Annotated in this window: 53 protein-coding genes (1 of these 53 running past the window's edge); 39 read left to right on the top strand and 14 right to left on the bottom strand. The window is 38.7% G+C overall.

The genetic code is table 11. The features are described 5' to 3' along the window. The 3 genes from V7138_RS08265 to V7138_RS08275 form a co-directional block, all read right to left on the bottom strand. On the bottom strand, positions 1-1,019 hold a 1,019-nt coding region (locus V7138_RS08265), incomplete at its 3' end, for a DnaD domain-containing protein (protein ID WP_335395942.1). A 61-nt stretch (positions 1,020-1,080) separates the two neighbouring features. Further along, the gene (locus tag V7138_RS08270; protein WP_335395947.1) at positions 1,081-1,584 is read right to left on the bottom strand and encodes a competence protein ComK; all 504 of its coding nucleotides are present in this window, start codon (positions 1,582-1,584) and stop codon (positions 1,081-1,083) included. Positions 1,585-1,711: 127 nt separating this feature from the next. Further along, positions 1,712-2,071 carry a helix-turn-helix domain-containing protein gene (locus V7138_RS08275; RefSeq protein ID WP_335395950.1) on the bottom strand — a complete coding sequence of 120 codons (360 nt, stop codon included), beginning with the start codon at positions 2,069-2,071 and terminating at the stop codon, positions 1,712-1,714. Between the two features lie 744 nt (positions 2,072-2,815). On the opposite strand from V7138_RS08275, the gene V7138_RS08280 reads away from it, so the two are divergent. Continuing rightward, complete coding sequence (locus tag V7138_RS08280) at positions 2,816-7,879, top strand: discoidin domain-containing protein (protein ID WP_335395953.1); 5,064 nt, start codon at positions 2,816-2,818, stop codon at positions 7,877-7,879. Positions 7,880-8,113: 234 nt separating this feature from the next. On the opposite strand, the gene lepB is transcribed toward V7138_RS08280, so the two are convergent. Beyond that, positions 8,114-8,740 (bottom strand): signal peptidase I, encoded by a 627-nt coding sequence (gene lepB / locus V7138_RS08285; RefSeq protein WP_335395954.1) that lies wholly within the window; start codon positions 8,738-8,740, stop codon positions 8,114-8,116. A 349-nt stretch (positions 8,741-9,089) separates the two neighbouring features. Here lepB and V7138_RS08290 point away from each other — a divergent pair, with 349 nt between their 5' ends. From V7138_RS08290 to V7138_RS08325, 8 genes are all read left to right on the top strand, one after another. Next, on the top strand, positions 9,090-10,277 hold the full coding sequence (locus tag V7138_RS08290) for a M14 family zinc carboxypeptidase (RefSeq protein ID WP_438824330.1): 1,188 nt from the start codon (positions 9,090-9,092) through the stop codon (positions 10,275-10,277). 413 nt (positions 10,278-10,690) lie between these two features. Then, complete coding sequence (locus V7138_RS08295; protein WP_335395956.1) at positions 10,691-11,464, top strand: IclR family transcriptional regulator; 774 nt, start codon at positions 10,691-10,693, stop codon at positions 11,462-11,464. A 17-nt stretch (positions 11,465-11,481) separates the two neighbouring features. After that, the gene (locus tag V7138_RS08300; RefSeq protein WP_335395959.1) at positions 11,482-12,255 is read left to right on the top strand and encodes an SDR family NAD(P)-dependent oxidoreductase; all 774 of its coding nucleotides are present in this window, start codon (positions 11,482-11,484) and stop codon (positions 12,253-12,255) included. 14 nt (positions 12,256-12,269) lie between these two features. Further along, positions 12,270-13,172 carry a fumarylacetoacetate hydrolase family protein gene (locus V7138_RS08305; RefSeq protein ID WP_335395962.1) on the top strand — a complete coding sequence of 301 codons (903 nt, stop codon included), beginning with the start codon at positions 12,270-12,272 and terminating at the stop codon, positions 13,170-13,172. Positions 13,173-13,366: 194 nt separating this feature from the next. Next, the gene (gene kdgT / locus V7138_RS08310) at positions 13,367-14,362 is read left to right on the top strand and encodes a 2-keto-3-deoxygluconate transporter (protein ID WP_335395964.1); all 996 of its coding nucleotides are present in this window, start codon (positions 13,367-13,369) and stop codon (positions 14,360-14,362) included. A 269-nt stretch (positions 14,363-14,631) separates the two neighbouring features. Further along, positions 14,632-15,534, top strand: coding sequence for a fumarylacetoacetate hydrolase family protein (locus tag V7138_RS08315; RefSeq protein WP_335395966.1), 903 nt, complete (start codon positions 14,632-14,634; stop codon positions 15,532-15,534). A 23-nt stretch (positions 15,535-15,557) separates the two neighbouring features. Next, positions 15,558-17,033 (top strand): alpha-ketoglutaric semialdehyde dehydrogenase GucD, encoded by a 1,476-nt coding sequence (gene gucD, locus V7138_RS08320; RefSeq protein ID WP_335395967.1) that lies wholly within the window; start codon positions 15,558-15,560, stop codon positions 17,031-17,033. A gap of 248 nt (positions 17,034-17,281) precedes the next feature. Continuing rightward, entirely contained in the window at positions 17,282-18,181 is a 900-nt protein-coding gene (locus V7138_RS08325; protein WP_335395968.1) for an AEC family transporter, read from the top strand. Positions 18,182-18,223: 42 nt separating this feature from the next. Here the strand turns inward: V7138_RS08325 and V7138_RS08330 are convergent, their stop codons facing one another. Continuing rightward, positions 18,224-18,763, bottom strand: coding sequence for a GNAT family N-acetyltransferase (locus V7138_RS08330; RefSeq protein WP_335395970.1), 540 nt, complete (start codon positions 18,761-18,763; stop codon positions 18,224-18,226). Between the two features lie 244 nt (positions 18,764-19,007). Then, positions 19,008-19,190, bottom strand: a complete 183-nt coding sequence (locus tag V7138_RS08335) for a DUF3896 family protein (RefSeq protein ID WP_335395972.1) — start codon at positions 19,188-19,190, stop codon at positions 19,008-19,010. Positions 19,191-19,521: 331 nt separating this feature from the next. On the opposite strand from V7138_RS08335, the gene V7138_RS08340 reads away from it, so the two are divergent. The 7 genes from V7138_RS08340 to V7138_RS08370 all read left to right on the top strand — a co-directional run bounded on the left by V7138_RS08340 (position 19,522) and on the right by V7138_RS08370 (position 26,126). Further along, positions 19,522-20,154, top strand: a complete 633-nt coding sequence (locus V7138_RS08340; RefSeq protein ID WP_335395974.1) for a 4Fe-4S single cluster domain-containing protein — start codon at positions 19,522-19,524, stop codon at positions 20,152-20,154. A 22-nt stretch (positions 20,155-20,176) separates the two neighbouring features. Continuing rightward, positions 20,177-20,902: a ComEA family DNA-binding protein gene (locus tag V7138_RS08345; RefSeq protein WP_335395975.1), complete on the top strand. Its 726-nt coding sequence runs from the start codon at positions 20,177-20,179 to the stop codon at positions 20,900-20,902. 25 nt (positions 20,903-20,927) lie between these two features. After that, positions 20,928-22,598, top strand: coding sequence for an AAA family ATPase (locus V7138_RS08350; RefSeq protein WP_335395977.1), 1,671 nt, complete (start codon positions 20,928-20,930; stop codon positions 22,596-22,598). A 12-nt stretch (positions 22,599-22,610) separates the two neighbouring features. After that, the gene (locus V7138_RS08355; protein ID WP_335395978.1) at positions 22,611-22,826 is read left to right on the top strand and encodes a DUF2997 domain-containing protein; all 216 of its coding nucleotides are present in this window, start codon (positions 22,611-22,613) and stop codon (positions 22,824-22,826) included. Positions 22,827-22,900: 74 nt separating this feature from the next. Continuing rightward, positions 22,901-23,632: a hypothetical protein gene (locus tag V7138_RS08360; RefSeq protein ID WP_335395980.1), complete on the top strand. Its 732-nt coding sequence runs from the start codon at positions 22,901-22,903 to the stop codon at positions 23,630-23,632. Between the two features lie 7 nt (positions 23,633-23,639). Continuing rightward, positions 23,640-24,605: a helix-hairpin-helix domain-containing protein gene (locus tag V7138_RS08365; protein ID WP_335395981.1), complete on the top strand. Its 966-nt coding sequence runs from the start codon at positions 23,640-23,642 to the stop codon at positions 24,603-24,605. A 744-nt stretch (positions 24,606-25,349) separates the two neighbouring features. Next, entirely contained in the window at positions 25,350-26,126 is a 777-nt protein-coding gene (locus V7138_RS08370) for an REP-associated tyrosine transposase (RefSeq protein ID WP_335395982.1), read from the top strand. A 228-nt stretch (positions 26,127-26,354) separates the two neighbouring features. Here the strand turns inward: V7138_RS08370 and V7138_RS08375 are convergent, their stop codons facing one another. After that, complete coding sequence (locus V7138_RS08375; protein ID WP_335396172.1) at positions 26,355-26,936, bottom strand: DUF2179 domain-containing protein; 582 nt, start codon at positions 26,934-26,936, stop codon at positions 26,355-26,357. Between the two features lie 280 nt (positions 26,937-27,216). Continuing rightward, a complete protein-coding gene (locus V7138_RS08380) occupies positions 27,217-28,590 on the bottom strand; it encodes an MFS transporter (protein ID WP_335395984.1) in 1,374 nt (457 codons plus the stop codon). Between the two features lie 336 nt (positions 28,591-28,926). Between V7138_RS08380 and V7138_RS08385 the strand changes: the two genes are divergently transcribed. From V7138_RS08385 to V7138_RS08400, 4 genes are read left to right on the top strand one after another with little or no spacing between them, the layout of a single operon-like run. Beyond that, complete coding sequence (locus V7138_RS08385) at positions 28,927-29,247, top strand: non-heme iron oxygenase ferredoxin subunit (protein WP_335395986.1); 321 nt, start codon at positions 28,927-28,929, stop codon at positions 29,245-29,247. 17 nt (positions 29,248-29,264) lie between these two features. After that, positions 29,265-30,512, top strand: coding sequence for an NAD(P)/FAD-dependent oxidoreductase (locus tag V7138_RS08390; protein ID WP_335395987.1), 1,248 nt, complete (start codon positions 29,265-29,267; stop codon positions 30,510-30,512). Positions 30,513-30,527: 15 nt separating this feature from the next. Further along, complete coding sequence (locus tag V7138_RS08395) at positions 30,528-31,658, top strand: amidohydrolase family protein (RefSeq protein ID WP_335395989.1); 1,131 nt, start codon at positions 30,528-30,530, stop codon at positions 31,656-31,658. Positions 31,659-31,677: 19 nt separating this feature from the next. Then, the gene (locus V7138_RS08400) at positions 31,678-32,094 is read left to right on the top strand and encodes a Rieske (2Fe-2S) protein (RefSeq protein ID WP_335395991.1); all 417 of its coding nucleotides are present in this window, start codon (positions 31,678-31,680) and stop codon (positions 32,092-32,094) included. Between the two features lie 116 nt (positions 32,095-32,210). Here V7138_RS08400 and V7138_RS08405 read toward each other — a convergent pair whose 3' ends face one another. Together V7138_RS08405 and V7138_RS08410 are read right to left on the bottom strand one after the other, a co-directional pair. Next, entirely contained in the window at positions 32,211-32,870 is a 660-nt protein-coding gene (locus V7138_RS08405; protein WP_335395992.1) for a TetR/AcrR family transcriptional regulator, read from the bottom strand. 1,051 nt (positions 32,871-33,921) lie between these two features. Then, positions 33,922-34,152 carry a hypothetical protein gene (locus V7138_RS08410; protein WP_335395993.1) on the bottom strand — a complete coding sequence of 77 codons (231 nt, stop codon included), beginning with the start codon at positions 34,150-34,152 and terminating at the stop codon, positions 33,922-33,924. Between the two features lie 369 nt (positions 34,153-34,521). Here V7138_RS08410 and V7138_RS08415 point away from each other — a divergent pair, with 369 nt between their 5' ends. The 6 genes from V7138_RS08415 to gloA2 all read left to right on the top strand — a co-directional run bounded on the left by V7138_RS08415 (position 34,522) and on the right by gloA2 (position 39,775). Continuing rightward, positions 34,522-35,442, top strand: a complete 921-nt coding sequence (locus tag V7138_RS08415; RefSeq protein WP_335395994.1) for an aldo/keto reductase — start codon at positions 34,522-34,524, stop codon at positions 35,440-35,442. Between the two features lie 20 nt (positions 35,443-35,462). Continuing rightward, a complete protein-coding gene (locus tag V7138_RS08420) occupies positions 35,463-36,476 on the top strand; it encodes a zinc-binding alcohol dehydrogenase family protein (RefSeq protein ID WP_335396173.1) in 1,014 nt (337 codons plus the stop codon). Positions 36,477-36,491: 15 nt separating this feature from the next. Then, positions 36,492-37,337 carry an amidohydrolase family protein gene (locus V7138_RS08425; RefSeq protein WP_335395996.1) on the top strand — a complete coding sequence of 282 codons (846 nt, stop codon included), beginning with the start codon at positions 36,492-36,494 and terminating at the stop codon, positions 37,335-37,337. Positions 37,338-37,745: 408 nt separating this feature from the next. Then, positions 37,746-38,519 (top strand): hypothetical protein, encoded by a 774-nt coding sequence (locus V7138_RS08430; RefSeq protein WP_335395998.1) that lies wholly within the window; start codon positions 37,746-37,748, stop codon positions 38,517-38,519. Positions 38,520-38,549: 30 nt separating this feature from the next. Next, a complete protein-coding gene (locus V7138_RS08435; RefSeq protein ID WP_335395999.1) occupies positions 38,550-39,215 on the top strand; it encodes a hypothetical protein in 666 nt (221 codons plus the stop codon). A gap of 173 nt (positions 39,216-39,388) precedes the next feature. After that, the gene (gloA2, locus tag V7138_RS08440) at positions 39,389-39,775 is read left to right on the top strand and encodes an SMU1112c/YaeR family gloxylase I-like metalloprotein (protein WP_335396000.1); all 387 of its coding nucleotides are present in this window, start codon (positions 39,389-39,391) and stop codon (positions 39,773-39,775) included. Positions 39,776-39,846: 71 nt separating this feature from the next. Here the strand turns inward: gloA2 and V7138_RS08445 are convergent, their stop codons facing one another. Beyond that, positions 39,847-40,584 (bottom strand): N-acetylmuramoyl-L-alanine amidase, encoded by a 738-nt coding sequence (locus tag V7138_RS08445; RefSeq protein WP_335396002.1) that lies wholly within the window; start codon positions 40,582-40,584, stop codon positions 39,847-39,849. Between the two features lie 43 nt (positions 40,585-40,627). Beyond that, positions 40,628-40,999 carry a hypothetical protein gene (locus V7138_RS08450; RefSeq protein ID WP_335396005.1) on the bottom strand — a complete coding sequence of 124 codons (372 nt, stop codon included), beginning with the start codon at positions 40,997-40,999 and terminating at the stop codon, positions 40,628-40,630. Positions 41,000-41,211: 212 nt separating this feature from the next. On the opposite strand from V7138_RS08450, the gene V7138_RS08455 reads away from it, so the two are divergent. Further along, a complete protein-coding gene (locus V7138_RS08455; protein ID WP_335396008.1) occupies positions 41,212-42,609 on the top strand; it encodes a sialidase family protein in 1,398 nt (465 codons plus the stop codon). Positions 42,610-42,647: 38 nt separating this feature from the next. Here the strand turns inward: V7138_RS08455 and V7138_RS08460 are convergent, their stop codons facing one another. Both V7138_RS08460 and V7138_RS08465 read right to left on the bottom strand, forming a co-directional pair. Beyond that, positions 42,648-43,337, bottom strand: a complete 690-nt coding sequence (locus V7138_RS08460; RefSeq protein WP_335396010.1) for a FadR/GntR family transcriptional regulator — start codon at positions 43,335-43,337, stop codon at positions 42,648-42,650. 40 nt (positions 43,338-43,377) lie between these two features. Continuing rightward, entirely contained in the window at positions 43,378-44,052 is a 675-nt protein-coding gene (locus tag V7138_RS08465; protein ID WP_335396012.1) for a FadR/GntR family transcriptional regulator, read from the bottom strand. Between the two features lie 254 nt (positions 44,053-44,306). On the opposite strand from V7138_RS08465, the gene V7138_RS08470 reads away from it, so the two are divergent. The 12 genes from V7138_RS08470 to V7138_RS08525 form a co-directional block, all read left to right on the top strand. Continuing rightward, the gene (locus V7138_RS08470; protein ID WP_335396014.1) at positions 44,307-45,242 is read left to right on the top strand and encodes a dihydrodipicolinate synthase family protein; all 936 of its coding nucleotides are present in this window, start codon (positions 44,307-44,309) and stop codon (positions 45,240-45,242) included. Then, entirely contained in the window at positions 45,242-46,900 is a 1,659-nt protein-coding gene (locus V7138_RS08475) for an ABC transporter substrate-binding protein (RefSeq protein ID WP_335396017.1), read from the top strand. Before V7138_RS08470 ends, V7138_RS08475 begins: the two co-directional genes overlap by 1 nt. Before the next feature lie 92 nt (positions 46,901-46,992). Further along, complete coding sequence (locus tag V7138_RS08480; RefSeq protein WP_335396020.1) at positions 46,993-47,955, top strand: ABC transporter permease; 963 nt, start codon at positions 46,993-46,995, stop codon at positions 47,953-47,955. A gap of 12 nt (positions 47,956-47,967) precedes the next feature. Continuing rightward, positions 47,968-48,855, top strand: coding sequence for an ABC transporter permease (locus V7138_RS08485; RefSeq protein ID WP_335396023.1), 888 nt, complete (start codon positions 47,968-47,970; stop codon positions 48,853-48,855). 11 nt (positions 48,856-48,866) lie between these two features. Continuing rightward, a complete protein-coding gene (locus V7138_RS08490) occupies positions 48,867-49,880 on the top strand; it encodes an ABC transporter ATP-binding protein (protein WP_438824332.1) in 1,014 nt (337 codons plus the stop codon). Further along, positions 49,877-50,890 carry an ABC transporter ATP-binding protein gene (locus V7138_RS08495; RefSeq protein ID WP_335396028.1) on the top strand — a complete coding sequence of 338 codons (1,014 nt, stop codon included), beginning with the start codon at positions 49,877-49,879 and terminating at the stop codon, positions 50,888-50,890. The genes V7138_RS08490 and V7138_RS08495 overlap by 4 nt, the downstream gene beginning before the upstream one ends. 47 nt (positions 50,891-50,937) lie before the next feature. Beyond that, positions 50,938-52,380, top strand: a complete 1,443-nt coding sequence (locus V7138_RS08500; protein WP_335396030.1) for a hypothetical protein — start codon at positions 50,938-50,940, stop codon at positions 52,378-52,380. 118 nt (positions 52,381-52,498) lie between these two features. Beyond that, on the top strand, positions 52,499-53,188 hold the full coding sequence (locus V7138_RS08505) for an N-acetylmannosamine-6-phosphate 2-epimerase (RefSeq protein WP_335396033.1): 690 nt from the start codon (positions 52,499-52,501) through the stop codon (positions 53,186-53,188). Next, positions 53,185-54,099, top strand: a complete 915-nt coding sequence (locus tag V7138_RS08510) for an ROK family protein (RefSeq protein ID WP_335396035.1) — start codon at positions 53,185-53,187, stop codon at positions 54,097-54,099. Before V7138_RS08505 ends, V7138_RS08510 begins: the two co-directional genes overlap by 4 nt. After that, positions 54,096-55,739, top strand: coding sequence for an FAD-binding protein (locus tag V7138_RS08515; protein ID WP_335396038.1), 1,644 nt, complete (start codon positions 54,096-54,098; stop codon positions 55,737-55,739). The genes V7138_RS08510 and V7138_RS08515 overlap by 4 nt, the downstream gene beginning before the upstream one ends. A gap of 464 nt (positions 55,740-56,203) precedes the next feature. Then, positions 56,204-57,238, top strand: a complete 1,035-nt coding sequence (locus V7138_RS08520) for a LacI family DNA-binding transcriptional regulator (RefSeq protein ID WP_335396041.1) — start codon at positions 56,204-56,206, stop codon at positions 57,236-57,238. 46 nt (positions 57,239-57,284) lie between these two features. Then, on the top strand, positions 57,285-57,671 hold the 5' end (the start) of the coding sequence (locus tag V7138_RS08525; RefSeq protein ID WP_335396043.1) for an extracellular solute-binding protein. The gene runs 963 nt beyond the window's last position; 387 of the gene's 1,350 nt are visible here — the first part of the coding sequence; its start codon is at positions 57,285-57,287; its stop codon lies beyond the right edge, outside the window.

The following is a 57,671-nucleotide window of genomic DNA, read 5'->3' on the forward strand; positions in this document are numbered from 1 at the left end:
TCCTCAAACAATCTTTTTTTCTCTTCAAAGCTGGATGCTTGGGCAGGTTCCTGTGGAGCAGTGGTAATCACTCTTTTATCCTTTTTATAGGCAGTGTCGTCTTCGGATTCATAGTCATGATCACACTTATGAAACCAATCCGGTATGAATTCCTGTCTTGTTGGCTTTTTCATAGAAGGGTGGTTCATTTTATTTTTATACGCAAGACGTGCAGCCTGTACATCCTCAATTGTCTGATAGCCCTTATCTACCCAATCTCGTAAGATCGCCTCGACATAGCTCCACCGCTTTGATGAATTTTCTACCGCTAACTTCATAGCCTCAATCACGAGCTCGTCTGATAAATCTGTACACCAAGCATTGATTTTGTCAGCGATAAAACTTCCGATGGTTCCGAATCCATTTTGCTCGAACAATCGGAACGGGTCTTCTTTTTCGTGCGTCTTTTTTGAAGAAGAAGAAGTCTCTGAAGTATTCTTTGTAGTACTCTTTGTAGTACTCTCTGAAGTACTCTCTAGTAATGGTGTGTTCAAGTTGGGCACATCCTCTGTCCAATTTGAGCAGCTCGTCTGCTCATTTTGAACATATGGGCTGTCCAGATTGAGCAGTTCGTCTGTCCGATTTGAACACATCGTCTGTTCATTTTGAACAGATGGTGAGATTGCACTGTCCGCTTGTGGTTCGTCAATTGTTTTCAAGTTCTCGAGAGTATCGTAATTGATGGTGTACCATTTCGTGTGATCGATTTTTAACCGGTTGAAGTGATTCGAAGAGAGAAGGCCTTTGTTTTCCAAATTTGAAATTAGTCTACGAATCGTGCTTTTAGAGAAGAAAGGAAATTGCACGGTAAAGTCATCATAGGTAAAATACACCCATTTCCGGTCTAATTGAATATGATTCGTGCGCATTAACCAATAGTGAATTTGCTGTAAAATAATGCTTTCATTTAAGCCGATCAGCTTTGCTAGTGTGGGGATAATAAGTAGAGGTCTTTCCTCAAATAATAAATTTCCATTCATGTCAGTTCATCCTTTTTGAGTTATTTTGGGGTTGGAGGGACAGATACTTGCCCCCCTATTTTTAAATGCTTAGTGGTGAATGCGGTTGCAAATATTCCGGTGTTGAGTAATGGAGAATGCACATCCCTGTTCGTGTGAATTGCTTCTGCAGAATGTAGGGTGATTCATTCATCGGCAGCTCGTCATAATTTTTAAAATGGATAATTGATTGGGTTGTAGGATTGTTATTTCCGGAAGGTCTGATTGTTTTTACATGATGGTGGAAAATCCAGGTGCACTCAAACGCGGTTGGTGAGTGAGTGGGAAAGGCGAAGAGATTTCTTCGAGGGTTGATCGGAATGGGGACCTTTTGCACCGCACCGGTTAAGTAGGTGACGGCTTTTCGTCTGCCCTCATAGGTGGAGCCGCCTTCGAGGCATGCTGCTTTGATGATTTGTAATGGTGTTTGCCGGACATAGATGATGTTGTGGACTTCTTTGACAATCGCGGAGTATTCAATTTCTCGTGCTGGAAGGATTGCCATGGTTTGGGGATTCACTTCGTAAAACGGTTGAATTGTTTTCATGTGGTTTGCTCCTTTTTGTGGTGGTGTAGCGGGGGATTTTCATTCATAGATTTAATAATTGGTCGGTATCAGGTGAAAGTGGAGAGGGATGTTGGAGAATATGTTCTTGATGTGTAAAACTTATATTTCAATCTCGCTTTGTTTCGGATTCTCTTATGCTAATAATGTTTGCTAGATTCATGTTCACTTTAATAATTTCTTCGTGATATTTTTCAGGGATGTCCTCATAAATTTCAGCAAGAGATAGTTTTAACCCTATATTTTTATCACTTTTAATGATTTCACCATTTACCATGAGTTCATTAGTTGAAATATCAAGTTCTTCAGAGACCCTTTCAAGCAAAGGAATGGAAGGAATTGCTCTGCCATTTTCAAGGTTACTTAAGTGGGTAGAAGATATGTCTAAATCTAACGCTAAGTCTTCCTGGTTTACTTTTTTCTTTCTTCGAATCCGCTTGATATTATGACCAATTACCTTTTCTAGCACAAAATCACCTCTACCCTTAGTAAAGCCCAGAACAAAGAAAACATGAAGAAACTGTAAGTTCAAGTTTTGTTTTATTTGAACTGATAGTTAAATTTTTAACAAAAAATTTTGAATAAGGGATGGGACTGTACTAGATTTTAGCGTGCTAAAGATTATGGGATGCATAGGTAATCTCATAAATATTTAAGTTGCGTTTTTTGTCGGAAATATGGTACTAATTTGCTATTTTTTAATAATGGTAATTTCAAACGAACGTTTTTTAAAGGGGCTAGCCTAGTAATTTCATGATACTAATGATTCAATCAATCGTTTATTTGACTTTATTTTATGGGGAAAAAGTAATGTGAATGAGCCGTTATACTTACTGAAGACATTTTTGTTGCTAAATTGACAATTTTCCCACTATTTGCTAACTTATACACGGAAGTAGAAGGAGGTATTGAGTGACAAGAAAGCATAGAATTTGATTTCCAGATGCTATGTATCATATCCCTGCAAGGGGAAACCGAAGATGGTGTTCAGCATCATCTTTTTCAATTTAATTTATTATCATCTGTGTATTCGACTTGATGAAGGATTGGACAGGTTACACGTTAATAGACAAAAAGATTAATAGAACTACTAGGAGAATTATAACAGGTAAAAATGAAAAAAAGTTTAAAGCAAGCAGTGCTGCATAAAATCGCTTGTCCAGAGTAGGGTTTTATGAATTGCAGATATTTTAACACAGGGAGAAGGTATGGAATGTTGGGGAAAGTTAAAAAAATAGTTATATGGTTATTAATTGCTTTTTTAGTGGCAGGTAATGGGAATCAAAGTACAGCTAGCGCAGCGGAAGAAGACTATTCAATTAGTTCGCCTGAAACTTTTATCTATAATACAGAACTAAATGATAGTAAACGTCGTCAATTATTCAATGATAATTGGAAGTTTTTTTATGGTGAACAAAGTAATGCTCAGTTAAATGCATACGATGATTCAAAATGGGATGATGTGCAATTGCCACATGATTACAGTTTGAGTCTGCCATATAGCCAATTAGGTGAAGCGGAGAGTGGTTATAAGCTAGGTGGTATTGGATGGTACCGCAAGTCATTTACACTGGGTGAAGCCATTAAAGACAAGCGTGTTGTGGTTGAATTTGGTGGCGTTTACATGAATGCGAGTGTGTATATTAATGGACATAAATTGGGTGATCACCCAAATGGATACACGCCATTTGCCTATGATTTAACAGACTATATCAATTACAATGGGGAAAACGTGCTTGCGGTTCGTGTTAATCATGAGTTTCCATCAAGCCGTTGGTATTCAGGAAGTGGTATTTACCGTAACGTGCATCTAACAATAACAGACGATGTTCATGTTGATCATTATGGTGTTCAAGTGTTAACTCCAAATCTTGCGAATCAAGTGGGCAAAGATGTTGATGTAGAAGTGAATGCTAAAATTATGAATCAATCATCTGAAGATGTTAATGCAGTTGTAAGACAAAGCATTCGTAAAAAAGGTTCAGAAGATAATATCGTTAGTGGCCAAAGTGACTTATTAAAAATAGATGCTAATAACTCAGTGCCATCTAGTGTTTCTTTGAAAATAAATAATCCAACACTTTGGTCTTTGTCTAACCCACACTTATATGAAATTGTTACAGAAGTTTTAGTAGATGATAAAGTTATTGATGAATATGTAACGGACTATGGTTTTAGAACGTTTGAATTTAAGGCAGATACAGGGTTTTATTTAAATGGAGAAGCCGTTAAATTAAAAGGTGTCAGTATGCACTCTGATCAAGGAGCGTTAGGTGCGGCAGCGCATTATCGTGCGATGGAACGCCAAATCGAAATCTTGTTAGAGATGGGTGTCAATGCGATTCGTGTTACGCATAACCCTGCAGCTGATGAACTCATTGAAATTGCAAATAGAAAAGGGATGCTCATCATAGATGAAGCGTTTGATACATGGGTAGCCAGCAAAAATGGCAACTACAATGATTATGCTGCGTGGTTTAATAAACCGGTTGGTGATAATCCATTATTGGGTGCAACTGCTAATATGACATGGGCAGAATTAGACATTAAGACAATGGTTCGTCGTGGAATAAATGCACCATCGATCATTAGCTGGTCAACAGGTAATGAAGTTATGGAAGGTAACAGTGGTCCATATAGTGGATATCCAAATATATTAGAACAATTAGCAACATGGGTTGCAGAAGTGGATCAAACTCGTCCAGCTACGATTGGTGACAACAAACTTAAAGCAAATTGGAATGAGGCAATAAGCTTTGGCAACAAATTGACAGAACTTGATGGTGTTGTTGGTTTTAACTATGCAGATGGAAGTCATTTTGACCAATATCATCAAAATCACCCAGAGTGGAAAATGTATGGTGCTGAAACAGCATCATCCATCAACAGTCGTGGGGTTTACAAACCTTCCAATTATGATAAACACTTAACATCATATGATGAGTCAGCTGTAGGATGGGGTAAACTTTCAGCAGATTCATGGTATTCCATTATTACCCGTGACTTTATGGCCGGAGAATTTGTTTGGACTGGTTTTGACTATCTTGGAGAACCAACACCTTGGAATAACGTAGGTTCAGGTGCCACAGGCGGTTGGCCTTCACCAAAATCAAGTTATTTTGGAATTGTTGATACAGCAGGTCTTCCAAAGGATCGATTCTACTTCTATCAATCACAGTGGAATGATGAAGTAAATACCCTGCATGTTCTTCCAGCTTGGAAAGAAGATATGGTTGCTATCGATGATAAAGGGAATGTTCGTGTAGATGTATATAGTGATGCAAGAAGTGTTGAATTGTTTTTTAAAGATACAAACGGTGTAGAAAAATCACTTGGCAAGAAAACATTCACACAATACACAACAGATGCAGGGCATACGTATCAGGTATATGAGGGTAGTGATAAAAAAAGTCAAAACTTCAGAAATCTCTATCTAACATGGAATGTTCCTTATGCAGATGGAACGGTCTATGCTAAGGCCTATGATGAAAATGACAATGTGATTACGGATACACAAGGCCGTGACAGTGTTACTACATTTAAAGAGGCATCTGAACTAAAACTTAAAGCAGATCGCGAATCTATTGTGGCTAATGGACGTGACTTGTCCTATATTACAATTGATGTTATCGATGAAAATGGTGATATCGTTGAGGATGCTTCAAACTTAATTAATGTAAGTGTAAGTGGTGATGGGAAACTGATGGCACTTGATAATGGTGACCAAGTGGATCATGAACCATATGACAGTGGCAAACGTAAAGCATTTAACGGAAAACTGGTTGCTATTGTAAAATCAACAACTGATGCAGGAACAATAACACTTCAAGTAGAATCTGAGGGAATCAAAGGGCAAAGTATAACCATTACAACCACACCCGATCCTGAAGTATCAACTGAAAAACGTGTCATAGGGTATACAATGCCTAAAAATTACTATGTGAAATTAGGATACCAACCAAAACTTGTATCAGAAACAAAGTTGCTTTTTAGTGATGGAACTGAAGAAACTCATCCAATTACATGGGATATCGAAGAAAGCATGTTTGATGAACCTGGAACTGTTAACGTTGTAGGGCATGTCGATCAGCATAATCTTCGTGTCTTAACGAATGTTACAGTTATTGAATCAGTGGGTGCCCTTCTAAACTATTCACTAGCTACTGCGACAGGAGTTGACAATGTTAACTTACCTTCAAGCAGGCCGCTTGTTTTAGAGAACGGTGATGTTTTACAAACTGAATTCCCGGTAGAATGGGAAACTCAAGATGCTAAAAACTATGAAAAACCAGGACTTGTAACCATTAAAGGAACTTCTGCAGTGTTTGGTGAAACAATTCCTGTAACTGCATCCGTTCGCGTTAATGATGCAGAGGTGACGTTGGGTGATAACATAGCAGGTAATAATTTGACATTAACACAAGATATACCAACAGAATTGCAATCTGATAGTTTGGAAGCAATTATCGATGGTGATACAGGATTCAAAACGGTTCAATCAGGACCGAACCCTTCTGTTTGGACAAACTATGATATGGCTCAAACAGGACATAACAAAGCAGAGATTACTTTCACATATGCAACGGCTCAATTCTTAGGATCTGCAGACTTATACTTTTATCAAGATGCTTGGGCCGCGCGTTTACCTGAAAATGTTGAACTATATTGGTCCAATGAAGGTACAGAGGACGCAAACTGGACAAAATTAGAGAATGTAAAAGAAACACGTGGAGAAACAACAGAAGGTACCCCAAATATTACGAAAGTGAATTATCGTTTCAATGGTGTTCCAGCTGTTGCATTTAAGATCGTTTTAACAAGTGATCCTGGAACCAATAGTGCTGGTAAGAAATTAGCGGTCGGACTTTCAGAGGTAGAATTACGTGTTGAGCATAGTTCGCTTAAAGTAAATGCCGAAGCAACACTTGATAATATACTCCTCAATGGTACCAGTGTCTCACCTAAAGAACTAAAAGATAAAGTGATTAACACTGAATACCAAAAAGCAGTTGTTGAAGCAGAAAGTGATAAAAACGTTGCAGTAACAGTACTGAAACCATACAAAAATGTGATTCGCATTATTACAGAATCGGAAGATCACTTAACGAGAGATATTTATACGATTAACTTAGACCAACCTGCACCAGGGATGGATTTACCAGCAGATGATGATTCCCGAGACTATCCGTATGGAAAAACTGCGGCAACTGCAGGAGATTACCACAAAAATCACGCATCAGAAGGTGATCCTAAGTTTGTTGTGGATAACAACCCATCTACAATATTCCATACTCCATGGGGTGGGACAGATAAATCAAACTTCTGGATTACGTTGGAAATGGAAGAAGTAACAGAAATTGATGCCCTCCGTTATTTATCACGCAGTGGGAATAGTAACGGTATTGTAAATGAGTATAAAGTTGAAATTTCCTTAGATAATGAATCATGGGAAGAGGTATCGGTTGGAAATTGGACAAGTAAAAATGATACATGGTCGATTGCGAAATTCGACGAACCAAAAGATGCTAAATTCGTACGACTCACAGCCCTGTCAACCTACGGTGATGGAGCTCAGGCTAATCGATTTATGTCAGCAAAAGAAATTAGACTTCGTAAAGCAGCTGCTGCAAGAGAATCATTAGAAAGTGCAGAAGTAACACTTGATCAAGATGTATTCTTATATGATGGAAAAGCAAAGACTCCTAAAGCAACTGTAACATTAGATTCAATCGTGCTTGAAGAGGGCATCGACTATCGCGTAACATATGAAAATAACGTTGAAGCCGGTGAAGCTAAAATTGTAATTAAGGGTATTGTAAAATACGAAGGTACCTTAGAAGAAATGTTTATGATCCTAGACAAATCTGAACTAGAATCCTTGATCACGGAAGCGAAGCAGCTTAATCCAAAGGATTACTCAGAAGACTCAATTAATACTTTAAATGAAGCAATTAGAGCAGCAGAAGAAGTATTAGAAAAGGCTACAACTCAAGCAGAACTGGAAGAAGCACTTGCTAATTTGGAAGAAGCCATTGAGGATCTTAAAACGTTAGAAACGGTGGTAGCTTCTGCAGTGGTCAACGAGTTGAAAGGAAATCAGAATGAATTGGTCATTACCATCGATGAAGTCTATGCAGACGGTACCGGAAGCTGGACGTTGACTGAGACCATTCTCATTGAAAAAAATGCTGAGGGAACCTACCGTGTGGGACGTTACGATGTATTCGTCAACACGAAAGGCAATACCAAGGTCTATGAAATCTATATCATCGAATAGCAAAAAAACGGTTCGGCCTTAGGGTCGAGCCGCTTTTTTTTCTGTTAAACCGGGGACGGTTCGAACGTTCCCCTATTTTTATCCATTTAGTAAACCAAAGAAGAGGTTAACGGGTTCGGTTTTGAAGTAGAATATGTAATTTAACAATACACATAGCATATGTTTTAGTAGACATTTCGTTAAGGGTTTGATAGCCATAAAAAAGGCATCGATTTCGATGCCTTTTAAACATATTTATTTGGAGTATCCAACTACTTTACCGATTAGTTTATCTTCTTTTAAAACCATCATTTTGCCTCGCAACCAATCGTCACCGATTAAATAGTATTCATCATCTGAAAGTATAATTTCTTTCTTATTCAATTCGAATATTTCTAGCATTCCGTTTTTATCGTATTCTTTTCCCTCGTTATCCATCTTTTTAAAATAACTATTTTTATCTAAACCTACTCTGTGTGCTTTTCCGTAAAAAGCATCTAATTTCTTGCCGTTAATATAAATCTGACCTTTAGTTATCTTAATTTTTTCACCAGGAATGGCAACCACTCTAGATATGTCTTTTTCTCCATCCTCACTATCGAAAAACACGACATCTCCTCTAGAAATCTCAGACACATTGAAACTTGGGTCAATAGCTAGAGTTTTATCAAAGTAATCGTGATTTCCTCTGTCCATATTATCGTACATATGGTGATATGTTATCATTTCTGAACCTACATTTTGAATGGTTGTGACATCTGACATTGTTTTATCGTCTGTAATAATTTCTGACGAGGTATTAAAGGAACAGCCAACCATTATATTTAACAAAAAAATAAGAAGCATACTATATTTCATAAAAACCTCCTTTTGGATATACATACCGACCCTCCTTTTTAAGAATATTCTTTATTTTAATTATACAAATTATACCATTTATCTTTTCGATAGGGACAATATAAACCAAGTATTGAATGGTTTGATCGCAGTCCCCAAAATTCCATACTCCAAAAGGTATAATCCCACCTGAAAACATAGGTATTTCCTCTGATTTAATAGATAGGACCTACTGTTCATTTTTAATAGAAACTTCGGTTTTCGAAGGAATTTGATAGGAAGGGCCAAAACTCGTAAAGTTTCGACGGGGAAAATCTACAAATTTAAATCTAGTAAACTCATACAATCTAGTTGTATTTAATAGAAAAAATAGTAAAGAACGGGAGTGGTGGTAGTGAAGAAGAAAAAGGTTATTTCGACGTTAGGGGTTCTTGCATTATCGGCAAGTTTGGTCACACCCGTGTTTGCACAACAACAGGAGACATCGCCTGGGACACCTGAGCAACAAGTTTTATCTGTAGAGGGGTTCACGAATCATGAGCAGCTAGGGAAAAGATTGCAGCAAATTGCAAACAGTAGCCAAGGGAAGGTGCAGGTTGAGGTAGCGGGTTACTCAAACCGTGGTAGAGAAATCTACAAGGCGACTGTTGGCCATGGAGACAAGGTCATTTTAATGGAAAGTGAAATTCATGGAAATGAACCGACTGGAACGGAGGCGCTATTAAACATTTTACAATTCTTAGGCACAAATTCTCCTGAAGCACAAAAGATTCGTGAAGAGATAACGTTAGTAGCGTTACCGAAAATGAATCCAGACTCGTCTGAGTTAAATCGTCGTGGAAATGATTTAACATGGGCAGAGGTAGTAGAGGATTTCCCGCAATTAGCAGGTGTATCACCAACATGGAACTACTATACATACCAGAATCGATATTTTGATTATGCATCACAACCAGGTTTTGATGTAAACCGTGACTTTAATCCAAACCTTGATTATGTACCACAGCCTGAGGACTTTCCAGGGAATTCATCTAAGCCGGGATGGTTCATTACACCTGAATCCCAGGTCGTGCGTGACGTGTATAAGGACCTTCAAGCTGAGTTCGGAAAGGTGGATGTATTTGTAGACTTACACCATCAAGCCCCATATTATGAGGTGGATGGCACGGATGATCTCGTAACGTTCTCAATCAGTGGAAAATTCGTTCCACATCCATCAACACCTGAAGGGCAAAAATATGCGGAATATGCTGACACGTATGACTATGACTTTGCGCGCCAGCTGAATGTTGCGGTATTTGATGCACTACAGGAAAAAGGTAATTCAAACATTACCCTATATCCACAAGATCTTGACTTACCTGGTACAGCGTTGGGAACATTTTCGCTAAATGGAAGTGGCTCCGTGTTGTTTGAAGTAAGAGGCCAAACACAAAGCATGGGTCAAAAGAAAAAAGGTGAATTAGTAAAAGCAGTTGAAAGAGGTCTATACGGTATCATCAATGGCGTTGCCGATGGAACTGTGTACGATATCGATCCTAACAAATACGAATCAATTCCATTGACTGAGGGGAGACAATAAGTTAGGGGCATAACCCCTGATGATGGAAAACCGATGCCTTGTCCCACCTTCTGGTCGCAATAACTCACAGGAGGCTAATTTTGGGGCTCGGTATTTGGCAAGATGAAGCACTGTAGTGTTAAAATGATAGAAAACTGTTTTTATGAGATGCTTGTGATTTCACAGGCATCTCTTTATTTTTGGTTATCCAAATAAGCAGATTGACTGTCAATCATGATTTCTATGACCAACCTAGTTCTGGATGGGAGAAATTGGGAGAACGGGAGAACCGTCCCCCCGTTTCCGCACATTTTAAATAAATTGTCGAAAATTAAATAAATAGTTTGACTATTTTAAATTTAAATGGTAAATTGGTTTTGAATACAAAATCAGGTTTATTATAGTAAACCATAAAACCGAAAGGAGGGACAAGATTGGATAAGAAATATTGGGTTCCAGCTATAGAGCGAGCAGATAAAGTTCTAGACCTGATTGCGTATCGTCCAAACAAGTATAGGTTGATTGATCTGTCCAAGAAGTTAGAGATTAACAAGAGTTCACTCTTTTCTTTGCTGAACACCTTGGAGAGCCTAGAGTGGGTCAAAAAAGATAAGGATGACACCTATTCGTTGGGTATGAGATTCGGCTTATTTAGTACGTTGTATGTAAGTCAGTTCGATTTTGTTGATACATTTTTGATAGAGTCAGAGATTACAGTATCAAACCTCGGCGAAACGGTGCAGCTATCCGTTCTCGATGGAACAGATATTCTCTACGTCGCCAAGAAGGAAGGGTCCTCTCGGATTCAGGTAGTGTCAGGTCCTGGGATGAGATTTCCTGCACATGCTACCGCCATGGGGAAGGTACTGCTATCCCAGTATGAGTATCATGAACTTGAAGAGTTATATGCTGGGAAGAAGATGGAAGCTAAAACGCCATATACCATTCAAACCTTGGACGAGCTCTGGAGTCAGATTGAGTCCCTCAAGGAAAACGGTTATATTATGGAAATTCAAGAGGCTGTTGAGGGTTTCGTTTGTATCGGTGTTCCAATCAGAAACAATAAGGGTGAAATTATCGCAGCAATAAGCGTCACGATGCTCCCGGTGAACTTGGAAAGGAAGCAAAAGCAGGTGAAGAAAGAGATTTTGGATCTTGCCCGCAGGATTTCACTAAAGGCAGGATACAATACAATCCAAAATATATAAAAAAGGAGTGGATTAAGATGAGACTTCAAGGAAAAGTAGCACTCATTACTGGAGCAGGTTCAGGTATTGGAAGAGAAACAGCTCAACTATTTGCGAAAGAAGGAGCATTGGTAGTTGTTAATGATTATTCCGAAGAAGGCGGTTTGGAGACACTAGAGCTTATCAAGAACAATGGTGGGGAAGCAATCTTCATTCAAGCCGACGTGACAAAAGCGGATGAGGTTCAGCGGATGGTGGATGAAATCATTAGCCAAACAGGGCAGATTGACGTTCTCTTCAATAACGCTGGAATCTCGGGAGTTGGCATGTTACATGAAACAAGCGAAGATCTTTGGGACAGAGTTGTAAACGTTAACATCAAGGGAGTCTACATGACGAGTAAATATGTTATTCCACATATGATGGGGAGAAAAGAAGGCACTGTTATCAATATGTCATCTTGTATCGCTGAAATAGGATTGAAGCTTAGAGCTGTTTATGCAACAACGAAAGGAGCTGTCCTGTCATTGACAAAATCTATGCAGGTCGACTACGCTCCCTACAATATTCGTGTAAATGCTCTACTACCAGGTACAATCCTAACACCGTTTGTGGAGAACTACCTTAAAAACTCTTATGATGATCCTGAAGAGGCGATTGAAGGGATTAAAAAGAGACAGCTAAGCGGTAATCTGGGTCGTCCGGAAGATGTTGCAAAAGCAGCACTGTTTCTCGCTTCTGATGAATCATCGTTTATGATGGGCGCACCGCTTTATATCGATGGTGGAGTCGTATTTGGAAAAAATGCTTAACTGGAGGATTTAAAATGAAATTAGCAACTTATCTAGACAACCAGCAAGAAAGATTGGCAGTTAAATGGAATGATTCTTTGATTGATGTCGCAAAGACAGCAGAACAGAATAACTGGAATGAAGTTCCTGATGATATCATGACCGTTATTGGTATGCCAGCGGATGAAATCAAAATGTTGGAAGAAAAGATCGAGGATGCTGCAAAGAATGGACAAGCTACAATCGTCAATGAGGATGAAGTAACGTGGGCACCATGTGTCACTCGACCACGAAAAATTATCTGTGTTGGCTTAAATTACAAGAAGCATGCGGATGAGACTAATGCGCCTTATCCTGAAGTTCCCATTCTTTTTAACAAATTCGATAACACACTGACTGGTCATAATACTGAAATCGAAATACCTGGTGTCACCAATGAATTGGATTATGAAGTAGAGCTTGGCATTGTAATTGGTAAGGAATCGAAAAATGTATCAGAAGAGGAAGCTCTTTCTCATGTATTCGGATATTGCGCGGTCAATGACTTATCGGCTCGCGATTTACAAATGAGAACGCCACAGTGGCTGCTCGGAAAATCGTGTGATGGCTTTAGCCCAGCAGGTCCTTACCTAGTCACATCGGATGAAGTTGGAAATCCAAACGATCTTTCACTTAAGACGTATGTGAATGGTGAACTCAGACAAAATTCAAACACATCGGACATGATTTTCTCATGTGCAGAAATTGTGAGCTATATCTCTAAACATATGACTCTAGTACCAGGAGATTTAATTTTAACAGGAACACCAGAAGGCGTCGTTCTCGGACTGCCACAAGAAGAGAGAGTATACATCCAGCCTGGAGACATAGTCACAGTTGAAATCGAGAAACTCGGTAAGCTTACCAATAAGTTTGTCGAAGAAAAAGTTCTCGTTTAATTGAAAACCCTTACTTATAAGGAAGTAGAAAAGTAGTTTAGCAAACGGAGGGCACGAATCTGCAGGAAGAACAACTTTGTAAAGACCAACTAGAGTAAAACAGCAAGAAGGCTTACGTGCCTATCGTAAAAAAGGATATGCCTGAAACAAAAACAATAAAAAATGAAGCGCTGTTTAAAAAAGGAGGTCAAATTATGAAAATCAAAAAAACGATTGACAGAATACCTGGAGGCCTGATGGTTGTTCCGCTCTTTTTAGGAGCAATGTTGAATACATTATTCCCTGAATTAAGTAAATCTTTAGGGTCCTTTACATTTGGTCTGACATCAGGAACGGTTACAATACTGGCTGTCTGGTTCGTCTGTCTAGGAGCATCAATCCGCTTGAAGTCAACTGGCATAGTTCTCCGAAAATCCGGAACACTCTTGGTGACAAAATTGGCTGTTGCATGGGTTGTCGGCTTTGTAGCTTCTCATTATCTCGGTAACGGGATGATTGAAACTGGATTCTTCGCAGGAGTTTCTGCACTAGCTCTAGTGGCAGCAATGGACATGACGAATACTGGTCTATACGCTTCGTTGATGGATCAATATGGATCAAAAGAAGAAGCAGGTGCATTCGTACTCATGAACATTGAATCAGGTCCACTGATGACGATGCTCATTCTCGGTACTGCAGGGGTTGCATCATTCAACCCAATCGTACTTGTCGGTTTAATCTTGCCGTTCATCGTAGGTTATATCCTAGGGAATCTAGATGAGGACTTACGTGAATTCCTCAGCCGTGCAATTCCAGTACTGATACCATTCTTTGCATTCTCGCTCGGTAATGGTATTAAGTTGACGGTAATTGCGGAAACAGGTCTCTTTGGAATTATTCTTGGTCTCGGGGTGATTGTCCTAACTGGTATACCACTGATCCTAGCAGATATCTTCGTAGGTAAGGGAAACGGTACGGCAGGAGTTGCAGCATCGAGTACTGCAGGAGCAGCCGTTGCAACACCACTATTGGTAGCTGAAATGGTTCCTGAGCTTGCGCCGGTAGCGCCTGCTGCAACAGCATTGGTCGCAACTGCGCTAATTGTAACATCAATCGTAGTTCCAATCGTGACAGGTTTGTATTACAAGTTCGCTAATCGGAATCCGATTCTTAATAAACGAGTAGATGATATATCAAAAAAGGCAGTGTGAAAAATGTTAAAAGTTTTTATTTTTAAAAATAGACAAAACAAAAAAAGCCATCAACAGAAGTCATCGCTTGTGAAATCGTTTTGTGGGGCAAAACGATAAATTGAATGACATCTATTGATAGCCAACGCATACTTATTATTCTATCACACTACATTAAAAAATAAACAAAAGTGACCTGTGAGGGTGAGGGGGTGGAATCGCCCCCTTCTTTTATAAAAAGAGTAGACAACATTTTTCTGATAAAAAACAGTCCGAAAGGGGAATTGTTCATGAAAATTATTCGTTATCGAAAAGAAGAAGAGCAGATTACTGCGGCGGTTACTCCAGGTGGAGTGATCTATCCACTTCCTTATAAAGGGTTTATGGATCTTGTTCGTGATGCAAAAGACAACCAATCATCTGTCCTTGCCTTTGTGGAAGAAAAAATTACAACCCTTCAACGTGCAGAATACGGATTGGAAGAAGTAGAACTGCTAGTGCCAATTGAGGCGCCGGAAGTATGGGCAGCAGGGGTGACATATGAAAAGAGTAAGGAAGCGAGAAACTATGAAGCGACAAACGGAAAGCTAGACTCGCAAACATTTTACGATAAAGTATATGATGCCGAGCGACCTGAAATCTTCATGAAGTCAACTGTTCATCGTACGGTTGGCCCAAATCAGGATGTTTACATAAGAAGTGATTCAAACTGGCAGATTCCTGAGCCTGAACTAGGCCTCGTTGTCAGTGGAGATGGGGAAATTCTCGCTTACACGATTGGAAATGATATGAGTTGCCGTGATATTGAGGGCGAAAATCCGTTGTATCTGCCACAAGCGAAAATTTGGAAGCAATCCTGCTCAATTGGACCAGCGTTGTTATTAGCTGAGTCTGTTGAGGATGCCTATCAACTGGATATTGTGTGCAGAATCTATCGAGATAATCAGTTGGAATTCGAAGGAACTGCTAATACCCGTCAGTTAAAACGAAAGTATGATGAGTTGGTTTCATATCTAATCAAAGATAATGTCATTTTTGATGGCACGGTTCTGTTGACTGGCACATGTATCGTTCCGCCGAATGAGTTTACTCTGAACGACGGAGATCAGGTGGAAATCGAGATCCCTCAAATTGGAGTATTGAGAAACCCAGTTAAGAGTCAGGAGACAAGCAAGGTTCTCGTGGCTGAATAAATTTACGAATTGATCAGGAGGTAATGAAAGTGAAAGTTGAAACAGAAGCAATTACATACAGCAATTTCATTAACAATGAATGGGTCAAATCGGATTCGAATGAATTGATCAAAAGCATTAATCCAGCAAACAAGTATGAAACAGTAGGATATCTTCAAAAGTCTACGGTTGCGGACCTTGATAAAGCGGTCCAAGCGGCGCATGAAGCAAAGAAGGCATGGCGTCGGAAAGGTCAGGCGGCACGGGGTCAATTCCTCTATAAAGTTGCAAATATTCTAGAAGAACGAACAGCTGAAATTGCCGAAACGATGACACGGGAAATGGGTAAAACACTTCCTGAGGCAAAGGGCGAAACAGCTCGAGGGGTTGCCATTCTACGCTATTATGCGGGTGAAGGCATGCGCAAAGAAGGAGATGTTATTCCTTCATCAGATAGTGAAGCACTTATGTTAACAAAGAGAACACCACTTGGTGCTGTAGGGGTCATCACTCCTTGGAACTTCCCAGTTGCCATCCCAATCTGGAAAATTGCACCTGCTCTCGTATATGGGAACACTGTCGTATTCAAGCCAGCATCAGAGGCAGCAGTGACCGCTGCGAAAGTGGTAGAGTGCTTTGCGGAAGCTGGACTTCCTGAAGGCGTTCTGAACTTTGTAACAGGTTCTGGTTCGGTAGTTGGCCAATCATTGATTGATCATCCGTTGCTAAATGGAATTACATTTACTGGTTCAGAAACAATTGGTAGAGGCGTCGCTAAGTCGGCAGCCGCAAGAGGCATTAAGTTCCAGACTGAGATGGGCGGCAAGAACCCTGTTATTGTGACGAAGGATGCAAACCTTGATCAGGCGGTGGAAGCTGTTATTAGTGGTGGTTTCCGTTCCTCAGGTCAAAAGTGTACAGCTTCCAGCCGAGTAATTGTGGAAGCGCCAGTATATGGTGCATTTAAAGAAAAACTTGTCCAGGAAACAGCAAAGCTAAAAGTGGGCAATGGCTTGCAAGATGGCGTTTGGATGGGGCCATCTGCGAGTGAAAGTCAATTAAATACGGTGAAACATTATATTGAGAAAGGCCAGGAGGAAGGTGCATCCCTCATATTTGGAGGGAATGTTCCTGAAGGTGAAGAGTTTGAAAATGGGTTCTACATTACTCCTGCAATCTTTGATGATGTGACTCCAGAAATGGCAATTGCCCAAGAAGAAATCTTTGGACCAGTTGTTGCCCTCATCAAAGTGGATGATATCGAGGAAGCCATTAATGTCGCGAATCATACTAAATTCGGTCTGAGTGCATCGATCTTCACTTCGAATATTAGTAGTATTCTCGAATTTATTGAAGAAATCGAAGCGGGACTTGTAAGAATCAACGCAGAAAGTGCTGGTGTTGAACTGCAAGCGCCATTCGGTGGTATGAAATCGTCTAGCTCCGGATCCCGTGAGCAGGGCGAAGCTGCAAAGGAATTCTACACAGCCATTAAAACGGTCTTTGTAAAAGGTTGCTAGAGGTGGATGGGGGAACACGGGGGCGGTGATCTTCTGTTCCCCTGTTTTTTTCATTAAGTAAACTTAAAGAGGAGGTACCTTCTTCTATTTTTAGTGTGGCTATTCATCTCCACTACTTGAAGATAGAAGGTGTCTCTTTTTTCTATTGAAAGCTGGAAAGACGTCCATAGCGATTTTTTCATGGACATCTGACCTTGGACCATTATGATAGAATAAGATAATAGTAGAAACACGAAAGGAAATTTCAAATGGAGTTAATATTAATCGTCTTACCAGCATTTCTTATTTTCGCTGCCGGATTTATTGGTCAAAGGCTCCTCAAAATGGATATTAAACCTATCTCAACGTTTTCTTTGTATTTGTTATTACCTTTTTTAGCTTTTGATACCTTCTATACCAATCAATTAAATGCGGATTATTTGTATATGTTTGTTTTTACCTTCCTCCTTGCAATTCTCATAATTGGCATTACCTTTTTGGTTGGAAAGGTGATAAAGGCAGACCGTCCGCATATGTCTGCTTTGCAGCTTGGAAGTGTTTTTCCAAATAGCGGAAATTACGGAGCGCCGGTTGCCCTATTTGCATTTGGCAGTATGGGTTTTGACTACGCAGTCATTATTATGGTTATCCATGCCTTTATCATTAATTCAGTGGGTATTTTTATTGCATCTCTTGGCAGTGCAACTCCAACCGGTCCAAAAGAGGCATTTCGACAATTAATACGGATGCCAGTCCTTTATGGGGCGCTGTTGGGGACACTCTTCCAACTACTTAATATCTCCATGCCATCCACAATCATTGAAGGAATAAGCATGGTCGGGGTAGCGTCTATTCCAGTCGTCATGTTAATACTGGGGATGCAGTTGGCTGAAATAAAACCGCAAAAATTTAATTTGAAATATGTTAGCACCATTACCATTTTGCGTATGGTCGTCTCCCCGTTACTTGCTGTAGCGTTAATTCAATTCATGCCAGTAAGCGAGACCATCCAACATGTATTTATTCTCTTAGCCGCAATGCCTGTTGCAGCCAACACCACCATACTCGCTGTTCAATTCGACTGCAAACCAGAACTAATTTCATTCACAACTTTGGTCACAACCTTAATTAGCTTGATTACCATTCCATTTGTGCTGTATTTGCTTTGAGGAAACATGGGACGGTTCCACCGTTCCCATGGTATCTTGCTACTATCTTAAATTTTTCTGGAAAACGATAAACTTACAGGGAATAGCCAGCATCTCCGCCAACCTTGGGAATGAAGCATCTGTGGTTTCTGTATGAATCGGTTGATAGCCGAGACGAGTATACCATTTTTCCAAGATTACTTTGTCTGGGTGAGTACCTTCCTGAGGTACTAACAATTCAAGTTGCATCTTACGAAGTTGTTCGTTTTGGCATTTTTGTTCAGCAAAGCGGATTAGCTCTCGTCCAATGCCAGTCCCCTGGTATTTTTCATCCACAGCTAGCATTCCGAATTCTCCCGTTTCTTGATCAATCTGTCGAACACGGACACATCCAACAATTTGCCCCATTGATTGAGCTACGGCAATCTCACCGCTTTTCGCTAACTCTGCTATTTCCGCTGCTGTCGTACGGCTTGCCCCAGGCTTCCAAAGACTTCTCTCAGATGCCTCATATACACGATTAACGATGTTCGCAATGTGCTCCATCTCCGATATATTTGTACTCTCGCTATAAGGCAACATATGTATCTCGATTGACTGCATAATAAGTGAGACCTCCTTATCACTGTAGGGTACCATTACATTCAAATTCTCCTACTTAACAATTATTTCAAATTCCCAACGCATGTACAACGATTTTCTTTGTGACAGAGGGGCAGGTCGCTCGTCCCAGCTGCAACTTAGGAACAACAAGCAAAACAAAGCCCATCACCTAAAAGTTGATGGGCCATTTTAAAACAATTTGGGGATCTAAACTTCTTAAAAACCGTTCCTTTTTTTATCTGTACTATTTATTTATAGTTCCGCGTTCAAAGTAGTTCATATCCGTTAATTCGATAATGTAGTCATAATTGGTAATGAACTTTTGAATTTTTTCAATTTCCTCTCCGGTTAAATCAGGGTCTTTCATCTTGATAACCAGGTCTTGTTTCGTATCATACAGTATTTCTTTAACTTCTTTGTATTTCATTTTCAACATCCTCTCTTCTAAATGTATTAAGTAACGAGTTGTCTAAAATGTATACGCTTTCTATATACTTTCATTATAGAATAAAAATAGACGGATTGATGCGTGAATGTATTGCAAAATCGTGAACAAAGACAGTGGTGTAGAGGGGCGGTTGGCCCCTGAAATTCAAACAATAGTTCTTCGGGTACGTCTTCTAAAGGCTTTTCCACACGACCCACTTCAGACTTAGGTCTATTATCCTATTAAGCCTGGAATGACTGTCAAACATATGTAAAATAGATTAAAATTAAGAATAGAAGAGTATGAGAATGTATAGAAATGTGGTGATATTGTGTCCTCCATTCGTATTTCGAGAATTGTGAAGGAAACGAAGGTGGAAGGTCCCGGGCTTCGTTACTGTATCTGGGTACAAGGGTGCCCGATTCACTGCGAAGGTTGTTTTAATCCAAACACCTGGTCCTTTGATGGCGGAACGGTCATGACGATTGAGGAAATCTTCCATGATATCGAAGACGTTTTAAAGCGAAACCCTGAACTTGAGGGGGTTACTTTTTTAGGGGGAGAGCCATTTAGCCAAGCCCAGCCTCTAAGCATTCTTGCGAGTCGCGTGAAAGAATTGGATCTATCCATTGTGACATTTACAGGTTATGAGTATGAAAAAATAAAGAACGCTAATAATCCAGTTTGGAATGCTTTATTAAAACAAACGGATTTATTAATTGATGGTCCGTATATTCAAAGTCAGCATGACCTCAGCCGGCCTTGGATTGGATCCAAAAACCAGCAATATCGGTTTTTAAGTGATGTCTATCAACATCTTGAACCATATTTATTAACGATAAGCAATAAGCTGGAAATACGAATCCATCCGAATGGAACGATTTCAGCAAATGGAATGGCAGAGCCTCTCGATCTAGAGATGCTTTATCAACTTGGATTTATAGATACAAAGGTAGAACACTAGAAAAAATAAGGAGGAGGGAAACGTGTTTAAAAGTTACACAAATCGAGGTAGAAAGTGGGAGTGGCTCCAAAGCTGGTGGATGCTTTTTACAATTGCACCTTTTGGAATTTTGAGTGGCATTTCCTTTTTATATGCGGGAATTACGGTACGTAATAAAAAGTGGGTCCTATACTCGGTTCTTTATCCCGGGGCTTTTGCTTTAGCATTGCAAACTCCGGATAGTGGTTTAGGCGCTTTGATTGCCCTTTTCTCATGGATGGTCGCAATTATTCATGTCATCATCATACGTAAAGTCTTTTTAATTGAATTAGATCTCTTAAAAGAGATGGAAGTTGATAAGAAAGCAAAGATTCGCGAGGAGGCAAAAGAAAGATTTGCTAAGTGGGACGAAGCTGAATCCCGTCGGCGAATAAAAAAGAATACAGCTAAAAAGGCAGCTCCACAAACGGCTTCAAAGACCGAGTCTGAAGTAAAAAGAACGCCACCGCCAATCCCTGCAGTTGAAAAGATTGATCTTAATACAGCAACTGAAGCAGAAATTGCCTCAATCCCGGCAATTGGCCTTATCTTAGCGAAACGAATCGTCTCCGTGCGTCAAGAAATCGGGGGATTCAAATCGTTTGAGCAGTTTGAAACTACAATAGGCATCAAGCAGCATACGGCTGAGAAGATCAAACACCGTGTGGAATTTTCCCAAATGGAAAAGCCCGCACTTCCAAATCAATCGGGAAGGCTCGTGGATTATTAACAAAAAATAAAGGCAGGTCACTGTAGTGAAAACTGGAAATCAATCAAAAACAAAAGAATTATTAACCAATCTATTAAAAGCACGTTTTCCTTATTTATATATCCAAACGTGGGAAGAGGATCGGATTTTATCCCTCATTCGCTCTATCGCCCATGATGTAGAGTTGATCAAAACGCCAAGAGAAGTATTAACCTGGCGAGTGACAACCGGTGTCGTTGATGGGAATGGTCAAGCCAAAAGTGATACAAAGACGCCATTAAAAGCATTGGAATTTATTGAAAAATATGATCAGCCATGCATTGTTGTTTTACAGGATTTTCATGTCTACTTTGGCGGTCAAGGCAAGCTTGCGGATTTTCAAGTGATTCGAAAATTAAGAGATATGCTAATTCATATCAAGCGTAGCGCTCACCCCATCAATGTCATTTTTACGTCTCCATTTTTAATACTACCCGATGATTTACAAAAAGATATCACCATCGTTGACTTTGAGCTGCCGACGTTTGAGGAGATTATGAAGGTTCTGGAAGAGATGATTGATGTCAATCAACAAAGCGGCAGAATTCAAATATCCTTAACGGATGAGGAAAAGGAACGCTTAGCAAAAGCGGCACTAGGCTTAACACTTTCTGAAGCGGAAAATGCGTTTGCGCGTGCCATGGTTGAGGATGGAAATCTGGCGATTGATGATGTAGAGGTTATTTTAGAAGAAAAAGAACAAATCATTAAAAAGTCAGGAATCTTGGAATTTATCACAAGTGAAGTAAGGATGGAAGATGTTGGTGGCTTGGAAAATCTGAAACGATGGCTATCCAAACGAAATAAATCCTGGTTGGATTCCGCAAGAAAGTATGGTCTTCCTGCACCAAAAGGGGTCCTTATTACGGGTGTCCCGGGTTGTGGTAAAAGTTTAATTAGCAAATCCATTAGTTCGATGTGGCAGCTTCCGTTGTTACGTTTAGATATGGGAAGTATTTTTAGTGGGATTGTTGGCAGCAGTGAAGAAAATATGCGAAAGGCCATTAAAACGGCAGAAGCGATTTCACCGTCGATTCTATGGATTGATGAGATTGAAAAAGGATTTAGCGGCGTCACGAGCGCAGGGGATAGTGGGACATCCTCACGCATTTTTGGGCAATTTTTAACCTGGATGCAAGAAAAAACTAGTCCGGTCTTTGTAATTGCGACCGCCAATAATATTTCAAGCCTTCCTCCAGAATTAATGCGAAAAGGCCGATTTGATGAAATCTTTTTCGCAGATCTTCCGACAATGCGAGAACGGAAGGAAATTTTAAAGGTCCACATGAAGAAACGCTTAGTAAACCCTGAGGTCATTGGAGATTTCCAATTAAATGATGACGTGTTAGAGAGTTTGGCGATAAAATGTGAAGGTTTCGTGGGAGCAGAAATTGAACAGCTTGTCATTGATGCCCTATTCGAAGCATTTGCAGATGATCGCTCGATTACACTAACGGATTTTGAGAGAGCGATTGAAAACACGGTTCCATTGTCCGTGACCCAGGCAGAACATATTCGAGCGATTCGCGATTGGGCAAATGTTCGCGCGGTAGCCGCAACTCCTAAAGAGGACCGAGAAAACTATATCGGTGTTCCTGTGTCAGTTGCAACGGACGGTGGGGACGAATCTCAAGATGACGTTAGGTTTAACCGGGGCGGAAGAACAATTGACTTTTAGGGAGGTACCAATTTGGAAAAGAAAATTCAAGTGCGGATTTTCCCTGATGGCCGAATTGAAGCGGAAACAAAAGGGATTAAGGGTGAACAATGTACGAATTATATTCAATTGATTGAAGAACTTCTTCGTGCTGAAACAGTGGAATCTGCTTATACCGAGGAGTTTTACGATACAGAACAAGTTCGTATTGGGCAAACGCAGCACAATCACTTGAAAAATAAGGGATAAAAGAAATCAAGGGGCTGTCAAAGAGAGCGAGGATATGGATGGCTCCATGATTTTTTAAGAGGAGGAATGTTCCGATGTCGGTTTCCTTAACGTTGATTCCTGTCGCCCTCGCGATGCGGGTAGTGATGGGAAAAGAAGGTTTTAATGAGTTTGTAAAATCAAATGAAGTTTTAAAAAAAGCAAATTTTACGAGTGAGCGCGATTTAATTGTGACCGTCAAGAAATGTGGCTACGATGCGGAAAAATGGGGCGGGATGATTAAAACCCATCTTCGCGGCGAAAAAGAATTTTTCTTTTGGGAGTTCAGAGATGGTGCATGGTATGCGATTTTGTCGACCTATGATACGCCAAGCAGGATCAAGGAATTTATGAACAATATGAACGTGCGTTCAGGAAGAACTATTTTTGGAACAGCAGATGAAACTTCCTTGATTCAAAAGCCACTAACTCAAACGTTTCCAACCAATTTTCGCGACAAGTCGTTATTAAAACAAGTGCTACTCGATAATGGCATGCAGCCGGTTGAGTTAGAGAATGGACAAATAAGGTGTGACTTGGCGGGGGCGAACATGACCTTTAAGCAGGGAAGTCCAGACAGTTTGATTGTCGTGGAGCTTTCATCAGAGGTGAATATGCAGACCGTCTTCCGTCACCTTTCGGTAGTAGATGATGAATATAAAAGATATGTTCAAAATGAGGTGTATCAGCATTTACTTCAGAAAGTGGAAGAGAAAGGCTTGAAGATTGAGCAGGAGCAGGTGCTAGAAGACCACTCTATTGTCGTTACGTTAAATATTCAGAGGTGATCATTGAGTGAGCTTAGTTGAGGACTTATTGAGTATATGTGATGCCTATGTTTATAGGGCCTGGCATGTCGGTGAGGCGATTCCAGAGAAAAAATTAAATCGGGTGATTTCCGATTTTCCGATCCCACCTGAGGACGAAGTAATTGCGGTTTTGGATTGTACGGTCTTTGGCTCTTGTAAGTATGGACTCGCGGTATGCAAGTATGGACTTTATGTGAACCATGATTGGTCAGCTACCGTACGAAAAGGGTTTCTTTCATGGGATGAGTTGGTTCATGCGCAAATTGTGGCACACGGGAAATGGGAGGTAGATGTGAGCTCTTCCTTCGTCGTGAATTTTGCTGCAAGTGACATCAAACAGGATGAATTAATTACCCTGCTGAAACATTTTCAGTCTTACTTTGCTGAGAGTTTAACTCAATCAGGTGAAGCGCTCGAGGTGAATCCCCCTTTCTTACCTGTGGATGAGTCGAGTAGTGAACAATGGATGCTAGCCATAGAAGGAGCGCAATATGGACCTTATTCCACTGGTATGGTAAAAGAAATGATTCGCAGTGGTCAGGTAAATGCGGAAGTTACGTATGGGTGGAAACAAGGGATGGAACAATGGCAGTTTTTACATCGTATACCTGATTTCGGGCAGCCTACTTCTACGCCGATAACCCCTCCTCCACTTCCTGGAATGGCACCGCTCGAAACAACTGAAGTGGAAAAAGATGCCCGTCCACAGGAGGGAGCGGTAGAGCTAAACACTGCTACTGTTGAGGATTTACTATCTCTGCAAGGTATTGACTTGGAGGTAGCTGAGAAGTTTATCGAAGAAAGAACTAAAAGAAACGGGTTTACTCATTTTCATGAAGTCAGAGAAGTGATGAACCTCCAGCCCCACCAATTCGAGAGGCTTCGTAAAACCACTACTTTACAACCCTTGCGCTCCAATGTTGTGGGGCGGGGACGGGTGATTGATTATTAAAACAAATTCGGGGGCCTGACCCCCGTTGGGTAAACAGGGGGACGGTTCCGCTGTTCTCTCGTTTTTTTCCGAAAAGCAAAAAACAAAGGGACGATTCTAGTGTTCCCCTATTTTTTTTATCAGAAACCAAATCTTTTCCCTTTGCTACCTACCTATGAAAAGTTTTTCAAGAATAGAAGGAATATAGAAGAGAACATAGAATAAGTATAGGGAACCAGTACCCTCGTTTTTTGCAAATCTGCTTTTTTACTTCATTTTTCACCATCCAATTATCCAAGGACACCAAAAACATTCATTTCATTAGCAGTACATCCACAGTGCCTTATCTTTCTTCCATTATCCTCATCGCAAAGAAGAGCCCAATCCGTGTGGAACTCTAGGCTCCAAAAACCATATTGCACATGTACTCCGAAACAAATTCAAACCTATCAAAATAGAAAATCCGATCCATTTTTATCGTCGAATTGATATTTTGCTTTCGCTCCAATCCGTAAACCAACAAAAAACAAAATATGCTCCGTCGCACGTGTAGGGCAATACGAACGGTATCAGAACAACCGACAAATACAATAGTTTCCTATGAAAACTATCAATGCTAGCCCATTGACAAATTTAACAGCATTGAGCAATCGTGTGCACGTCAATATCTAGAACGATTTCCCATTTGGAAGGCAATTAATTTTGAGGAACATCCTTAATAAATCAGTAGAGTTTAAAACGATAGAATGAGTGGAGGTGGACAAAATGCCTCGTAAGGCAAGAGAAAAAAGTAAAACAGGCGTCTATCATTTGATATGGAGGGGGGCGAACCGGCAGGAGATTTTCCATGATGATGAGGATTGGATAAGGTTTTTGGATATTCTAAAAAAATATAAATTGAAGCTTAATTTGACAATCTACGCATGGTGTCTAATGAGTAATCATGTCCATTTATTAATAAAGGAAGGGGATGAAAGTATTTCCGCAACGATGAAACGAATAGGAGTGAGTTATGCCGGATATTACAATTGGAAATACAGAACAACGGGTCATCTTTTTCAAGATCGGTTCAGAAGTGAAAATGTCGAAGATCAAGCCTATCTAAAAACGGTTGTCAGGTATATTCATCAAAATCCGGTAAAAGCGGGGATGGTCACTCGTCCTGATGAATGGAAGTGGAGTAGTTGTCGAGGGTACTATGGTCAAAAGCTATATCCCCAAGGGTTTTTGGAGTGTTATCTTCTATTAAATATGTTTTCTCCTGACACGAAAGTCGCTCAAGATTTATTTAAAGAATTTAATGAAAGAAAAAACGATGATCAATGTCTGAAAGAGATTGAGAATAATAGTAGATTAACTGATGAAGAAGCAAGACAAAAAATTATGGAAATCCTAGGTGAACTAGAAATTCCGCAAGTAAAGAGCTTGCCCAAGGAAAAAAGAAAAGAAGTACTCAGGAAGTTAAAAGGAATAAAAGGAATATCGATGCGTCAGGCAGCACGGATCTTGGAAATATCTTTGAATCTTGTATTTAAGGCGTGAAGGTGTGACAGGTCCCTTGTCCCACAGTACTTTTTGTTTTGTTACAATGCTCAGTAATAAAAACTTGAGGCAAGATTATTTGCTAGATTTGAGAATCATTGTGGGTGAGCAAGGTTTTTATGACGAAAAACGCAGAAATCTCTCCCATATTTCCAATGTCCATCTTAGTGTTTTGAAATGGAGGAAAAGGGGAAACAGGAGAACCGTCCCCTTGTTTTCCCTAATTTCCTAAAGTGCCTCAGAAGAAGTATCTCCATCATTTAAACAGCTCATTTCTTCTTTCCCTTGCTCTTTGAACAGTTTTCCTTTCTTTACAGATTTCACCCAGAATCCTCCATAAATTGCTTTAGGTTCATACGCAATAATAAAGGCCTTGGGATCTAACTCTTTAATCGTTTTATAAAGCATTAACTCATATTTTCTAGGTGTTAAGATCTGAAGTGCCAACCGGTCGCCTTCAAATCCATTAACAGCCCAATTCGTAACCCCATATCCTTTTTCTCTTAATGTTTTTGGTACATCTTTATCATATTCTTTTGTAATCACATTCACAGTAATGAATCCAAGAGCTAACTTCTCTTCAATCTTCATACCAACAATTACACCAATCCCGTATCCAATAGCATATGCAATTAAATTCTGTATCTCATTTAGATTATCAAGAACCAAACCCAATCCGATTACATAGATTACAATTTCAATCATACTAATAAAAGCAGCTAGGTACCTTTGTCCTTTTAGTGTTAATATCATCCGCATGGTAAAAAAGGAAACATAAACGATATTTATCAGTAAGATAATAGCAACCATTATAAAGCTATTCTCAAACAATTTTAAATCCTCCTTCAACTCTTTAGTTAACCTAGCAAAATGTAACATTACTTTAATGAGATAGCAGTGGTATAAATAATGTTTTTGTTCCTGAGGTTGGTTTAGAAAGATCCTCTGGAAGGATCTGAACTCCATATCTTACTGAAAATACTTACAAAAAAATGATTAAACCAAAAATGCCGATTCAAGAAATCGGCATTTTAACTTGTTTATCCATAAGAGGTTCAGTCCAGTTCAAATTACTTCGATCATTCACAAACTAACTACTTTTTACCTCTTCTTCTCTGGTTTTTATTTTTATTAAACTTTCCCAGTCATTATCCGTAGCACTCGCCTCACTTAGCGTAAGTTCTTTCGTTTCTGGAGCCCATGCTAATGATACAATGGTCCCAAAGACTAGGACCCCAGTAAGACCAAGCATTGAAAGCTGAATTCCGAATTCAGCAACACTAATAGGAAGAAGAAATGTTCCTATTGCTGATCCTAGCCGGCTAACAGAGGTAGCTAAACCTACACCTGAAGAGCGAACTGATGTAGGAAAACTCTCCGGTGGTATTGCAGCTGTAAGATTGCTAACTGCTGACATGATTAAGGTGAAGGCAGTAAATATTATAATCATAAGGACAGTAAAGTGACTTGGTAAAATGCTTAGTAAGAGTAAAGCCGCGCTTAAAAAAATAAAAGATCCGTTTAAAAATCCCCTACGTGTGAATTTAATTGTAAAAAGGATTCCGAGTAAAGCACCTACAATTAGCATCGAGTTTAATAACAGATCTGTGCCAAAACCTGCATTTAACCCCATGGTTTCCAAGATGGATGGGAGAAAAGTATATATCGCAAAATAAGGTAGAACAAGACAGACATAAAAAATACAATTAAATGCAGTGCGCTTTCTCATCTTTTTACTGAACAATTCAGCATAGGTACCTTTTGTTTCAAGTATAGGCTTCTCATCATCAAGAACGACGTTTTGTCCAACATATTTTTTTACGATTTCTCTAGCTTCTTCTGCGCGGCCTTGGTTGATTAACCATCTTGGTGATTCAGGGGTACCTATACGCATTATTAAAATTAATGTAGCCGGTAATACCGATGACACAAGCATCCAGCGCCATGCATCAGGACCAATAGATAGTAAAGAAAAACCAACGACATTTGCTAAAACAAAGCCAACTGTCCAGATAGCACTAAATGATCCAAGTATGGCTCCACGATTTTTTCTTGGTAATATTTCTGCTAGCATTGTATGGCCTACACTATAATCTCCTCCAAGGCCAAAACCGATGATAATCCTCAAAATAAATAACTCAACTGCACTGTCAGCAAAAAATTGGAAAAAGGATGCAAGGACTATAATAATAAAGTTTAAGGCAAATATTTTTTGCCTACCTACTATATCCGCGACCCTCCCTAGGATTAAACTTCCTAAAAAGAGTCCAATTAAGGCAGAACTCCCAATTAAGCCGATCCACAGTGGAGTAAGGTCCAGTTGAGGTGTAAGTAAAGTGAGAGCGATACCAATCATTCCTAAGACATATCCATCGGTAAAGTGTCCGCCAAATGTAAGGGCTGTCATTTTGAAGTGGAATTTATTTAGCGGAGCATCATCAAGTTTCACTACTTGTTCTTTCATCTAATTGCTCCTCTTCTCCGAATTTAATTAATCCATAGATATATGAGTGATCTAAAAAAGTTTCCTTGATTCCCACTTCCACCCCCTTCAAATAAATATTCTCTTATTACCACTATGGCTAACTTGTTTTTAATCACGAATATGTTCTATTTATGAACGCATTCATTTAGATAAATATATATCAAATAAAAATACTTGTAAACAGTAAATTGTTAATTTAAAAAATTTTCAATAAACTATTGCCCAGAAGTTTAACGTGTGATACTATCCAATTATAAAAATGAACATGTTCATTTGATGAATACGTTCAAAAACATCTCGATGGGAGTCTAAGAAATGAATAGTTTAACAGATGAATTTATTCCCGTTACTTTAGTCGACAATATTGAAGAGGGTGAGATGAAGCCATTCGAAGTAGAAGAAGAGGAAATATTAATTTGTCGTGTTGGTAATTCTTTTTATGCTGTAAGTGGTATTTGCACACATGAATGCATTGGGTTGGATGATGGTGAATTAGAAGATTTTCATCTAACATGCCCGCTTCATTTTGCTCAATTTGATATTAGAAGTGGAGCTCCACTTTCTCCACCTGCAACCGAACCATTACAAGTATTTGATGTACTAGTACATGAAAATCAAATCTATATAAAAATATAGGATAAGGAGGGTATGTATTGAAAGATGAGATAAAGATAGTAATTATAGGGGCTGGTATTGCCGGGGTAAGTGCTGCTAAGACATTACGTGAGCAAGGATTTAAAGGTCAAATTACATTGGTAGATAGCAGTCCAAATATGCCATACGACCGTCCGCCTTTGTCTAAGGATTTTTTGAAGAGTGAGGCAACTGAACAAGATATTTTATTAAATACAGAGCAATTCTACAAAGAAAAAGATATTGATCTAAAACTGGGCAAGAAAGTCATAGATATTAATTCCTATACAAAACATATTACACTCGATACTGGTGAGACCATTACTTGGGATAAATTATTAATCACCACTGGAACGAAATTAAAGCGCTTACCTAAGATGAATGGTGATCATTTAGAAAACATATATTATCTAAAAACACTGGCTGATGCTGAGAGATTAAAAGAAAACATTGCCTCTCTGAACCATTTAGTGATTATCGGTGGCGGGTTTATCGGAATGGAAGTGGCTGCTTCACTTAGGTCATTGGGGAAAAAAATTACAGTGCTAGAGGCTGCTCCAACCCCGTTATCTAGAGTATTAGGGGAAGACATGGGAACATACCTTACAGATGTTCACCGTTCAAAAGGCATCGATATCATAACTAGCGATTATGTAATTCAGTTTAATGGTGACACAAAAATAGAGGCGATTACTACTAATCAAGGGATAAAAATCGAATGTGATGGTGTCCTGATAGGCATTGGTGTCTATCCTGACTCATCTTTAATTGATGGATTGTTAGAGTTTGATAATGGAATTTTAGTAGATGAATATTGTGAAACATCGTTATCCGGTATCTATGCAGCAGGAGATTGTGCAAGATGGCCTTACTCGGTAAATGGGGAACTCATTAGAGTGGAACATTGGGATCACGCTTTGAATCAAGGGAGAACTGCAGCGCTTAATATGCTACATCCTAAATCAGAAGTCTATAATAACATACCGTATTTTTGGTCCAATCAGCATCACTTAGCCCTTCAATATATTGGACATCCTACTAAATGGGAGCAAACAATAGTCAGAGGAAATGTGAATAATGATCAATTTACGATGTTTTACATTAATGATCAAAAAGTTGTGGGTGCATTGATTGTGAATGAGCCAAAGAATATTTTGCCGATTCGAAAACTAATAAAGCAAGAAGCCATAATCGATACAGAGGAACTTGCAGATGAAACATTAGACCTTCGAAAAATAGCTAAGAGAACTAAAACTTTAACAAATTAAAAAGAGGTGTTGAATATGTTAAAAACGACTATTGAGGGGACACAAACAGAAAACAAAAAAACGATGAATTTAATTGATTGTGATGTGCATTGTTTCCTTCCTTCTTTAGATGAATTAATTCCATACTCGGATGAATGGTTACACAAAATGATGAGTTTTGGAAAATTTAATAATGATTTTCTTAAAAATCAAACTGCTGGAGCTTTTGACTTTCCTAAAGCTAGATACCATAACCCTAATCATGTTTTACGATTAGATGCGACTACACCAACAGGAGGAGTTCCAGGATCCGATCCATATTTCGTAACAACGGATTTGTTTGATCGCTTTAACACAACATATGGCATTCTAAATGCGGGGCATGGGACCATGAGCTCCTATCATAATGTAGATGTTACCATTGCTTACAGTTCCGCTTTTAATGATTATCTCTATGATAAATGGATATCTGTAGATGATCGATTTAAAATGGATATGGTCGTACCTACTATTGATGCACAGGAAACTGTAAAAGAAATAGAACGCATAGGCAAAAAGCCAGGTGTAGTCGGGATTAATTTACAAAACATCAATAATCCACTTGGAAAACGCCATTTTTGGCCGATCTACGAAATAGCAGAACAATATGGTCTTCCAATTGTGCTTCACCCAGATTCTGAAGCATCAGGGGAATATGCTCCATCACAGTTTATCGGACCTGCCTCCACTTATATGGAATGGCATACATCCTTATCACTTGTTGCGATCAGACAGGTTAATAGTTTAATCTGTGAAGGTGTTTTTGAGAGATTTCCTAAACTTAAGGTGGTTTTTGTTGAGTACGGTTTTTCTTGGATGCCTCATTTAATGTGGAGACTTGATAAAGATTGGAAATCACTTCGAGACGAAATACCTTGGCTTAAAATGCTTCCGAGTGAATATATCAGAAGAAATATTCGCTTGGCCACACAACCATTCGAAGAATCTTTCCATCCAAAAGACATACTGACACTAATAGAAATGATACGTGCGGAAGATATGCTTATGTTTTCTAGTGATTACCCACATTGGGATGGTGAATATAGCACGAAAATATTCGCTCATTTTCCAGATGATCTTAAAAAGAAAATATTTTATGAGAACGCTTTAAAAACATACAGATTTTAAATTGAAGGAGGGAATGGCAATGAGTACAAAAACGTTGAATGAAGTTAAAGTCTGTAGAACTGAGGAATTAACCAATGGGCAACGAAAAATAGTAACCGTTGATAATATGTCTATTGCTATTGTCAATTCAGATAATCGTTTGTACGCGTTTAGAAATTCGTGCCCACATCAGGGCGCACCGTTAGAGTTTGGATCGATATCTGGTGCCATGGACTCTTCTGAACCACATAAATATGAATACGGTTGCCATAACGAAGTGATTAGATGTCCTTTACATGGCTGGGCATTTGATATGAAGAATGGTCATTCGTTATTTACTTCAAAAGTTAAAATAAAAACATTTGAAGTAAAAGAAGAAGAGGGATTTATTATATTGATGGTAAAGGGGAATCCTGAGAAAATCACTGTGTCAGATGTATTCGTTTCATGTTGCTAGTATAATAGTAAAAGCTTAATAAAAAAATATATTAATATATCATCACATTAGTTACATCATAAAGATGCTTCTAATGTGATGATTATTTTATTTGAAATGGTATTATAATAATTTCTTTATTTTTTACTAGTATAGTTTTCAATAACATCACGTATATAACCCATTGTTACTTCGGTGGCTTTTTCAGGTGAATAGCTCAACCGATTGTTTAGAATAGTTGTTAACATCCCTTTCCAAATAAAGATGGTTATACCCGTGATCGCTTCAACATCAGTACTTGATAACTCACCGTTTTCGATTGCTTCATTAATCATTGCCTTACTTCTTTTAGATAGGTCATTTTCCAGAACTAGCATTTTAATTTCCTCAGGGAGCTGAAGCAGGTCATTTTTATAAACCTTATAATACCTCTGTAACAGTTCATTAGGTTCTGTCCCAAGGTTTGAAATGAAAATGACATTGAAAATTTGAGGGTTATTAAAAGAATGCTTACAAAAACATTCCCAAGTTGATAAATATTTATCAATTGGCCCTTGGGCATTATCAATGTATACAGATAATTCTTTTATATAATCTTTTAAGAACCTTAATGATGCAAAAAATACTAGATGAGATAACTCATCAAAATAGTTGTAAATCGTAGAGCTTGTATAACCGGCTAAATCAGCTACTTTACGTGCAGTCACATTCTCGATTCCTTCTTCTTCTATAATCTGTGCAGTAGCATCAATGAAAAACTCCAGCATGCGTGTAACCTGTATTTCTTTTCTGCTCATTCAACTTCACTCCTAGGGTATTTTCGCAGTTTATGAACGTGATTATTTTGTTTGAAAATTCCACTTTTTTTCTGTAAATTATACCTGAAATATAAAGTTACCGAAACACCTTTTCATTTCTTTATTATCTTAAAATCAGTATACCACTTTTTTCCTTCACCTTTGCAAAACCCAGTACACCTTTTCACCAATCATATATCAATCTTTTATCCTTCCAGATAAAAGTGCACATTTTATATATAGAAGAAACGCGTTATTTTAGCTTATTACCTTAAAGAAGTGATGGGCTTTTTATTTGCCTAAGTATCAATCAGATATTCTTCTAAAATACAAAAACATCATTATATAAAGATAAAAAATACGAAGTAAGTATAATTCTATATTTGTTTTTTTAATCTAACTAAATCATGTGCTGTATTTTTTGATGTAATTGTGGGAACTTTTCAAACAATACCCTTGATATGCTCCTTTAACCGATAAATTGGATTCGGAAATAGGTTGTATAGAAGGGAATGAAGAATTTGGTTTCCGGAGCTATGTATCATATAAAGGAAAGGGGAAACCGAAGATCTGCATCATTTAATTAACGAGGTGATCATCTTACTTATTTAGAAATCCTCTACATGCATCCTTTTATATTCCATTCCTACTCCTTGACAACAACTATATACACTATCAAATTGAAACTGCGAATTTAAATTATTCTCTTTTTTATCCCCTCTTATAGATAATTCTTTATATATATCCTTTTTTAGCCTTTATAAAATGAATAATTTGAGAAATTACGTGAGTTGGGAATCACTACTCAACAGTAGATGGTACAGGGGTTAGAGATTATATGTATAAGGAAGCTGAACTTTGCCATTAAACTGCAAAGTCGCGATATCCACTATTCACAGAAAAGAGGAGCAACCCATCTTTCTTTGCAGCTTCCATCATTTTTGAAAATGCGAGACCCGCTTCTTCTGATACTGAGATTAGATCGATGCTTGTCCCGAATTTAATTCCCATATCTTCAATGACAGATAATGGCTTGATGTCTTCTTTTATACTAATCTGTTGGTTGGATAGTATTGTTAACGAGTAGCAAGTCCCCCTGGAAAATCTGATTCTCCTTGATTTCTATGGTCCTGATTTTCTTAACTGGAGGCTCTTTTTTATTCATAATAGAAACAACTTTTACAGATTGTGACCCTTCATTATCCTGGATATATGGTCTGAAACTCACAACAGCAACACCTATTGTGACACTCAAAACTACTAGTACTATCCATTTTTTCATACCGTTTTGCCTCTTGGTAGAATGCGAGTAGACCAATGTTCTCATGAAATCAAATCTTTTTACTATAATAGCACAATTTCTCTGTGGGAGAGAGGAGCAGAGGTACGCGTCTTAGCAATGTCGAAATAAAGGCATACACCGAAAAGCGGACGGCCTAGAAATTTGTCGAACTAAATTTCCGTTGAATGCCCCCCTTCGTAGATCTTTATATATGAAATGCTCGTAAATCATTTCCTACAGTTGTCTGGAACTGAAATTAAACATATAATTAAATTACTGATAATTTCGATTAGATGGAAGATTCTATGTGTTTATGAAAAAATTCGTCATAAAGATTTAGTAGAAATCTAAATGTTTAGGGGGAGAACTGTGGAATATAGAAAATTAGGAAATACAGGGCTGCAAGTTTCTAAATTAAGTTATGGTGCTTCTTCGCTAGGTTCAGTGTTTAAAAGAATAAGTGATGAGGATGGTATCCGTACAGTACATAAAGCTCTTGAGGGTGGAATTAATTACATTGACGTTTCTCCATATTATGGAATGACAACAGCGGAAACTTTGCTAGGCAAGGCCTTACATACGATCCCACGGGATAGCTATATTCTTTCATCTAAAGCTGGTAGATATGGTGAACACGATTTTGATTTTTCTTATTCTAGAATACTAAAAAGTGCGGAAGAGAGTATGTTAAGGCTTAATGTAGATTATCTAGATGTGTTGTTTTTACACGATATTGAATTTGAGTCGAAAGAAAAGATTCTGAATGAGGCGATACCAGCTCTATACCATTTAAAAGAAACAGGCAAGGTGCGTTTTATAGGTATATCTGGATTTCCGCTTAAGGCATTGGATACGATCATACAAAGCACAAAAAAATTAGACTTGGTTCTTTCTTATTGCCATTACACTTTACATAATAACAGTTTGTTAGATTTATTAGCTACAGATATTGGCATCGTGAATGCCTCGCCATTATCAATGGGATTACTAACAAATGCCGGCCCTCCTAAATGGCATCCAGCACCAAATGAGATAAAAGAAATTTGCCAAAGGGCTGCAGACTACTGCAACCAAAAGGGAGAAAATCTCTCAAAATTAGCTATCCAATATTCGGTCTCAAACACCAATATCCCTACAACATTAGTAGGAACAGCTAATCCGAAGTACATAGAAGAAAATATATCTTGGGTGAATGAACCAATGGATATGGATTTATTGGTTAACGTACAAGAGATATTAAGTCCGATAAAAAATATGACATGGAAAAGTGGGTTACTCGAAAATAATTAAAAGGAGAATACATAAAATTGATAAAATCCATTGTTTGTGAGGAACCAAATAAATTCGTCATGAGAGAAGTAGCTAAGCCCCAGTTAAAGAAGGGGGAAGCATTGATTAAAATTAAACGAATTGGTATATGTGGTACGGACTTGCACGCGTATGCAGGTAATCAGCCATATTTTAATTATCCGCGTATTTTAGGTCACGAGTTATCTGGTGAAATAGCTGATTTAAGTGACTCCTATGAACCTTTTGAAATTGGGGATTATGTGTCAATCATTCCTTATCTAGAATGTGGTCAATGTATAGCATGTAAAAGTGGAAGAACAAATTGTTGCCAACATTTAAACGTAATTGGCGTTCATGTAGATGGCGGGATGCAAGAGTACATAGCAGTACCGATTAAGAACTTGGTAAAAACGAATGAAATAAGTTTAGATGCAGCAGCCATTATTGAATGTTTAAGTATTGGAGCACATGCTGTCAATCGTGCAAATATACAGCAAGGTGAGTTCGCATTAGTTATTGGAGCAGGTCCAATAGGGCTTGGAATTATGAAGTTTGCCCACTTAAAAGATGCTCGTGTGATCGCGATGGATACGAACGAAGAAAGATTAGCATTTAGTAAAACATGGGGCTCAGCGGAATTAACCGTCAATGCTACAACAGATATCCAAGAAAGCTTATTAAACATAACAAATGGTTCAATGCCAACTTTAATTTTTGACGCTACAGGTAACTCGAAGTCAATGGAAAATACGTTTAATCTATTAGCACATGGTGGTAAATTGGTTTTTGTTAGTTTAGTAGAGGATACGATTTCTTTTTATGATCCGGACTTTCATAAAAAAGAAACGACATTATTAAGTAGTCGTAATGCAACCTTAGAAGATTTTGAATTTGTTTTTCAAGCTATACGTAATGGTGAAGTTGATACAGATCAATTTATTACAAATCGAATTCATTTTGATTCGTTAATCGAAAGTTTTGAAAGCCTTTTAGATCCAAAAAATAAAGTGATAAAAGCTATTGTTGAGCTTTAAAGGGAGTGTTGAATATTGCGTATTGATGCTCATCAACATTTTATGAAATATAATCCTGCTGAATATCCATGGGTTTCAGATGAAAACCACATGTTAAAATCGGTCTTTATGCCTGACGATTTATATCCAATCATGAAAAATGCAAATATGGATGGAACCATAGCCGTACAGGCTAGACAATCCATTGAGGAAACGGAATGGTTATTGGATTTAGCTGACCAATATGATTGGATAAAAGGCGTAGTTGGCTGGTTAGATATATGTTCTCCGGATTTTGAAAATCAACTTCAGAAGTATATCAACCTTCCAAAATTGAAAGGTATACGCCATGTAATTCATGATGAACCCGACGATAGTTTTATGCTATCCGATCGTTTCCTAAGAGGGATGGATATTCTCCAAAATTATGATTTAACCTATGATTTATTAATATTTGAAAGGCATCTTCCACAAACGATTCAATTAGTAAAGCAATTCCCTAATCAAAAATTTGTGATTGATCATATTGGAAAGCCACTCATGAATACTAAAGAACCATCTGCATTTTGGAAAGAACATATCGAAGAATTAGCGGGATTTAATAATGTTTACTGCAAAATTTCAGGGTTAGTAACGGAACCAAAATATGAGAATTGGCGTGCAGAGGATTTTACACCCTATTTAGATATTTTATTTACATTATTTCGTCCCAACCGCTTGATGATTGGATCGGATTGGCCGGTTTGTACTGTAAGAAGCGATTATCAAAGTGTGATGAGTATAGTTACAAATTACATAAGTTCATTCACAGCTGAAGAAAAAGAATATGTACTTGGAAGAAGCTGTGCGGAGTTTTATGGTTTAGAGAGCGCATTCTTTTAAAAAGGAACTTGTTATAATTGAAAAAGAAAGGGCCGATTAGTAGCAATCTGTACTAATCGGCCTTTTTTTGAATACATCAATTTCAAACAAGCGTTTGTTTAACGGTCTATCCCAGTGATACCACATGTTTAACATTTCAATCAATCGTTTGTTTGAATTGAATTTTGTTGGGAAAGGTGTTTGTAAGCTAAACTGTTATACCCCTATTTTAGTATCTCGGTATAAGGTCTGAGAACCCTTGGTAATGAGTTGTTTAAAAAAATCTCATTTTAACAATCGTTTAAGTGGAATCCCTTTTAGTGGTGTAAATTGGCAAAAGTTCAACTAATGAATGAATCGTTCACAATTGTTTATGTTAAGTAGCGAATGCCATTTTTAATAAAAATTATAGGAATTGAGGTGGTTTAGGTGAAGAACCTTTTTTTGATCATACTGGCATTTGGTCTAAGTTTTTCCTTAGCTGGTTGCGGTGGAGATAACCATGCTGGAGATACGAATAAGCCCAATGAAACCTCCAAGCAAGGAGCCGCAGAAAAGGATTCAAAAGCAAAGGAAGATGAACAAACAGAGCCGAAGCTTGAGATTGTAAAATCTACTGGTGGAGTGTGGAAAGATTCAATCGATAATGTTTGGGTCCATTCTGCAGCGGTTTTTGAAAATACAGGAGAAGTCCCGATAGAAATTGGAGAAACCCAAATGAACTTTAAAGGCAAGGATGGAAGCATTTTGGGTACAGCTCAAATGGTTTACGCCGTTCCAAGTATTGTTTCTCCTGGAGAACAGGCTTATATCTCTGAAACCACCATTCTTGAAGGTGTTACAGATCCAGGTCAATATGCAGAGACCACTTATAATTTTTCATTTGATGATACAGACGGGTCTGCTAATTTACTTGAAGTGTCAGGTATAAAAGTGATTCCGGCTACCGATGAATGGTCAACTCCCTATCGAGTTACAGGCATTGTAAAAAATACAACAGATGAATTGCAAGATGACATTCGAATTTCTGCAGCGTTACTGGCTGAAGATGGGACATTATTAGGTGTTTTAAATGGTGGAGTAGATGTAGGAGTGAATCCTGGTAGTGAAGCGGGTTTTGAATTAAACTACCCTGAAGTTCCGGGCGAAATTGCTGGAAAAGTTAAGACTGCCGAAGTTAAGGCATATGGTTGGACCTGGTAAAAACTAAAAAGCTTTCGAGGAGAGATTTTTATGTTAAAAAAGCTTCTTTTTTTTCTCCTGTTTTTTATAGTATTCCTGACAGCTTGTGGAGGGAATGACGAGGAAAAAGCGAAACAGGATAATGCTGAGAATAAAAATGGTGAGGAAAACAGCGAGCAAATTGAAGTAGATAAGGGTCTGTTAAATGTTGAAATTACATTACCACCTACATTTTTTGAAGGTGAGGAAGACCTTGACACTACTATAGCAGAAGCAGAAAAAGAAGGCATTAAGGTAACCAAAAATGAGGATGGTTCGCTTACCTACAAAATGTCGAAAAAAAAGCATAAGGAAATGATGCAAGAGTTAAAGACAGGTATGGTTGCTACCATTGATGACATGAAAAACGATGAAGATTATGTATCGATTCAAGATATCACCCATAACGACTCATTCTCTGAGTTTACCCTGATTGTTGATAAAGAGAAATACGAAAATAGCTTTGATTCATTGGCTGTCTTCGGCCTGGGTTTTTCCGGAATGTACTACCAGTTGTTCAGTGGTGTTGACCCAGAAGACTATCAAGTAAAGATCAACGTACAAGATGCTGTTACAAAAGAAGTTTTCAACGAGGTCATTTACCCTGACGCGTTTGAAGAAATGGAAGAAGAACAACAAGACGACCAAGGACATTCTGGTACACATACTGGGGGCTAGGGGATCAATTATGGTGGGAAGGGACTTATCCCTTGTCCCACCACTGTGACTCACAGCCCCCTTTGTTTATCTTCCTTGACAAAAGACTTTGACTAATCATGGCAATTGATAGTCTCACAGTGCTCGATTAAAATTAGGTAAGGATTGATAAAATTGAGATAGGGATGAGCACTGTGAAAATTAATCGCATTCACCACGTAGCAATTATTTGCTCGGACTATGAGAAGTCAAAAGATTTTTACGTAAATAAGTTGGGTTTTTCCATTTTAAATGAAACTTTTCGGGAAGATCGTGGATCATACAAGCTTGATCTGGCCGTTGGGGATACCTATCAGATCGAATTGTTTTCCTTTGTTGATTCGCCAAAAAGACCGAGTTATCCGGAGGCAGCGGGTCTTCGCCATTTAGCTTTTGAGGTAGATGATATAGGAGAAGCGGTGGAGGAGTTAAGGTCAAAGAATATCGCAGTTGAAACGATTCGCATTGATGAGGTAACAGGGAAGAAATTCACATTTTTTAAAGACCCTGATGATTTGCCTTTAGAAATTTATGAAAGGTAGCTTTTGAGAAGAATGGGGAACAGGGACTTACGAATAGCCTTTTTCCTGTTCCGTCTTGTTCAAATGAGGTTTTATCCCAAATCCCCTTGATTCAACCGTCTTTGAAGTTCTTTAATCATAAGAGACGGTTTACTAATGACGCCATCAACCGGGGTTCCGAGATATAGTTGGAGGGCAGCGATTGTTTTTGCGTTAAAGTAACCGTCTACTATTAGTTTTTTTTTTGCTGGTTTAGGTTTTGGAGAAGATGTCTGATGAGTCCGAGGATCTCCATATTTTACACCTTCCTCCCGACAAATAGCGCGTACCACACATTCGTACATACCTTCTCGATATGCTTTATTCTTGATCTTTTCCGATTGCGGGCCATCGACAAATTCATATTCTAGTATCGTAGTCCGACAAGCTCCTGTTAATCGATGCATATAGTAATAATCTCCACCGACTGCATTCTTGCGGGTGTATACAGGCCGTGGTCTCACGGGATAACCAGCTTTTTTAAATTCCTCAATCAGCCATTGCTCAAACTTGCCGTCGGAATAAATGGAATGGATGGTTTCAGCCCCATTTCCTCCACCTGCGTTAAAATGATGGGAGATGCACTTCTTGTACTTCTTCACCTTCGAGGTTCTCGGTTCGGGATTGAGTGTCACATCTTTTGCTCTTGTTACATCACTTGCAATTCCTAGTTCGTTTAATCGTCTCTGTACGTAGAGTGCAGCTTCTAAGGTATATGCTTTTTCTGTATTCCCTTTCGCTACTGCACCCGGGTCACTCCCGCCATGTCCAGCATCTTGAATCCAACTCATTTCGTAAGTCACTCCTTTTTATTAATTGATAGTTTTGACATCATCAGAAAGAAGGGTAAGGATGAAACACATAGAGATTACCGCTTTGAGCACCTTTCTCATTTTCTGTTTCATAGGCAGTTAGCATATTGAACTTGATACATTTCCAAAGCATTCGCTTTAATGTTGATCGAGATATTGAATGTTCTTGTAAGTCTTCAGAGGTGAAACCGACTATCTTGTTCATCGTCTCATGGCATACCCCTGGGACTTTTAATGATAATTGAATTAACTGATTCAATCCGATCAATTCTCCTCGTGTGAACCTTTTTTGATGATCAATGAGCCAAATTTCCATATTGACTTTAAACTCCTCGTAGTCATGAAACTGGGAATACTCCTGAATCTCCTGATCAGAACTTATTTTGATTCTCAACTCACTTGAACCCCCTTTTACTATTGTTATAGGATTCAAAGAGGAAAAAGGGGCATCATTTGGTTAGAAAAACGGGAGAGTAGTAAGTGTCGTAGTCGCTTTCAACTATTTTTTGAAAATCGAGTAATCGATCCGTTATTCTTGATAGAATAGTAGTTGGATTTGCACTATATTTCAAAAAAGTCTGATTTAAGATTCAGGGAGTGATGAAAATGTACGAATTGAAAAAGTCTAAGCCGGAAAAGGCATTTATTTCAGAGCCTTTTGGTGTGTTTTATCCAGGGTTTATGGGGTCTCAATATTACAGAATACCAGCCCTGTTTAATACCCAAAAGAACACACTTATTGCTGGAATTGACCGTCGCGTGGAAGATGGGGCAGATTCACCAAACAATATAGATGCGGTCATTCGCAGGAGCTTTGATCAGGGAAAGACATGGGAAGAAGACGGAATTGTGATCAATGATTACCCTGACCAGGCATCCAATATTGACTTGTCCTTTTTACAGGATAAATCGAATGGACGAATTTTCGCTCTCGTTGATGGATATCCTCACGGGGCTGGCCTAATGGGCGGATTCGGCAAAAACTCATACAAAGGAACAGGATTTAAAACGATTGATGGAAAGAAATATATGTTTCTAAATGACGAGGCTGGAAATGAATATACGATCAGGGAAGATGGTAAGGTTTATAATCATGAGGGGGAATTAACCTCTTTTTCTGTGGATGAAAAGAGAAACATCTATCAAAACGATAAAAAAATAGACCATATTTTCAGTGAAACTTCTCCATTAAAACCTTTCAAAACGTCATATTTGGAATTGTACTTCAGCGATGATGAGGGAGAAACATGGAAAGGTCCAATTGATTTGAATAATCAGGTTAAAGAGGAATGGATGCTCTTTTTAGGTACAGGACCTGGAAATGGGATTCAACTGACGAAAGAGCCTTATCAAGGAAGACTTGTTTTTCCTGTGTATTTCTTAAACGATATTCATAGGCAAGCTAGTGCTGTTATTTACAGCGATGACAACGGAATAACATGGCATCGCGGAGAATCACCGAATGAAGGTAGAGTAGTCGGGGATGGTGAAGTGATTCATGAAAAGGATTTCACGGATTCAGCCTATGAAATTACGGAGTCTCAAGTAGTGGAAATGCCGGATGGGCAGCTTAAGTTGTTTATGAGAAATCGCTCGGGTTATGCACAAATGGCTACAAGCTTTGATGGTGGGCAGACATGGGATTCCGAGATTGTGACGGAAAAGGATTTAGTTGCCCCGTATAGCCAAATGTCCGCAATACGTTACAATGGCCAAATAGATGGAAAGGAAGCTGTTGTTTTCTCGAGTGCAAATCATTCTACAAGCCGAATTGATGGGACTGTCAGAATAGGGCTAATTGAAGAAGCGGGTACGCATGAAAATGGCCGCATCAGATATTCTTTCAATTGGAAATATGAGCAACTGGTTAAAGAAGGCACATATGGATACTCGAGTCTAACCAATCTGTCTCATGGCGAAATCGGTCTGTTTTATGAAGGGACACCTAATACGGTTATGGATTTTATCAAGTTTAATGTGGAATTTGTAAAATCGGGAAGATGAGCTTGAAATGTAAATAAGGGGGACGGATTATGTCCCCCTTAGCTCCTTTTACTGCGAACTAACTTTGAACCTTGGAAATGGTCAAATAAGAGTTGAAGGGCTTCTTTTTTATCTTTGTTTTTCAGAGCCATTAGAATGAGACGATGTTCCTGAATGGCTTTTTCTTTTTCTTCTTTAGATAATTCCTCGGAGGATAAATTAGAAAAATATTGAACAATAATGCTGCCTAATTGTACGAATAGTTCATTATTCGTGGCAGAAATTAAGCCAAGGTGAAATTCGATATCATATTTGGTGAATTCCTCTAAGTCTTTGCTCTTGCTCATATTCTCAATACTACTTTCCAGTTCATCCAATTGTCCAATATTTGTCTTTTCGATGAGGTGCTCAACGGCTGACTTTTCAAGTAGATGTCTTAGTTCAAGGAGATCTTCCGTGTTATTATCGTTCATTTGCCAAAACTGCAGGAGGTTATTGAATACAACACTTGAATCGTCTGTATTTACGAAAGCCCCTTCCCCATATTTGATGGTAATGATTCCTGTTGACTCTAACGCATGTAAGGCCTCTCTAATGACAACTCGACTTACATCAAACATTTTGACAAGCTCTCGTTCTGACGGCAGTTTATCACCCGTAGTTAAATTATTTTTTACAATATAATCCTTTAATGTATCACTCACAATTTTGCTAAGCGTATATCTCTCTTTGTCCTCAATTGGATTCATGTTTCCATACACCTTCTCTATTATTCTTCATTTAAACATCTTAATCTAGAAAATGATACAAGTGACTTAAATGTGTTCTCATTGTATTCTTTGCCAGATTTACATTTTTGTCAATAATTGCCTCTATAATAATTTTATGTTCCTGATAAGAATTTAAATAATCCTCAATTTCCGTTACTTCTTCAAGTTGGTTCATATTAAAATAATCATTTATCATCGAAGAAAGCTGAATAAAGGTTTCATTTCCAGTCGCTTGGAAGAGGGCTTTGTGAAAAAGAAAATCTTCCGTTTTCGCTTTTTCTCCCCGTTTTATTTTCTCTAAAAGAAGCTCGTTCCAGTGCTTCATTTTATGAATAAGTTCAACCTGATCATGCTCAATAGCGAGCTCAACGGCACCAAGCTCTAAAATCATTCGAGTGTCGATAATTTCTTTAAACTTCGCTTGATCATAATGTAAAAAGGGGGATAGGCTTTTAAGAACATTTTGTAGTTTTACCTCTTTTACAAAAATGCCTGATCCTTGTTTCATTTCAATAATGCCATTCGATTGGAGGGATTTCAGTGCTTCCCTTACACTCGTTCTACTCACTCCAAGCATGTCAACGATTTCTTTCTCGGTAGGGAGCCGATCCCCTGGTTGGCATTGATTTTCTGTTATGTACGTTCGAATGCGGTCAATCACAATTTCGGTTACGGTTTGTTTACGTTTTATCATCCAAAAGGCTCCTTTTACGAATGAATTTCCATACAAAGAAAATTCATTTTAAAAATATTATTCTAAAAATTTATAAAATGAGATTGACAACTCATGTTGCAAACGGTTACACTTTTATCAAGTAGTCAGGTGGTATTACCATAGTATGATTTCTCGTACTTTTTATTATAAAGGATAACTTCAAAGATTGATAGAGTTTTTCATAATATGGTAAGACCATCCTATAAATAAACCAGAAATGAAGGTGTGCTTAAATGGGTGTTTGGGATTTAGATAGGCTAAAAGGAGTATTTGTTGCGATGTATTCAGCCTATGATGATCAGGGTGAGGTTTCTGTAGAACGTGTGAAAAAGCTTGCACGCTATTATGCAGACACAGGGGTCAAAGGTTTATATGTAGGCGGAAGCTCAGGCGAGGGACTTTTACAAACAGCTGAAGAACGAAAGCAGGTCGTTGAAGCTGTCATGGAAGAAGTCGGCGAAGAGCTAACCATCATCGTTCATGTAGGAGCAAACTCGACGAAAGAAAGTGTAGAATTAGCCGTCCATGCGGAAAAATGTGGGGCTCATGCGACATCTGCGGTGCCTGCCATTTATTATCGATTATCCGAGGATTCAGTGGAAGCTCATTGGAAAGAAATTATTAATAGTTCATCTCTACCTTTTATTATTTATAATATTCCGCAGACAACAGGCTTCCATCTGTCACAGGGTTTACTTAAGAAAATGGCAACTTATGAAAAAGTAGTCGGCATTAAAATGTCTGGCGAAAGTACATACGAACTTCAGCAATTTAAGGCGAACGCCGGAAAAGAATTCTTAGTGTATAACGGCCCTGATGAGCAATTTTTGGGTGGAAGATCAATGGGTGCTGATGGAGGTATTGGTGGAACCTATGGTGTGATGCCTGAATTATATGTGGCGCTTGACAGACTATTTAAAGAAAGTAAACTCATTGAAGCGCAGGAGCTGCAATTTAAAATTAATGCCATTATTACGAAATTATTAAGCTATCCATCCCTAATGGGGGCAACTAAATATATTTTATCACTTCGTGGAATTGAAACGGGTCAGCCTAGATTGCCGTTGTTACCGGTTACATCATTCAATCATGAATCATTAGTCGAATTGAATGATGAGATAAATGAAGTAATTAAAGATTATTCAATGGAAAAGGGGAGGGTTTTTTGATGAAGAAGTTTAAAGTTTTTGTCTTGATTTTAGTAAGTGCATTACTGATTGTCGGCTGTTCTTCGAAAAATAATGCAAGCACGCCAGCTGAGAAAGAAGAAAATAATCAACAAACACCGTCTGCACCAGCAGCAGAAAGTGATGGCGCATTAAACATTACGTACTTTGACCCGAATGGAATGTCAGATCGAATAGCAGGAGATGTTTGGCTAAATAGAGGAGACCTGTACAAGGTTTTAATGTTTAGAAGCTTATTCTTACCAGAGCCAGATCTTCAAAATGTAAATCCGGACTTAGCTGAAAGCTACCAAGTATCTGATGATAAACTGACATATACGATTAAGATGAAAGATGGCTTAAAATGGCACGATGGCGATGATTTAACAGCTGAGGATGTAGTGTGGAGCATTAAGACAGTTCTAAAAGCGTCACAGGTGAACGCCATTTATACAACAGCATTTTCATCAATTGAAGGTGCTGCAGATTGGAAAGATGGGAAAAGTGATGACCTTTCAGGAATTTCCTTTGAAGGCAATACTGTAACAATCAAACTTGATAGCCCAGTGGGTAACTTTATTCCGGTGCTAGGTCAATTTGCCATTAAACCAAAGCATTTACTAGAGAATGAAAATCCGCTTGAAATCCATAACTCTGAATTCTGGAAAAACCCAGTTGGTAGCGGTATGTATAAAATAGAAAAAATTGAACCAGGGAACTATGCTACATTCGTTCCAGCAGAAACCTATGAAGGTACAAAACCAAAAATTCAAAAGCTAGTTCTTACAGCTATGTCAGAACCAACAGCAGCAGCTAAAACTGGTAAACTAGATTTCTTTAATACAAACGTTGCCGAGTTTATTGAAGGGATGAAGGAAGTAGACGGTTTCTCTTCACATCCAATTGATATCCTATTCTACCGATACTTTGTTGTGAATATTCAAGGTGCTGACGGCAATGTCAACGAAAAAATGGCCGACAAGCGCGTCCGAGAAGCATTAATGTATGCAATTGATCGAAAAACACTAACTGAACAGCTATATCCAGGATTATCCGCATTACTTAGCACTGGAGTTCCAACTTCTTTTGATGAGTCCTATGGGGATGCACCTGAGTATGAGTATAATCCTGAAAAAGCAAAGCAATTATTAGAAGAGGCAAACTTTGACTTCAATCAAACAATTAAGCTTCGTTTCTATTACGGAGATCAAACATCTGTTAACTTTATGACAGCGGTTGCGCAGTATTTAACCAATATTGGGATGAAGGTTGATGTCCTGAAGTTCCAAGGAGATGCTACAACAGAGCTTTATAAAACAAGAGATTATGATATCGCTCTTAAAGGCTTATCTGCTTTCGGACTTGAAGAGTATTACGCGGAGTATGCTTCAACAAACCAAAGCTTTATCAATATTATTGGTAAGGAAGGGCATTTCGATGAGCTTGTTAAGAAATTAAATGAAACAGAAGATCTTGATGAGCGTCAGGCAATCCTTACTGAATTACAAAAGCTAGAAGTGGAACATCTCTACAAGCTTCCATTGTATACAACGAAAAACTACTTCTACATTAATGATAATAAAGTGAAGACAGCTAGTAAGTTCGGAAACCCATGGTATAACTACGACATGGACTTCGAACAATGGGAGATTATTAAATAGAAACCGTCAACACTTCTTTGTGAAACGAATAAAAAACAATTCGCAAGTCTGCTTAGAACAGATTTGCGAATTGTTATAGATAGACTTAGGTGGTGAAGTCATTGTTACATTATATACTTAGAAAATTTTTAATTATGATACCGATGCTATTTCTCATCAGCATTATTGTCTTTTTCTCTATTCAATTATCTCCAGTCGATCCAATCTATTATTCTGCCACTCCCGATATGATGGCAAATGCAGCAAATCTCGAATTACTTAGAGAGCAGTTAGGATTAAATGATCCAGTATATATACGTTATTTCCGTTGGATTGGTGGGATTTTAACTGGAGACTTTGGGTATAGCATCCTAACAGGACAGCCAATTGCAGAGATGTTGATGTTACGATTGCCTGCCACAGTTGAGCTTGCACTTGTTGCCTTAGTACTTTCCACCATTATTGGTGTGCTATTAGGATTAATTTCCGCGATTAAGCAAAATAGTTTTCTTGATTATTTTTCTCGAAACATTGGTGTAATTGGGATTTCAATACCTGAATTTTTCTTCGGGATTATTATGATTCAATTTTTCGCAATTAAACTAGGCTGGCTTCCAACTGGGGGACGAATTGATGTGAATGATATTACGTTCTGGGATAGACTTCCTAACTTGATTCTTCCAGCCCTTACCCTAGCAATCGGTATGTTAGCTGTATTACTGAGATATACAAGAAATTCGATGCTAGATGTACTGAATAAAGATTATATTAAAACAGCGAGAAGTAAGGGGATTCCAGAATGGAAAGTCATCCTCTTTCATGCATTCCGAAACTCAATGGGGGCAATCTTAGTCATTCTGGCATTCCGTCTTCCAATCTTAATCGGTGGTTCCGTTATTATTGAAGCCGTATTCTTGTGGCCGGGAATTGGATCGACAATCCTAAGCTCCGTTTCATCCAGTGATTATCCAGTTATCATGGTCACAACGATGATGTTGGCTTCGGCTATTTTAATTGCTAGTTTTTTAGTAGACATTTTTGCAGCATTACTAGACCCAAGAGTCCGGCTAGATTAAGGGGGGACAAACATGGAAACTCCAATTGTAACAAACGATACAGTTGTAAAAACGCATAAAACAAATCTATGGAAAATACGTGCCAAAAAGATGTGGGCAAATAAACTAGCTTTCTTCGGACTTATTGTATGTTTACTTATGACATTAATGTCCATATTTGCTCCATTTATTACAAAATACGATCCGAGTTATATGGATTTAACCAATATCACACAGCCGCCAAGCTGGGAACATTTATTTGGAACAGATAAATTAGGCAGGGATGTTTTCGCACAAATTCTATATGGTGGACGTGTTTCGATCTATGTCGGTGTAATAAGCTCCTTAGGCGGAACCCTTATTGGTGTCGTTTTAGGATGTCTTGCAGGCTATTTTGGTGGAAAACTTGATAAATTGATGATTCGCTTTTCTGAAGTCTTCATGACATTCCCGGAGTTAATTTTGGTATTAGTCATTGTATCACTGATTGGTCAAGGAATTAACAATCTAATTATCGTTTTTATTATTACTGGTTGGATGACAACGTTCCGTCTTGTGAGAAACGAATTCCTATCTGTAAGAGAAGAAATGTATGTGAGTGTCTGTCATTCGTTCGGCATCCCTAAGTTTTCGATTATTTTTAAGCATATATTGCCGAATACGATGAGTCCGATCATCGTTGCATTTACAGTAAACGTTGCGATGTTTATTTTATCAGAGGCTGGTTTGAGCTTCTTAGGTCTTGGTGTTCCGATTACAACACCAACATGGGGTAACATTATGAACGCTGCAAAATCAATTGATGTTGTGACTGATTATTGGTGGCTATGGGTTGCTCCCGGTATGGCGATTTCGTTGTTTGTTTTGGCAATCAATTTCTTAGGGGATGGACTACGTGACGTACTAGATCCAAAACAGTGAGGTAATAAATGATGAAAAAAAATGAGTATACATTAAGAGTGAAAAATTTATCCACGTCGTTTAAGAGCGGCAAAGAGTCAATCAAAATTGTAAAAGATGTGTCATTTGATGTACACCGTGGAAAGCTTTTGGCGATTGTTGGAGAATCAGGATGTGGGAAAAGTGTAACCGTCCACTCTGTCATGCAGCTATTGCCAAAAAACGGTCAAATCGATCAAGGTGAGGTCCTTTTTAATGACGGTGAAAAGGAAATCGATTTAGTGAAGCTTGGAAAATACAGCAAAGAGATGAGAGCGATTCGTGGCGGGAAAATCGGTATGGTTTTCCAGGACCCAATGGCTTCCTTAAATCCTACTCATCGAATCGGCAGACAAGTTGCTGAAAACTTAATCGAGCATTATAAAATGCCGAAAAAAGAGGCTATGGAAAAGGTTATTGAATTATTTAAGCGCTTAGGCATACCAGATCCAGAGCAGCGGGTTAATGATTACCCCCACCAATTTAGCGGTGGTATGAGACAGCGTGTGATGATCGCGATTTCGATGATATGTAACCCTGATTTGGTGATTGCCGATGAGCCAACGACAGCACTTGATGTTACCATTCAAGCGCAAATCATGGATTTGTTGAAGGAGCTCCAACATAAATACAATAAATCGATTATTCTTATTACCCATAATATGGGGTTAGTAGCAGAGGTAGCTGATTATGTTGCCGTTATGTACATGGGGAGAATCGTAGAATACGGAACGGTGAGAGAGATTTTAAAAAATCCAAGTCATCCATATACCAAATCTCTTCTGAAGTCTGTTCCTGTCATGGGGCTGGATAAATCTCAAAAACTAGCAACTATACGCGGAACGACTCCAAATCCAAAATACTATAGTGGCGGGTGTGAGTTTGCAGACCGTTGTGATTTTGCAATGGAAAGCTGTCGAACGGCCGATGTTTCAGATGTTCACATTTCAGATAGCCACAAAGTACGTTGTCTCTTATTTGCGAACAAAGAGGTGATTGCAAAATGATAGAAACGAAAGAAAAACAGCAAATAGACCAGGATACGATATTCAGCATCAAGAATTTAAAAAAGCATTATCCCGTACTAGGCGGTTTTTTTCGAAAGCAAATTGGGACGGTTAAGGCAGTAGACGATATTACGATTGATATCAAAAGGGGTGAAACCCTAGGTATTGTTGGAGAGTCGGGCTGTGGTAAGTCTACTCTCGGAAAAACGATGATGCTATTGGAAAAGCCTACAGATGGTGAGCTGCATTACAATTTTGATGGCCAGGAAAAGGATATTACCAAATTGGATGCAAAGGGCGTTTTTGATTTTAGAAGTCGCGTTTCAATGGTTTTTCAGGATCCGTATTCATCCCTTAATCCATCTAAGAGAATCATTGAGGCATTTGATGAGCCATTGAAGGTTCATGGTTATAAGGACCCTGCTGAAAGAAAACAAAAGATTATCGATTCATTAAAAATGGTTAATCTGAACGAGGATTATTTGTATCGCTATCCGCATGAATTTTCTGGCGGTCAAAGACAACGAATTAGTATTGCGAGAGCACTCTGTATTAATCCAGAATTAATCATTTGTGATGAACCCGTTTCAGCTTTGGATGTTTCAATACAAGCTCAAGTTCTTAACCTAATGAAGGAAATTCAGCAAGAATTGAACTTAACGTATGTGTTTATTGCCCACGATTTAAGTGTTGTGCAGTACATGAGTGACCGTGTTGTGGTGATGTACTTAGGTAAAATTGTTGAAATTACGGATTCATCAGAGTTACATATCAATCCGCTGCATCCGTATACAGAAGCCTTACTATCAGCAGTACCTGTACCGACATTAGATGAGAAGAAAGAGCGCATTATTTTGTCCGGCGATGTACCAAGTCCAATTAATCGTCCAAAAGGATGCCCTTTCAGCAACAGATGCCCGAAAAAAATAGACATTTGTACTCAAGTCGAGCCAGCCCTACTGCCGCACGGAAATGATCGCCACCAGGTTGCTTGTCATTTATATTCCTAGTGTGACCGTGTCCCACAGGTAAATAAAAATAGGAAGAGTGAGGAACAATGCAAAACACCCAAAAGTATTTGTTTTTAGACTCTGGAATTATCAATGGCCATTATTGTGACAATGTGAAGCTGCATCTACAGTCGGTCCAAAAGGATACGGTGAATAATCCTTTATTTAAAGAGGAGTTTTTCGCAAATCCTCCAAAAAAGTGGGAACCGCGCTATGACAACGGCTACCCAAATGTCTTTTACGATAAATACGCGGAACTTTACCGCTGCTACTATACGACATTTTTAGTCGATTATCATTCATCGGAAACACCATTGAAGGAACGACCAGGCATCCAGTACGAGCCACACTCTTCTCGAGTAACAGGATTCTGTTATGCAGAATCCAAGGATGGCATCCATTGGGAAAAGCCAAACTTAGGCTTGGTCGAGTTTGACGGAAATAAGGATAACAATATTATTTTACGAAATGCTCATGGTTCTTGTGTGCTTTTAGATGAAGAAGAAGAGGATCCAAATAAAAGATATAAGCTTCTAACAAAAATAGACTTTTCACATGAAGATCATTTTATGGGAGTATGTTTTTCAAGTGACGGTATCCATTTCAGCGATCCGGTTCCTTGGCCAAGGTTTAACCCACATGCCGATACGTACAATTATTTCTTTAGAGATCCTGTAACGAACAGATTTGTTTTGATTACGAGAATTTGGAAGAACGGACTCCGCATTGCTGCTAAAAGTGAAAGTGAAGATTTTATTCACTGGTCAGAGCCAACAGAAATTGTACGAGGAATGGGTTTCCAATCGCAAGTCTATACAATGCCAGTTTTTAAATATGAAAACCTGTATCTTGGTATCCCTTCGATGTATAAAGAAGGTGATCGATCCGAGGATGACTTTGATACTGTTGATGTGAAATTAACCTTTTCGGTCGATATGAGAAATTGGGAATATGTATCACCGGATGAAAGCTTCATTACTCGGGGCGAAGGAAAATATCCTACCGGTGAATTTGATAGCGGGTGCATCTTTGCAAGTGTACCAGTTGAAATCGATGATAAATTATATTTTTACTACATGGGTGGCAACGGCCAACATACAAACTTCCGCGAAACTTCCTTTGCGCGAGGATATATTGAAAAAGATAAGTTTGCGTATTATGCACCGAACCAAGAGAACAGACAGGCAACGGTTACAACAGATGGCTTCAGCATTTTTGGAAACAATTTGAGTCTATTAGCAGATCTTGAAGATGGCGGCTCTGTACGATACGAGTTCATCAATCGCGGAACGCAAGAAGCGATTGAAGGATTTACTAGGGAAGACTGTGAACCAATCACGGGTTCGGGATGGACATCGATGAGCTTTAAAGGAAAAGACTTAACAGAGGTTGGCAATCGACCAGTTGGAATTCGTTTCATCTTTGAAAAAGCAAAACTTTATGCGCTTGATGGCTTCATCAACGTATTAAAAAGAAAGTACAACTCGTAATGGGCCAATGGGAAAGGTGCTGTGTCCCAAAACAAAGGATGAACAAATTGCAAAAGTAAATACGCTTTTGCAATTTGTTGTTTTCCAAGACGATAAAACACAGATGGAGAGATGTGTAATGAAGAAGGAAGAGTTCTTTTCAATCATACATAAAAATTTAATTGTTTCTTGTCAGGCACTAGATAATGAACCGCTCCATAGTTCCATGATTATGGCGAAAATGGCACAGGCTGCAAAAGAGGGCGGAGCAGTCGCGATTCGTTGTAATTCAGCGGTTGATTGTGAAGCCATTCAAAAGCAAACTGGCCTTCCTGTTATTGCACTGCTGAAAAGGAATTATCCGGACAGCGAGGTTTTCATTACGGCTACTCTTAAAGAGGTGAAAGAGCTCCTTACGGTTAAGCCAGATGTGATCGCTTTAGATGCCACTATTCGAAGAAGACCAAATGGTGAAACATTAGAAGAATTAGTTAGCTATATTCATAAGGTTAGTAAAACATTAGTCATGGCGGATATTGCCACAATTAAGGATGCTGAATATGCAATTCAGTGCGGTGTTGACATGATTTCGACTACACTTTCTGGATATACAGCTGACAGTCCAAAGCTTGAAGGCCCTGACTTTAATCTAGTTGAGCAATTATCTAAGACTGCAAGCGTACCTGTTATTGCAGAGGGCAGGATCAATACTCCAGAACAAGCCCGTAAAATGTTAGAGCTTGGCGCATATTCCATTGTAGTCGGGAGCGCCATTACAAGGCCTCAGCTTATCACGAAAAACTTTGCAGAAGGCATTGTTAGAGTATGAGAAAATTCTTAGCATTTGACATCGGAGGTACACATATTAAGTATGGAATTGTGACTGAAGAGGGGATCCTGCTATTTAGTGGATTAGTAGATACAGAAGCATATTTTGGCGGTCCAGCTATCGTTGAAAAAATAATAGGTTTAGGAAAATCATTGCTGGAAAGCTATTCAGTTGACGGAGTAGCCATTAGTACAGCGGGAGTCGTTGATATCAAATCTGGAAAAATTATAGCCGCATCCGGCACAATTCCTCAATACATAGGTGTTGAAATAAAAAGCCAAGTAAGTGAAGCTTTGGGATTGCCGGTGAGTGTAAGAAATGATGTTGATTGTGCCGGTCTTGGGGAGCTGTGGCTTGGCGGACATCAATCGGAAAACTTTATTGCCTTAACAGTCGGTACCGGAATTGGCGGAGCAATTGTCATTGATGGAAAAATGTACTCTGGACATAGCTTTAGTGCAGGCGAATGGGGCTATATGCAAATCGAAGGGAAACCATTTGAAAAGAATGCATCCGTGACTGGGCTTATTCGTTTTGCCCAGCAGTATAAAGAAAATCGAAATTGGACGGGTAAGGAAATTTTTGAGCTATATGATGCAGGGGATATCGAGATTAAAAAAGCAGTAGCTCAATTTTATCGCTATTTAGGAATTGGGATTTCGAATTTGATTTACATTTTTAATCCCGAGAAAGTAATCCTCGGTGGAGGAATTACGGCAAGGGGAGACCGGTTTTTACAAGAGGTTCAGGAAGAAGTTCAAAAACACCTAGAGCCGAGCTTTTATGAGAATACACAGATCGTATTAGCAAAGCTATCCAATCATGCCGGGTTAATTGGGGCCGTTTATCATTTTTTATGTGACGAGAAGTCTGTCACTCTGTCACACCATAAAGGAAGTGCTGTAAATTGAAGGTAAGCAAAAGCTATCAAACAGATGTATTGGTGGTTGGAGCTGGAATTGCTGGAATAAAGGCAAGCTATGAACTGTTAAAAAAAGGTGTAAATGTTTTATTAACCACCAAAACAATCGTAGTATCGGGGTCCAGCTTTTTCCCGTTAAAGGCTTCATTAGGTACACAGGTAACAAGGGGAGAAGCGGACAAGGCTGTTTTTTTATCTGATATCGAAGCGGTTAGTCATGGTATGCATGATGAGGAGCTTGCTCGAGTATATGTAGAGGAAATTCCTGAAAGAGTTAAAGAATATCAGGAGATTGGGATTGAGGCTACCAAACTTGAAGGTGCCAGAAAAGCTTGTTTTGCCAATCATGAGCGGGATATCTATTTATTACAAGATTGGGAGACAATCCGTAAAAATGTAAATGGTATTTTTAGAGAGTTTAGTAATCTGCAAACGATTGAGAACTGCCATGTTTTTTCGATTGTAAAAAAGGATGAAAAAGTGGCTGGTGCGTTTCTTCTAAATAAGGATGGAGAAATTATTTTTGTAAACTGCAAAGCGATTATCCTTGCGAGTGGAGGCTTTGGAAGCATTTATAAACATAATTTAAATCCTAACGATGTCGATGGCTCTGGGCATGTCCTTGCCTATGAAGCGGGAGCAAGTCTTGTGAATATGGAATTTATTCAATTCATTCCAGGAATCACATCCCCAAACTATAAAACATTATTTGGTGAGCAAACTCTTAAATATTGTATGGATCTTGTGGATGGTGAAGGGAAAAGTATTTTGGACGAACATCTGCCACCTGAGGTTGATAAGCGGGAAATGATGGATAATAGAAGCTCCCATGGACCTTTCACACATTCGTTGAAGTCTAGATACTTTGACATTGCAATGATGAAACGAATTTTCCAGGATAAAAATGAAAAGGGCTATCGATTGCTTTATAGCAAAGAAATTTATGAAAACCAGGAACAATTTTTCACAGTTTATCTGAATTGGTTAAAAGAAAAAGGAATTGATGTGGTCAAGGACGAGGTGAAGATTGCGCCATTTGCACATGCAAGTAATGGTGGAGTTGTGATTGATTCATACGGACAGACCGGTGTTGATGGATTATATGCAATTGGTGAACTTTCAGCAGGTGTTGAAGGGGCTAATCGTCTCGGAGGAAATTCAACAGGCTCATGCATGGTATTTGGAAAAAGGGCAGCTAATGCTTGCTATCAGTATGTCCAAGGTCATGAATTGTGCAAAGTTGAGATCCAAAGTGAGCTTGAACGAATCCGCAAAGATTGGGTAGAGAACGACGGCTCATACACGCCGCGGCATGTGATTGACGAAATCAAAAACATCATGTGGTATTACGGAAATGTCATTCGAAACGAGGAAGGACTCACACTCGCATTGGAGAAAATTGACCATCTCAGGGAGAATTATTCGGTCGTATCCTTCATGAAGGAGCCATCCCAGCGGAAGGGAGCACTGAAAGCGAAAAACTACCTTCAACTTGCCACGATACTCTTAAGTGCCATGAAAGAACGCAAAGAAAGTAGAGGGGCCCATTACCGGGAAGATTACCCCGAAGAAAGACCAGAGTACAACAAAAGACAGTATATCTCAAAGCCGAAACGGGTTGAGGTATGAAAAAGGGAAGCGGAACTTTGCAATATGACTTGCAAAGTTCCGCTTTTTTGGTTTTCGTAGCTTTGAAGATTTATTTTAAATAAATATGCAGGACTTGGATAAAACTAGAAAATGGAATAGTAGCTGACACGTTATGCTAGTATCCGAATAGTTCAGCAGCCTACAAGGGGCAGAGAACAGTAAACCCGTACCTGTGCCCATTTGGTGTCAAATTAGGGACAATCTTTTGTTTTCTAAATATTTTTTTAATATTTTTTTAATATTTTTATTGACGGTTTTTTCCATAGGATTTATAATGGGGTTAATCAGGAAAACGTTTTCTTGAAAAGTGACAACTTAGAAGTCTTCCAGTTGTTTTCGATACTTTTCCACATGTTTCCACACTATAAATGTTACTAATGTACTATAATAGTAATTTATTTATAAATATTTAGGAAAACGTTTTCCGCGACAAGGCTTCATATATGAGGGGGGAAGGGGCGGTAGCTATAAAAACATCTATAAAGGATATTGCGAAACAAGCAAATGTATCCGTTTCTACCGTTTCAAGGGTTCTGAACAATAGTAAATATGTTAGTGAGGAACTGAAAGAACGGGTCCTAGAGATCGTTAAAGAAACAGGGTTTAAACCCAATTTACTAGCAAAAGGTCTAGTAAATAAGAAGACTAATTTAATAGGTATATTAATACCGAGAATTGCGAACGACTTCTTTTCAGCTTTAATCGAAGGTGTTGAAGAAGTGGCTCAAACATACGGATATAATATTTTGCTTAGTACTTCGTATAACGATATTCAAAGGGAAATTGAGTATTTAAACATCTTTGAGGATAGACAACTAGATGGCATTATTTTTTCGGTTACTGAGTTCACGGAAGAACATCGTGCATTTTTTGAACGCACAGCTCTCCCAACCGTCTTTATCGGACAAAAGCTAGATAATCAAAACAAATACCCATATGTAACAATCGATAATGTAAAAGCTTCTTATGAAGCAACAAAATATTTAATCAATCAAAACCATGAAAAAATTGCAATTTTAGCAGGTCCTGAGTCGGATATGGCGACGGGAACGTATCGCTTGCAAGGCTACACAGAGGCTTTAGAAGAAGCGGGACTCGTTCCGAATCCATTGTGGCAGTCTAAGAGATTTCATACGATTGAAGATGGGTATCTTGCAACTTCACAAATCATGTCACAAAAGGATAAACCAACAGCCATCTTTGCTTGTTCCGATCTGCAGGCTCTCGGGGCGATTAATTATTTGCAAGAACATGGATACAAGGTCCCGGAAGATATATCAGTCATGGGATTTGATGATGTAGATTTAGCATCTATTTTTAGACCTAAACTTACTACTATTAAACAAAACCCAGTAGATATTGGGGCAACAGCGATGCGCTTGCTTATTGATCAAATGAGAAAGATAGACATTCAATCGAAGGAGAATTTAATTCCCTATCGACTAGTCGTTCGAGATAGTACAAAAAAATATCGTTGATTTGAAAGCGGTTAAATTCCTAAACACAAAAGGAGACGAGCACACAATGATGAAAAAATTAGTTTTAGCCGGTATGTCAGTTATTTTGCCACTTGGATTAATAGCATGTAGCAATGATGAAGGTTCCAAAGACGGCGCGTCTAGTGCTTCTAATGAAAATGTTTTAAAAGTAACATACCCATCCTGGTGGGAGGACTGGTTTAAAGGCCTTGAAGCTGACTTTGAAGCAGCAAATGAAGGTGTTGACGTTCAATTAGTTCCTCTTCATGACGATGTCACAACAAAACAAGCCATGATGATGAAATCTGCTGAAACTGCACCAGACGTTGCAGTAGAAGACACCTACATTTTAAATTCGGATGTAAACGCGGGTTACTTATCCCCAATGGACGATATCGTCAACAACTGGGATGAGTGGAAAAACTTTGAACCG

Origin of the sequence: Bacillus sp. JJ1533 (genome assembly GCF_036965045.1) — a bacterium.
Lineage (GTDB): Bacteria > Bacillota > Bacilli > Bacillales > Bacillaceae_L > Ferdinandcohnia.

Coding starts and splice junctions, on each gene's coding strand:
- V7138_RS08370 (WP_335395982.1), top strand. CDS start 25,350: ATGCCTCGTAAGGCAAGAGAAAAAAGTAAAACAGGCGTCTATCATTTG.
- V7138_RS08460 (WP_335396010.1), bottom strand. CDS start 43,337: ATGAATCCAATTGAGGACAAAGAGAGATATACGCTTAGCAAAATTGTG.
- V7138_RS08465 (WP_335396012.1), bottom strand. CDS start 44,052: ATGATAAAACGTAAACAAACCGTAACCGAAATTGTGATTGACCGCATT.
- V7138_RS08385 (WP_335395986.1), top strand. CDS start 28,927: ATGAATAGTTTAACAGATGAATTTATTCCCGTTACTTTAGTCGACAAT.
- V7138_RS08300 (WP_335395959.1), top strand. CDS start 11,482: ATGAGACTTCAAGGAAAAGTAGCACTCATTACTGGAGCAGGTTCAGGT.
- V7138_RS08360 (WP_335395980.1), top strand. CDS start 22,901: ATGTCGGTTTCCTTAACGTTGATTCCTGTCGCCCTCGCGATGCGGGTA.
- V7138_RS08445 (WP_335396002.1), bottom strand. CDS start 40,584: ATGAGTTGGATTCAAGATGCTGGACATGGCGGGAGTGACCCGGGTGCA.
- V7138_RS08280 (WP_335395953.1), top strand. CDS start 2,816: ATGTTGGGGAAAGTTAAAAAAATAGTTATATGGTTATTAATTGCTTTT.
- V7138_RS08330 (WP_335395970.1), bottom strand. CDS start 18,763: ATGCAGTCAATCGAGATACATATGTTGCCTTATAGCGAGAGTACAAAT.
- V7138_RS08470 (WP_335396014.1), top strand. CDS start 44,307: ATGGGTGTTTGGGATTTAGATAGGCTAAAAGGAGTATTTGTTGCGATG.
- V7138_RS08510 (WP_335396035.1), top strand. CDS start 53,185: ATGAGAAAATTCTTAGCATTTGACATCGGAGGTACACATATTAAGTAT.
- lepB (WP_335395954.1), bottom strand. CDS start 8,740: ATGTATATCCAAAAGGAGGTTTTTATGAAATATAGTATGCTTCTTATT.
- V7138_RS08490 (WP_438824332.1), top strand. CDS start 48,867: ATGAAAAAAAATGAGTATACATTAAGAGTGAAAAATTTATCCACGTCG.
- V7138_RS08380 (WP_335395984.1), bottom strand. CDS start 28,590: ATGAAAGAACAAGTAGTGAAACTTGATGATGCTCCGCTAAATAAATTC.
- V7138_RS08505 (WP_335396033.1), top strand. CDS start 52,499: ATGAAGAAGGAAGAGTTCTTTTCAATCATACATAAAAATTTAATTGTT.
- V7138_RS08395 (WP_335395989.1), top strand. CDS start 30,528: ATGTTAAAAACGACTATTGAGGGGACACAAACAGAAAACAAAAAAACG.
- V7138_RS08325 (WP_335395968.1), top strand. CDS start 17,282: ATGGAGTTAATATTAATCGTCTTACCAGCATTTCTTATTTTCGCTGCC.
- V7138_RS08485 (WP_335396023.1), top strand. CDS start 47,968: ATGGAAACTCCAATTGTAACAAACGATACAGTTGTAAAAACGCATAAA.
- V7138_RS08520 (WP_335396041.1), top strand. CDS start 56,204: ATGAGGGGGGAAGGGGCGGTAGCTATAAAAACATCTATAAAGGATATT.
- kdgT (WP_335395964.1), top strand. CDS start 13,367: ATGAAAATCAAAAAAACGATTGACAGAATACCTGGAGGCCTGATGGTT.
- V7138_RS08305 (WP_335395962.1), top strand. CDS start 12,270: ATGAAATTAGCAACTTATCTAGACAACCAGCAAGAAAGATTGGCAGTT.
- V7138_RS08410 (WP_335395993.1), bottom strand. CDS start 34,152: ATGAAAAAATGGATAGTACTAGTAGTTTTGAGTGTCACAATAGGTGTT.
- V7138_RS08495 (WP_335396028.1), top strand. CDS start 49,877: ATGATAGAAACGAAAGAAAAACAGCAAATAGACCAGGATACGATATTC.
- V7138_RS08400 (WP_335395991.1), top strand. CDS start 31,678: ATGAGTACAAAAACGTTGAATGAAGTTAAAGTCTGTAGAACTGAGGAA.
- V7138_RS08475 (WP_335396017.1), top strand. CDS start 45,242: ATGAAGAAGTTTAAAGTTTTTGTCTTGATTTTAGTAAGTGCATTACTG.
- V7138_RS08500 (WP_335396030.1), top strand. CDS start 50,938: ATGCAAAACACCCAAAAGTATTTGTTTTTAGACTCTGGAATTATCAAT.
- V7138_RS08455 (WP_335396008.1), top strand. CDS start 41,212: ATGTACGAATTGAAAAAGTCTAAGCCGGAAAAGGCATTTATTTCAGAG.
- V7138_RS08315 (WP_335395966.1), top strand. CDS start 14,632: ATGAAAATTATTCGTTATCGAAAAGAAGAAGAGCAGATTACTGCGGCG.
- gucD (WP_335395967.1), top strand. CDS start 15,558: ATGAAAGTGAAAGTTGAAACAGAAGCAATTACATACAGCAATTTCATT.
- V7138_RS08405 (WP_335395992.1), bottom strand. CDS start 32,870: ATGAGCAGAAAAGAAATACAGGTTACACGCATGCTGGAGTTTTTCATT.
- V7138_RS08335 (WP_335395972.1), bottom strand. CDS start 19,190: ATGAAATACAAAGAAGTTAAAGAAATACTGTATGATACGAAACAAGAC.
- V7138_RS08270 (WP_335395947.1), bottom strand. CDS start 1,584: ATGAAAACAATTCAACCGTTTTACGAAGTGAATCCCCAAACCATGGCA.
- V7138_RS08435 (WP_335395999.1), top strand. CDS start 38,550: ATGTTAAAAAAGCTTCTTTTTTTTCTCCTGTTTTTTATAGTATTCCTG.
- V7138_RS08375 (WP_335396172.1), bottom strand. CDS start 26,936: ATGGTTGCTATTATCTTACTGATAAATATCGTTTATGTTTCCTTTTTT.